This is a genomic window from Pseudoflavonifractor sp. An187, assembly GCF_002160275.1.
GTDB lineage: Bacteria > Bacillota > Clostridia > Oscillospirales > Oscillospiraceae > Enterenecus > Enterenecus faecium.
This window is the reverse complement of sequence record NZ_NFKG01000007.1, coordinates 1-57,671: the sequence shown is the minus strand read 5'-3', so window position 1 is coordinate 57,671 and position 57,671 is coordinate 1. Positions and strand designations below refer to the sequence as shown.

The following is a 57,671-nucleotide window of genomic DNA, read 5'->3' as shown; positions in this document are numbered from 1 at the left end:
AAACCTTCAGATTTTGAACTATGATTCTATTGAATTAGGAGAATATCTTGATGAGATAGATCTATCTGGGGCAGTGGTCTGCTGAAGAGGGGGACTGTGGACTTGCTGTATCATCAATCCGTGGTGGTTTACAGCAGTGGTGATAGACAGAAAATACCTTCCATTGAAAATAACGGATTTTCAATGGAAGGTATTTTGTACCCTATGTTATTGATTCCACCGCCGCCGGTCCCACTCCTTTTTCAGAATGGCGTACTGCATGGTGTTTTCGTATTTGGGGGTGCCGTCTGGATTGTTTACAAAGGAGATGAATTCCAGGAACACGCCCTCCCGACGCATGCCCAGTTTTTCACACAGATGCTGGCTGGAAAGGTTGTAGTCCTCTGTGTAGGCGTAAATGCGCCTTGCATTCTTTTGGGAGAAGAGGTAGTCAAAGAAAGCGTATGCCGCCTCAAAGGCGTAGCCCTTGCCCTGGTAGGCCTCGTTGAGCATCCAGCAGGGGCTGAAGGTGTCCCGTGGGGCGTCCTGGTCTGCGTGGGGCTCGCCCGCCTCCGGGTAGGCGTCGATCTCCCCAATGACCTTGCCGCTGTCCTTCAGAGTAATGGCGAAGTAGTACTCCGTCTCGCCCAGGCGCTTTTTCACTTCTGCCTGCGCCTCATCCAGAGAGTGTAACTTCATGCTGGCGAAGCAGTTGACTGCAGGCGCTCTCAGATATTCATAGACATCAGCTGCATCGCTCTCTAAAAACGGGCGCAGAATCAGCCGTTTTGTCTCGATCACCATACTTTACTACCTCCATCAAATGAAACTGTGGTACGGCGGTACCTGTATCCACAGGCCGATGTTTTCACCAGTGCAATTCGCATTTTCCGGAAGTGTGCTGAAACTTCCATTGCAGATAGTATCGGCTGGTTTCACCATCCAGATGAATCGACTGGGAGGGATTTTGCCTGTTGAGTTTCAAAAGCGGCTGCTTTTTCTGATCCAACAGAAGGACTTCCGCCTCGCCTTTGGCCAGTTGGACATCCAATGTAAATGTGTAAGTCCTGTTTTCATAAAAGCGCCCCATATGCCTGACCCATCCGGTGCAGGTGTCCAGCTTCACCTTGTCTCCGGTTTTCCCCGGCAGAAACATAAACAGGATCGCTTGGATACATTTCGTGGTCGCAATTGCGCCCCAATAGTAAGGCAAGCCCTTAAATTTCATGCGCCCGTCCTCCTGAATATCGTGTCTCTCCCTATTGTGCGGTTATTCTGAGCATATAATGCTGTAAAGTTAAAAAATCCGCCAAAATCAAAAGATCTTGGCGGATTTTTGGTCCGAGTGGAGAGACTCGAACTCCCGACATCCTGCTCCCAAAGCAGGCGCGCTACCAACTGCGCTACACCCGGATATTTTCGCTTACAGGCTTATATTATAGCGGATTTCCTTGCCCTTGGCAAGAGTTTATGATATGATTTTCTCGACTTTCTTTGAATGGTACGAGGTGAAGCCAATGAGAATGCGGAAAAAGAAGAACTTGGACCGGCGCATGGAGAACTGTGCCGATTTGTGGATTAAAAATCCCGCTGCCCAGCGGGGCAAGTGGCGGGAGCTGATGCCCCAGGCCCAGGGGGTGCGTCTGGAGCTGGGCTGCGGCAAGGGACGATTCACCGCCGAGACAGCGGCGGCCAACCCCCAGGACCTGTATGTGGCGGTGGAGCGGGTGCCCGACGCCATGGTGATCGCCATGGAGCGGTGCCGGGAGAAGGGGCTGCACAACGTCTTTTTTATTGACGGTGATGCCGCCTGCCTCAGCGATTACTTCGCCCCCGACGAGGTGGACCTGCTGTACATCAACTTCTGTGATCCCTGGCCCTCCGTGAAGCACTCCCGCCGCCGTCTCACCCACGAGAATTTCCTGCGTGGGTATCGCCAGGTGCTGCGGGACGGGGGCGAGATCCACTTCAAGTCGGACAACCGGGACCTGTTTGAGTGGTCCCTGTTCCAGTTCCCCAAGGCCGGGTTTGAGCTGTCTCAGGTCACCCGCAATCTCCACGAGCACGGCATTTGCGGTGTGATGACCGACTACGAGGAGAAGTTCCACAACCTGGGCACCCCCATCAACCGCTGTGTGGGCACCAAGGTGGCCCTGCCTGATATGCCGGTGGTGGATGCCCTGAGCCAGCGCCTGCCTCAGTTTGAGATTCGCCGGTGGGAGGAGGAAGACCTGCCCGCCGTTCTGGCCCTGATGGAGGGGAACGCCGCCTATTATGAGATTCAGAACCAGGGCCAGCCCACCATCCACAGCATCCGGGAGGATATGGCCACCCTGCCGCCCCGGTGCATCCAGGAGCAAAAGCATGATTTGGGCCTGTGGCAGGAGGGCAAGTTGGTGGGAATTCTGGACCTGGTGGAGGGATATCCCCGGGAGCGTACCCTGTGGGTGGGCTTCTTTATGGTGGACGCCAACCTGCATCGCCAGGGCGTGGGACGGGCTGTGGCCCAGGCTCTGCCCGGAGCAGCTGCCGACGCCGGAATGGACAGCATCCGCCTGGGCTGCCTGAAAGGCAACACCAAGGGCCACGACTTTTGGCTGGCCATGGGCTTCCAGGACCTGCGGGACGGCGAGGTCCGGGGAGGCAGCGCCGTTTGGATTATGGAACAGCTGGCCGAACACGAATAAAGCCAAGAACCCACATAGCAACGCAAGAAGGAACAATCATCTTGCATGGTCTAAAAGCCCTCGGCAGAGTTTTCCCGCCCGGGGGCGGGAAAATAAATCGAAATCCGTTTTTTCCGGGGACATGCGCATCGGAAAAAACACTTCTCAGCCCGCCAGTGTGGAATCGGGTCGTCCTTTGACCCGATTATGCATGCAGCGGGCTGCATCCCCTCGAAAAAATGCTGGCATTTTTGAGAAGCGTGTCGAATTACTTCGACACGCAAACAAGAAACTGGTCTTTCTTGAGGGAAAGACCAGTTTCTTGCATCTTAGAGGGGGAGCAACACGTGATAGATCATCATGAAGTGGGCCACGGAGCCCAGCACAATGAACACGTGGAAAATCTCGTGACAGCCAAACCGGGGATTGTCCCGGGCGGGCCACTTCAGGGCGTAGAGCACGCCGCCAATGGTGTAGAGAATGCCGCCGGACAGCAGCCACAGCACGCCGGACATTCCCAAGGTGAGGTAGAGGGGATAGATGGCCACCAATGCCAGCCAGCCCATGGCAATGTAGATGGTGGAGGTGAGCCAACGGGGGCAGTTGATCCAGGCCAAGGTCATCACCAGCCCAGCAATGGCCAGGACCCAGATGATGCCGAACATGGACCAGCCCCAGGGCCCCCGCAGGGCGGTGAGACACACCGGGGTGTAGGTGCCCGCAATGAGGAAGTAGATGGAGGCGTGGTCGTACTTCCGCAGCGCAATGCGCTTGGCGGCGGTGGTGTGCACCGAGTGGTAGAGGGTGGAGGCGGTATATAGTCCGATCATGGACGCTCCATAAATGGAGAACGAGACCAATTTCCAGGCGTCAGCACCGGTGATCACTGCCTTTACCAGCAGCAGAACCGTGCCCAGGATGGCCAGCGCCGCACCAATTCCGTGGGTGATGGCCGACCAGGGGCGCAGTCCGTCGAAGGGCGTGCGGCCATGCTCCTGGGGACGTCTCCGGGGACGGGGCAGGGCGTCAAAGGGGTCAGGTGTGAGTGCGTCTTCCATAGTGACACCATCCTTTCTGAGAGCTCATTATAACATATTCGCTTTGTGATATCAAGGTCAATATGACTAAATATAATAATAAAAACTAGATTGAAAGAAGTGACATTGAATCTATACCTGGTGTGTGCTATAATCATAAAATTAGATGAACACCCGCAGGAGGAGAGCGTATGGGAGAGTGCCTGGGACTGTATTTACACATTCCATTTTGCCGCAGCAAGTGTGATTACTGTGATTTTTACTCGCTGGCAGGGCGGGAAGACCGGATGGACGACTACCAAAAAGCGCTCCTGCGCCACATTGTGGAGAGTGCGGAGGCGGCCCGCAGTTTTTCCGTCAACAGCATCTACATCGGAGGGGGCACCCCCACCTGGTACGGAGAAAAGCGCTTGGCGGAGCTGCTGCACACCATCAAACGCCGCTTCACCCTGTCCAAGGATGTGGAAATCACCATCGAGGCCAACCCGGACAGCGTGGATGAGAAGATGCTGCGCCACCTGCGCCGAGCGGGTGTGAACCGCATTTCCATGGGGATGCAGTCCGGCTGTGACCAGGAGCTGCAGGCCGTGCACCGTCCCCACACCTATCGCCAGGTGGTGGACGCGGTGACGGCGGTGCGCCGGGCCAAAATTACCAACCTGAACCTGGATTTGATTTACGGCCTGCCGGGGCAGACCGAGGAGAGCTGGCACAAGACGGTGGAAAAGGCGCTGATTCTCAACCCAGAGCACCTGTCTTGCTACGGGCTGACGGTGGAGGAGGGGACTCCTCTGGCCCAGCGTGTGGCTCGAGGCGAGCAGCTGCCCGACGAGGACCAACAGGCGGCCCTGTACCTGTGGACGGTGAAGCGCCTGGCCGAGGCCGGGTACGAACAGTATGAGATCTCCAACTTTGCCAAGCGGGGCTATCAGTCCCGGCACAATATGAAATACTGGATGGGGCACCCCTATATGGGGCTGGGCGCTGCGGCCCACTCGGATTTCGGCGGGCGGCGGTATTCCTTCCTCTCCGACCTGGACCAGTACATTGACCATATGCTCCAGGGGGACGCGGTGGTGGATGAGTCGGAGCAGATCACCCGGCGCGAGCGGGGCAGCGAATACCTGATGCTCCGCATGCGCACCGTCCACGGCATTGAGGAGTGGGAGTACCGGCGGGAGTATATGATGAACTTCGAGCCCATCGCCGCCAAGCTGGCGGAGTTTGAGCAGCGCGGCTGGGCCCGCCGCCGGGGACGCCGATGGCAGTTTACCCCAGAGGGCTTCCTCTTATCCAATCAGCTCATTGGGCAGCTGTTGGAACTGCAGGAAAATGCCTCCCTGGGTGGGATGCTGGAGCGGGTGCGCCGCAACCGAGAGGCTCAGAAAGAGAACAAAGAATCAAAAGAATCCTGAGAAATCCATGGGGCAGGGAGCGCCGAATGCCGCTTTCTGCCCCACTGCTATGATGAATTCATAAAAAATGGGTATACTCTCTGTGAGGTGAGAACCCATGAACATGAGCAATGAGGAATATCAAAAGTATGTGATGGCCATGGCCAAATCCTCCCCCACCGCCAAAAATCTGGTGTGGGCCTTTTGCGTGGGGGGCGGCATCTGTGCGTTGGGCCAGGGGCTGAGTACCTTATATGAACGTTGGGGAGCGGGGGAGAACGCCCTGCCGCTGGTGTCTCTGACCCTGGTGTTCGTGGCCGCCCTGCTCACAGGTCTGGGCGTGTTTGACGACATCGCCCGGAAAGCGGGGGCCGGAACCCTGGTGCCCATCACGGGATTTTCCAACGCTATGGTGTCCCCGGCCCTGGAGTTTCAAAGCGAGGGGCGCATCACTGGAACCGGGGCCAAGCTGTTCACCGTGGCCGGGCCCGTGCTGGCCTATGGGGTGTTTTCCAGTGTGATATACGGGTGCATCTCTCAGCTGCTCCGGTGAGAAAATTGCCCTGCCGCCGCCGTGGGAAAGACACGTGCTTCCCCACGGCGATTTTTATTTGTGTTGTGCAAAATGACGAATCGGACACAAAAGTTTTTAATATGGAACCAAATGAAATTTATTTTTTTACTGAATAAATACACGAATTTCCGCAAAAATATGAAATTGCACCCATTACTTCTGCAAGTTAAATTGGGAAAGAAAAGAGAGCTGTAAAAAATTTAAAAATTTCGAAACACACTGTTTACTTTGTCTAACTTAATATGGTAAGATTCACTCATAATTGGATAGAATGGATTGTTACCGCAAGGGCAAAACCGGATTGACCAGAAGACTATGAAGACCATGTAGTAGTTGCTCCTGGCGGTCTGGCTTTTTTTGTTTTTTGTGGGAAGCTCCAGCGTCCAAAATAAGATAAGGAGGAAGCGAAATGAGACGGCAAACAAGACAAGCGAGTCAGGCCCATATGGGACGCAGACTCACTGCGGCCGCCTTGGCCGCGGTCATGGGCGCGGGTTGTGTGGCAATGACCCCCTTCCAGGCCCAGGCCGAGGACACGGGGAGTACCGGGTATGAGATTTACCCCAATCCCCATGTGATGACCTATACAGGTGGAGACTACATTGTTAAAAATGAAGTCAACGTGGTGTTCGAGGACGGCATCGACCAGTACACCAAGGACCGCCTGGACGAGGTGCTGGACCTGAAGGGGGACATCACCTACACCACCTCGGACGAGATGGTCAACGGTAAGACCAACATTCTGGTGGGTATCAACGGCTCCGGCGGCTACGTGGACAGCTACGCCAAGGAGAACCTGGAGGTGACCACCGACGGGCTGTTTGACGAGCTGGATTCCTATGTCCTGGACAACCAGAACGGCGTGATCACCGTGCTGGGCCGGGACACCGACGCTGCGTTCTACGGCCTGACCAGCCTGTACCACGTGTTCACCCAGATGGACAGCTACACCATCCAGGAGTTCCACATGGAGGACTGGGCCGACGTGGCCAGCCGTGGCTTCATCGAGGGTTACTACGGAAACCCCTGGAGCACCGAGGACCGTGAAAACCTGATGACTTGGGGCGGCTACTACAAGCTCAACTCCTATTTCTATGCGCCCAAGGACGACCCCAAGCACAATGCTCAGTGGCGTTCTCTCTACACCCAGGAGGAACTGGAGACGAAAATCAAGCCTCTGGCTGAGGCAGGCAACGCCTCCAAGTGCCGCTTTGTGTTTGCGCTGCACCCCTTTATGTACAATGCGGTGCGCTTCAACACCGAGGAGAACTACCAGGCTGACCTGGCTGCCGTTCAGGCCAAGTTTGCCCAGGTCATCGAGGCCGGTGTGCGTCAGATCGCCATTCTGGCCGACGACGCCGCTCACGTGGGCAACGACAACTATGTCCGCTTCCTCACCGACATGAGCGATTGGCTGGTGGAGATGCAGAAGACCTATCCCGATCTGAAGACCACCCTGCCTTTCTGCACCCAGGAGTACATGGGCTGGGGCCAGTCCTACTATGCCCAGTTCCCCGAGAACGTGCAGATCGTCATGACCGGTGGTAAGGTCTGGGGCGAGGTTACCGATAACTTCACCTCTTCCTTCACCAACACCGTGGGCCGCGGTCCCTACATGTGGATCAACTGGCCCTGCACCGACAACTCCAAGAAGCACCTGATCATGGGTGGTTACTCTGACTTCCTCCAGATCGGTGTCGACCCGGATAACATCCAGGGCATCGTACTCAACCCCATGCAGCAGTCTGAGCCCAGTAAGGTGGCCATTTTCGGCAATGCCTGCTATTCCTGGAACATCTGGGAGACTCAGGAGGAGGCTGACAAGGCTTGGGACGCTTCCTTTGCCTGCGTGGACCACAACACTGTCATTCCCAATGACGCCTCCAATGCTCTGCGTGAGCTGTCCAAGCACATGATCAACCAGAACATGGACAGCCGTGTGCGCGTGCTGCAGGAGTCTGTGGAACTCAAGCCCATTCTCAACTCCTTCAAGGAGAAGCTGACTGCCGGTACCGTCACCGTGGACGATGTGGACACTGTGATGGCCGAGTTTGAGCTGCTCCAGGAGGCCGCCAAGACCTACCGGGCCAAGGCTGGCAACACCGATGTGAAGGACCAGATCGTGTACTGGCTGGATTGTTGGGACGATACCACCGCTGCTGCCATCGCCTACCTCAACGGTGTGAAGGCTGTGCTGGCGGGCGACACCAGCAACATCCTCAAGTATAACTCCGAGGGTAAGACCGCTTTTGACAGCTCCAAGAACCACCCCTTCTGGTATCTGGACCACAATGAGTACGCCGAGGTGGGCGTGCAGCACATTGTGCCCTTCATCAAGACCCTGGCCAACTATGTCTCTCAGTCTGCGGAGACCGCCATGGATCCCAGCAAGGTGATTGCCAACTTCATCACCAACCGTACCGACACCCCCACTGGTGACGTTGCTAATATCTTTGATGGAAGCGACAGTACCGGCATGACGTTTAAAACTCCCAATGCCATTGCTGAGGGCGAGTATGTGGGACTGCTGTATAACAAGGTCATCGATGTGAACAACATCCGCATCACCATGCAGGGTCAGGCCGATCACTTTGAGCACTCCAAACTCCAGTATACCACCGATGGAAAAGAGTGGGTTGATATTGAGCTGCGTGAGGGAGAGAATCAATTCGATGTGCCGAGAAATCAGCCCTTCGAAATCTCCCTGGATGAGGATGCACTGCCCCAGGATTTCCAGGCTATGGGCGTGCGCCTGATCACCACTCAGGCCAACAGCGGTGCTTGCTGGTTGGATCTCAGAGAGTTCCAGATCAACGCTCAGGACAGCGAGCCTGAGGTCACTGAGGGTACCTATTCCACCAACCGGGATCGGATGAACGGCACCGCTTGGGACGTGCTCAACGATGGTGCTAACGGCGGCGCCAGCGCCAGCGAGGTGTGGCTGTCTGTGGCCAGCGGCACCGACAAGGACGGCCTGCCCGCCGGCTCCTACATCCAGTACACCCTCACTGAGCCCATGAAGCTGTCCAGCGTCACCTTCGCTCAGGGCGGCTCCGCTGCCGGCGACGTGATCACCGACGGCTCCATCCAGTACCTGGATGATGAGGGCAACTGGCAGACCATCGCCGAGGTCAACGGCGACAAGGTTCAGACCTTCGATTTCTCTGATGAGGACATCACCACCACCGCTGTGCGTGTGCAGAACGATGCCTTTAAGAAGATTTGGTGGCGTGTGGGCGAGTTCAACGTGGAATTCTCCGCCGACACCTCCAGCAAGCCCATTGAGTACAACATCATCCGCACCGAGCGCTGGACTGTCTATCAGGGCAAGGAGGCCAACCTGTACGACGGCAACGACGGCACCTTCGTCTGGTACGATCCCGATGGGTCCGGCAACACCACCGGCGACGACTTCATGGTGGACGACTTCCTGGGTTACAACCTGGGCAAGGTTGCCAAGCTGGACAGCGCTCACATTGTGGTGGGCAACGGCAGCAGCAGCGACAAGCTGAAGGTGTACACCATCGAGACCTCCGTGGACGGCCAGGAGTGGACCGCTGTGCCTGACTATGAGCGCTACGAGGGCAAGGCCAGCGGCACCGACGTGCTGGACATCGACCTGGACGGCGTTCAGGCTCAGTACATCCGCATCCGCAACCTGGTGCAGCAGGGCTCTTGGGGCCAGTTCAGTGAGTTCACCGTCACTGAGGTGCTCAACCAGTCCGGCTCCACCGAGAACCTGTACACCAATGTGGAGACCAACATCCTCTCCAACGCCTCCGAGGGCCAGGTGGACCTCACCAACGGCACCGCCACCCTGAACACCGGCGATTACGTGGGTGTGGACCTGGGCAACATCAAGGCTGTCACCGGCGTGACCACCTCCGAGCTGCCCCAGGGCGTGACTCTGGAGACCTCTATGAACGGTGTGACCTGGACCGCTTACACCGCCAAGTCCGCCACCGACGCCCGCTATGTGCGCGCTGTCTCCTCTGCTGACGGCGTGGTGCTCAACCTCACCGAGTTCGTGGTTTCCTACGAGTTCGTGGGCGAGAAGACCGTGGAGAGTAACTTCGCCATTCAGGACACTTCCTCCGATATGAGAAACAACGGTACCGTGAAGAACGTGTTCGACGGCGACCTGTCCACTCTGGGCATGATCACTGGCACCCAGGACGTTGGCAAGACCATCACCTTCGATCTGGGCCAGACCATCCGCTTCTCCTCTCTGCGCTACTACATCGTGGAGACTCAGCTCAACTACCCCCGTCACGTGAAGTTTGAGGTTTCCGCCAACGGCGAGGACTGGACCGAGGTCCTGGTCATCGGCGACGGCGACTTCGAGAACGTGTGGGACAACTCCGTGGCCAAGGACATGCAGGACAAGACCCTGTATCACGACAGCAAGAACCCCGGCTACATGTACGCCGAGGCCACCGGTCTGGACGTGGATGGCCGCTACATCCGTGTCACTCCTCTGAGCACCTACAGCCACAGATGGCTGGGCTTCAGCGAGATTCAGATCAACGGCGGCGAGTACATCTCCCCCGAGAGCAACCGCGACATCGTCAGCGCTGACGTGGAGCAGAAGGGCATGATCCCCTCCAACGCTCTGGACGGTGACTACACCACCACCTATAAGTCCAGCGCTACCAACAGCTCCTTCACCTACCGCATCTCTGAGCCCACCGGCCTGACCTCCATCCGTCTGGTGCAGCTGGGCGCCATCTCCAACGCCACCGTCACCGCTCAGTATGTGGGCGAGGACGCTGCTGTGGAGCTGGGCACTCTGAACCAGGCCATCAACGAGTTCAAGCTGGACACCGGCAAGACTCTGGAGAGCATCACCGTGTCTTGGACCGACACCATCCCCGAGATCGCCGAGATCGTCACCTCCACCCAGGCTGTGGGTCAGGTGAATAAGGACGAGCTGAAGGCCGCTCTGGATGCCACTCAGCCCACCGACACCTGGACCGATGACAGCGTTGCTGCCTACGAGGCTGCCAAGGCTGTGGCTCAGGCCATGTATGAAAACGACAACGTCACCCAGTCCATGGTGGACTCCGCTCTGGGCTCTCTGAACAGCGCCGTGAACAATGCTGTGCTCAAGGCCAGAAACGTGGACGAGCTGCAGGGTCTGGTGGACAACAAGGTCACCAACGACAACAACGTCTACACCACCTTTAGCTTCATGACCTACTCCTCCGCCATGGAGGACCTGGAGGCTGCTCTGGCCGACGCCGGCAACCTGTCCCAGGAGAAGGCCGACCAGCTGAAGGCCGCTGTGGAAGAGGCTCAGGCCGGTCTGGTGTACTCCACCCGGAACCGTGAGCTGGCTCAGCTGGCTGTGGCTGGCTACGAGAACATCGTGGCTGAGGACTACACCGCTGAGAGCTACGCCGCTGTCACCGCTGCCAAGCAGGCCATTGACGAGCTGGTTGCTCAGGATCTGGCCGCTACCAGCAACGACCAGCGTGTGGACCCCGTGAAGTTCCTGGAGGCCAAGGCTGCCTATGAGGCCGCCGTGGACGCTCTGGTGCCCGCTGGCGAGGCTCAGCCCGGCAACAAGGACCTGCTGCAGAAGACCTATGAGTACGCTCTGACCCTGTCCACCGAGGGTGTCACCGACTCCGCCAAGGCCGCCTTTGAGGCCGCTGTGGACAACGCCAAGACCGTTCTGGACAACCCCAACGCCACTCAGGACGAGATCAACGCCGCTTGGGACGCTCTGCTGGAAGGCATCTGGGGTCTGGGTCTCACCCAGGGCGACAAGACCATGCTGGAGCAGCTCATCGCCAAGGCTGAGAGCATGCTGCCCGACGAGGACAAGTATGTGGCTGACAACTGGCAGATGCTGGTTGACGCTCTGGATGCCGCCAAGAAGGTCATGGACGACGGCGACGCCATGGACGAGGACATCCAGCCCGTGGCTGAGGACCTGCTCAACGCCATCCTGGCCCAGCGCTTCAAGGCTGACAAGTCCATCCTGGAAGAGCTGATTGCCAAGGCCGAGGCCATGGACCTCAACGGCTACAACGGTGCCAGCGTGGGCGCCTTCCGCTCCGCTCTGGCTGCCGCTCAGGCCGTTCTGGCTGACGAGAGCCTCACTGAGGACGATCAGGCCAAGGTGGATACCGCAGTGATGAACCTGCTCACCGCCATGGAGAACCTGACTGCTGAGGGCGAGATGCCCACCCAGCAGCCCTCTCAGACTCCCGCTCCCACCACCCAGCCCGATGACGGCAAGGTGCCCCAGACTGGTGATACCATGAATGTGGCTGCCTACCTGTTCACCGCTGTGGTGTGCGCGGCCGGTCTGGCTGTGCTGGCTATCTTCCGCAAGAAGAACGCCTAATTCCCCCTAGCATCAAAAATTGCCCTGGGCGCAAAGCCCAGGGCAATTTTTTCCTTGCAAGAGGGGGAAAAATCGGGTACTCTGAATGGAGAACCAAACGCAGGGGGAATACCCAACATGAAACGATTGACAACTGGAATCATGGCCCACGTGGACGCCGGGAAAACCACCCTCACCGAGGCCATGCTCTATTTGACGGGCAACATCCGCCGCCTGGGCCGGGTGGACCACGGGGACGCCTTTCTGGACACCCAGGAGCTGGAGCGGGAGCGGGGCATCACCATCTATGCCAAACAGGCCATCTTGCGCCGGGGGGACCTGGAGCTGACCCTGGTGGACACCCCGGGGCACGTGGACTTCTCCGCCGAGACGGAGCGGGCCCTGCAAGTGCTGGACTGCGCCATCCTGGTGGTCAGCGCCGCCGACGGGGTCCAGGGCCACACCGAAACCCTGTGGCAGCTGCTGGAGGAGGCGGGGGTGCCCGTCTTTCTCTTTGTCAACAAGATGGACCAGCCCAATGAGGGCAAGGCCGCCATCCTCAAACAGCTGGAGGGACGGCTGGGCCACGGCTTTGTGGATATGGCAGACCCGGAGGCCCGAGGGGAAGGGGCAGCTCTGTGCAGCGAGGCGCTCATGGAGCGGTACCTATCTGGGGAGGAATTTACCCAGGAGGAGCTGGCGGCCCTGGTGGTGCAGCGGCAGCTGTTCCCGGTGTACTTCGGCTCCGCCCTCCAAGTGGAGGGGGTGGAGGAGCTGCTGGACGGCATCCAGGCCTATACCCTGGAACCGGAGTGGCCCCAAGACTTTGGGGCCCGGGTCTTTAAAATCACCCGGGATGAGCGGGGGGAGCGGCTCACCTGGCTCAAAGTCACCGGAGGCCAACTTCGGGTGCGAGAGGTGCTCCACGGCCCGGACTGGGAGGAGAAGGTCAACCAGATTCGCCTCTACTCCGGGGCCAAATTCACTGCGGTGGACGTGGCCCCCGCCGGGACGGTGTGCGCCGTCACAGGCCTGACCCGCACCGCAGCGGGGGAGGGCCTGGGGGCAGAGGAGAACTGGACCGGTCCCCGGCTGGAGCCGGTGCTCTCCTATCAGGTGATTCCCCCGGAGGGGGTGGACGCCTCCACCTTGCTGGAGCGGCTGCGCCGCCTGGAGGAGGAGGACCCCCAGCTGCAAGTGGAGTGGGAGCCACATGCAGAGCAGGTGCGAGTGAAACTCATGGGCAAGGTGCACCGGGAGGTGCTGGAGCGGGAGCTGCGCCGCCGTTTTGACCTGGATGTCACCTTTGGCCCCGGCAGCATCGTCTACCTGGAGACCTTGGCCAAGCCTGTGGAAGGTGTGGGCCACTTTGAGCCCCTGCGCCACTACGCCGAGGTGCACCTGCTCCTGGAGCCTCTGGAGCGGGGGGCGGGACTGCAAATTGACACTGTGTGCTCCGAGGACGTGCTGGACGGCAACTGGCAGCGGCTCATTCTCACCCACCTGGTGGAGCGCCAGCATGTGGGGGTGCTCACCGGGTCTCCCATCACCGATTTGAAGCTGACCCTGCTGACCGGCAAGGGCCACTTGAAGCACACCGAGGGAGGCGACTTCCGCCAGGCCACCTATCGGGCCATCCGTCAGGGCTTGATGATGGGGGAGACCATCCTGCTGGAGCCCTGGTATGCCTTCCGCCTGGAGGTGCCGGGGGAGAGCGTGGGCCGGGCCATGACCGACGTGCAGCGCATGTGCGGAGAGTTTGAGGGCCCCCAGATGCGGGGGGAGACGGCGGTGCTCACCGGGTCCCTGCCCGTGTCCGAGGTGGGGGACTACTGGAGCCAGGTGGCCGCCTATACCCAGGGCCGAGGCCGGTTCTCGTGCCGCCTGGACGGATACCGCCCCTGCCACAACACCCAGCAAGTGGTGGAGGAGCGGGGCTACGACCCAGACCGGGATGTGGACAACCCCTCGGGCTCGGTGTTCTGTGACCACGGGGCGGGGGTGCACGTGCCCTGGAATGAGGTGCGCTCCCACATGCATGTGGACAGCGGCTGGCTGCCAGAGGAGGAGCGGGCCCGCAAGGCCCAGCCCGCCCCCCAGTTCCAGCGGGGCTACGCCTCCCAGGTGGCCCTGGATAAGGAGCTGGAGGAGATCTTTGCCCGCACCTATGGGGCGGTGAAGCCCCGGGCCTTCCACTCGGTAAAGGCCACCACCAAGCCCAAGGAGCGGCCCTGGAAGGGGCTGAAACAGCGGACGGGGAAGGACTACCTGCTGGTGGATGGATACAACATCATCCACGCCTGGGAGGACCTGTCCGCCCTGGCCCGAGAGGATTTGGACGGGGCACGAGCCAAGCTCATTGACTTGCTGCGCAACTACCAGAGCTGGCGAGGATGTCAGGTCATCGTGGTCTTTGACGCCTACAAGGTCAAGGGCGGCAAAGGAGCGGTGGAACAGCTGGGGGACCTGTACGTGGTGTACACCAAGGAGGCGGAGACCGCCGACATGTACATTGAGCGCACCACTTACCAGCTCAGCCGGGACAACCGGGTGCGGGTGGCCACCTCCGACGGCCTGGAGCAGATGATCATTCTGGGCCACGGGGCCCAGCGTATGTCCGCCGCCGAGCTGAAATACGAGACGGATCAGGTGATGGCCCAGATTCGAGATACTATAGGATAATAAAAGACCTCCACAACTGGCTTCCCGGTTGTGGAGGTCTTTTCATCACAGCGACAGCACAAATTGCAGTGCCGTCCGGGGCGTGGTGGACCCGTGGTGCCGCTCCCAGGCGATGGCCCGCTGGTGGAGCTGCTCCTGGGGCAGGGTGCACCCATGCTGGGCGGCAAACAGGTCTACCAGGTCCAAGAACTCGCCCCGGCTCAGGCCCTGGTACAGGATGCGCAGGCCGAAGCGGTCGGCCAGGGAGGTCTTCTCCCGGATGGTCTCGTTGCGGTCCATCTCGTCCCCCGCCCGCTCCGAAATGGTCTGCCGCACCAGATGGCGGCGGTTGGAGGTGGCATAGATAGCCACGTTCTGGGGCCGACGCTCCACGCCCCCCTCCAAAATGGTTTTCAACACCGAGTAGGTGGGGTCGTCCCGGTCAAAGGTGAGGTCGTCGATGAAGATGATAAACTTCAAGGGCTGCCCCTCCAGAGAGCGGATGAGGGCAGGCAGGCCGGACAAGTTCTCCTTGTCCGCCTCAATGAGGCGCAGCTGCTCCATCCCTGGCAGGGTGAGCAGGTGCTTGACGGTGGCGGACTTGCCGGTGCCGCTCTCGCCATAGAGCAGCACGTTGTTGACGTATTTCCCCGCCAGCAGGGCCCGGGTGTTCTGCACCACCTGGTTGCGGTGGTGCTCGTAGCCCATGAGCTGTTCACTGGTGGGACAGTCGGGGTGGGGCACCGGGATGAGGGTGCCGTCCTCCCACACAAAGGCCTTGTGCCGGGCCAGGAGGCCCACACCCTCCCGGAGATAGGCCTGGCGCAGGGGGGCTAGGTGCAGGGAGAAGGTGGGCTCGTCGGGCCAGGGGAGCAGCTGGGACAGCAGGGGGCGCAGCTGGGCCGGGGTGGCCTGGGCCACAGCGTCCAGCCACTGCTGACTGGGAATGGCGCTGACGGCCCGCAGCGTGTCAATGTCCAGCTTGGCGGCATACTCCAGGTGCTCCGGGCAGTCCCCCTTTGCCATGGCGGTGGGGTAGGGCCCCTGGGACCAGCGCAGGGCCTCATAGAGCCAGTGGCCCAGGCTGGGGCTGCCGGAGCGCTGCATCTCATAGAAAAGCTGGCTGTAGTGTTGGGCGGCGGTCAGGCCGTCCCCTGTCTCCAGGGCCTGGGACAGCTTGGACAGGGCCACCAGCACCGGCTGGTCCAGCAGGTCCCGGTAGACGGAGAGGGTGGACAGACCGATATGAACATGGGAGAGTTCCATGGAAAACACCTCGTCGTTTCTCTAGTGTGATAAAGTCATTATACAAGTTTTTTCCTCCTATGGCAATGGGGAGAAAAGTGTGCTATACTCAGGGAAATGAGACGAGGAGGTCTTGTGGTATGGAACTCATGGAAAAAACACTCACCAGCAAGCTGGTGTATGACGGCGGCCTTCTGAAGGTCCACTACGATACGGTGGAGCTCATCAACGGCCGTACCTCCTGGCGGGAGGTCATCCGCCACCCCGGCGCTGTGGTCATGGTGCCCATTGACGATGAGGACAACATCTACCTGGTGCGCCAGTACCGCTACCCCTATGCCAAGGTACTCCTGGAAGTGCCCGCCGGCAAGCTGGAGTACGGCGAGGACCACTTTGAGGCGGCCAAGCGGGAGCTCAGCGAGGAGATCGGCGCCGAGGCCCGGGAGTGGATTCCCATGGGTGAGATGCTGCCCACCCCCGGCTTCTGCGACGAGCTCCAGCACGTGTACCTGGCCCGTGGCCTCACCTTCGGCCAGATGCACCCCGACGAGGACGAGTTCCTGGAGCGGGTGAAGATGCCCCTGTCTGAGGCGGTGGAGATGGCCATTGATGGCCGCCTGGAGGACAGCAAGACGGTGGCCTCCATTCTGCGGGCCGCGGGTCGGCTCAAGAAGCTGTAAAAAGGTCGGGCAGCTGCCCGGTGCGCCTGCGGTATTGAACCAGCTCAAATTGGATAAAGGCGGCAATCAAAATAAGCCCCGCCGCCAGCACCTCCCACTGGGCAGCGCAATGCTCTGCGGCGTTGGCGGGGTCTGTCTCGTTTAGAGCCTTGAGAGCCTGGGTGAGAAAGAACCCGGAGCTGCCCAGGGTGAGGGCGGTCTCGCCGCAGCGCAGGGGATAAAACCCGGTGGTCTGTCCGGCCTCCGCCCGGTATAGGGTGTGCACTGCCATCAGGGCGGCCACCAGCACCGCCATCAGAAAGGAAAAGTCGGAATCGGCACTCCGGTCGGGACTGGTGGGCTGGTCCATGCATCTACCCCCTTTTCGCTATCCTATGCGGCGAAATGGAAAAAAGTTCACATGAAAAATCCCCCTTTCTCATAGAATGGAAACGCTATGAGAAGGGGGGATTTGTTTTGAGCGCCATGTGGTCGGGAACGCTGCTGCTCACCGCCACCGGGCTGTTTGCCCAGGTGGTGGGCTTTTTATACCGGATGATGCTCTCCCGGCTCATTGGGGCGGAGACCATGGGGCTGTATCAGCTGGTGATGCCGGTGTACTCCATGTTTATGTCGGTGACGGCGGTGGGCCTGACGGTGGCGGTGTCCACCCGTGCCGCCCGGTGCCACGCCCTGGGAGACGAGGCGGGGGTGACCCAGGTGTTGGGGGCGGGCCTGCGCCGCTTCTTCCTCCTGGCCGTCCCCCTGGGGGCGGTGATCGTGTGGTGCTCAGACCCCATTTCCGTGTACCTGCTGGGGGATGCCCGCACCCGGCTGGGCATTGTGCTCTTGGTGCCCTGCGTCCTCCTCACCGGGGTGGAGAACCTGCATAAGCACTGTTTTTACGGCACTGGGCGGGTGCGTATCCCCGCCACCGTGGAGACCATGGAGCAGCTGGTGCGGGCCGGGGCGGTGCTGGGCCTGCTGGTGTGGCTGCTGCCCCAAAACCAGGAGCGCACCGTGGGCCTCATTGTGCTGGGTATGGTCCTCTGCGAGGTGTTTTCCGCCGTGTCCCTGGTGGTGCTCTTTCAGCGCACCCGCCCCCGGGGCCCGGCCCGGGACCCGTCGGTGGCAAAGGGCCTGTGGTCCATCGCCATCCCCGTGGGCCTCACCTCGGTGCTGGGCACCATCTTGGGCTCGGCCAATGCGGTGCTCATCCCCGCCAAGCTGGTGGAGGGGGGCATGGAGTCCGGGGCGGCTATGTCTGCCTTTGGCATCCTGTGCGGCATGACCATGCCCCTGCTGGCCCTGCCCACCGGATTTATCGGGGCGCTGTGCCTGACCATGGTGCCCGACCTGTCCCGGCGCACCGCCCACGGGGACGCCCGGGTGGCGGCGGGATTTCTCAACCGCATCATGTCGGTGACCATGCTGCTCATGGCCCCCTGTATGGCGCTGCTGGTGGTGATGGGCCCCACGGTGGGGCAGCTCCTGTTCCAGCAGCAACGGGTGGGGGAGTACATCCTGCCTCTGGCAGTTGGCACTCTGATGACCTGTGTGCAGTCGGTGCTGGGGGGCGCTCTCAACGGCCTGGGACTTCAGGGCAGGGGGGCCAGAAATGCCATTGCCAGTGACGTGGTGCAGCTGGCTTTTACCTATGGCACGGTGTCCATCTGGGGCCTGCGGGGCTTTGTGGTGGGCTTCGTCCTCTCCTCCTTGGTGGGGATGGGGATGAACCTGGCCTCGGTGCTCCATGCCACCGGGCTCCGCCTGCGGCTGTACGCCTGGTTTGTCCGCCCGGTGCTGTCGGCGGTGCTGGTGGGGCTGTGGTGTCGGCTGCTGTTTCAATGGCTGCTGGGAGCCGGGGTGTGGCTGGGCACCACCTGCGTGGTGTGCGTGGTGGTGGGCACGCTGCTCTATGTGGGCGTGCTGCTGGCCCAGGGGCTTTCGGTGTTTGGATGGTTATGGGCAAGGAGGGGGAAGAAAACTTGAAGGTTTCCATTTTGATTTCCACCGGGGGCGGGGACGCCTCCAACTATCTGGAGGCGGTGGAGCGGGCCGGGGGCCAGGGCAGCGCTGTGTACCTGCCCCAGCCGGACCTGCGCTATGATGGCCTCATTCTGGCCGGGGGCGGCGATATGCACCCAGCCTGTTTCCACTCGTTGAACCGGGGGTCCCGGGACATGGACCTGCCCCGGGACCGCCGAGAGCTGGCCCTACTGGACGCCTTCACCGCCGCCCGCCGTCCGGTGCTGGGCATCTGCCGGGGCCACCAGGTGGTCAACGTGTGGGCGGGGGGCAACCTGGTACAAAACCTGGACAAGACCCTGGCCCCCTTCCACCAGCAGCCCCAGGGGGATTGCCTCCACCCGGTGCGCACCCGGAAGGGCTCCCGCATGGACGCCTGGTATGGGGCGGTGGGGACCGTCAACTCCAATCACCACCAGGGCCTGGGCAAGCTGGGCCGGGGGCTGGTGGCCACCGCCTGGTCCGAGGGGGAGGTGGTGGAGGCTATGGAGCACCGCACCCTGCCCCTGTGGACGGTGCAGTTCCACCCGGAGCGGATGGGCCAGGAGGGAGCGGTGATTTTTTCCCAATTTGTCCAGCTGTGCCGACGCTTGAGGGGAGACGGGGAAGTGTGATATACTAGAAAAGATTTTTGACCTGGAGGTAACCCCATGCTGCCCATTGAACAACTGCCCATCCCCCTTCTGGAGTGGTACCGAGACAACGCCCGCACCCTGCCCTGGAGAGAGGACCCCACCCCGTACCACGTGTGGGTGTCTGAGATCATGCTCCAGCAGACCCGTGTGGCGGCGGTGCTGGACTACTACGCCCGGTTTATGGCGGAGCTGCCCGACGTGGCCGCCCTGGCGGAGGTGCCGGAGGGGCGGCTGATGAAGCTGTGGCAGGGCCTGGGCTACTATAGCCGGGCCCGCAACCTCCAGGCCGCCGCCCGGCAGATCATGGAGGAATATGGCGGCGTCTTCCCCTCCCAGTATGACCAGGTGCGGGCCTTGAAGGGGGTGGGGGACTACACCGCCGGGGCCATCTGCTCCATCGCCTTTCGACAGCCTGTCCCGGCGGTGGACGGGAACGTCCTCCGGGTGGTCACCCGCATCAACGGAGATGAGCGGGACATCACCGCCCAGGCCACCAAGCGGGCCATCGCCGCCCAGCTCAGTCCCATCATTCCCCTCCACGCCCCGGACAAGTTCACCCAGGCCATGATGGAACTGGGGGCCACGGTATGCCTGCCCAACGGAGCGCCTCAGTGTCAGCGCTGCCCCGCTCGGGACTTCTGCGTGGCCTGTGCCCAGGACAGCTGGAGCCGCATCCCGGTGAAGGCCCCCAAGCGTCCCCGGCGCATAGAGGAGCGGACGGTGTGGCTGCTCATTCATGAGAATCGAGTGGCCCTGCGCCAGCGTCCCCCCAAGGGGCTGTTGGCGGGGCTGTGGGAGTTTCCCAATGAGTTGGGCACTCAGCTGCCCCCGGAGTGGACGGGGGACATGCCCCAGGGCCGTTTTGGCGGGGTGGCCCGGCACATCTTTTCCCATGTGGAGTGGCACCTCACCGCCCAGGTGGTGCGCCTGGAGGAGGACCAGCTGCCCCCGGGCTGGGTGTGGTGCACCTGGCAGGAACTTGCCGACATTTACGCCGTGCCCAACGCCTTTGCCGGGGTGATGGACGTGGTGAAGGAGGAGATTCAGGGATGATCTGCAATCTGTGCCCCCGGCAGTGCGGGGCGGAGCGTACCCCGGAGGTGGGAAAGGGCTGGTGTCGCCTGCCCAGCGTGGCAAAGGTGGCCCGGGCGGAGCTGCACCACTGGGAGGAGCCCTGCATTTCCGGCACAAAAGGCGCCGGGACGGTGTTCTTCTCCGGCTGTACCCTGGGGTGCGTGTTCTGCCAGAACGGACCCATCAGCCACGAAAACCAGGGCAAAGAGGTGACAGAGGAGGAGCTGTACGCCCTTTTTGAAAAGCTGGCGGGGGAGGGGGCCCACAACATTGAACTGGTCACCCCCACCCAGTACATCCATGTGCTGCAAAAGGTGCTTGCCCGTCCCATCCCCGGAGATCTGCCGGTGGTGTGGAACTGTGGCGGATACGAGCGGGTGGAAATTCTCAAAAGCCTGGAGGGGAAGGTGGATGTATACCTGCCCGACCTGAAATATGTGACGGAGGAGTTGGCGGAGAAGTACTCCGCCGCCCCGGACTATCCTTCCACCGCAAAGGCTGCCATTGTGGAAATGTTCCGTCAGACGGGCCCGGTGCAATTGGAGGACGGGATTTTGAAAAAAGGGGTGGTCATCCGCCATTTGATTCTTCCCGGACGCCTCGCCGAGGCCAAGCGGGTGATGGACTGGGTATCGGAGCAGTTCGCCCCCGGGGAGGTGCTGTTTTCTCTCATGGCCCAGTACACCCCCTGTGGAAATCTGGAGCAGTTCCCGGAATTGCAGCGCACCATTCGCCCCTCCGAGTTGAGAGCCGCCCGGAACTACATGGACGCCCTGGGGATTCAGGGCTATGTGCAGGAGCTGGAGGCGGTGGGGGAGAAGTTTATCCCCGACTGGAACATGAGAGAAAATGAATAATGTAGAATGAAAAATGAAGAATGCAGGCCCTGAGGGCTTTGCCGGATTTCCGGTGTTGCTGGGTGTAGGGGAGGGGCTTGCCCCTCCCGAATCCCCCAGGGCAAGACGGGGGTAGCCACGGGCCGGGCAAGCCCGGCCCCTACCACAGCACCACAAGAAGTGCGGCGGAGTCCTTTGGCTCCCTCCGTCATGGCTTACGCCATGCCACCTCCCTCCCTGAGGGAGGCTTTTTTATGCGTTGATGGGAGAACTACCGGGGCAAGGTGGCATAGAGGTGTAAAGAAATGTAAACTTATTGAAAATGAAGAAGGATAATGGTAAGATATGAAAAAGAAAAGCAGAACTTACCCATATAAATAATGAAATAATCCAAAGTCATATATAATAAATATTGATGAGAGGTATATAACTATGGAGTTGAATATGGATAATCCATTTAGACCAAAGATATACCGGGGCAAGATTGCGTGTGTCGGTAATAATGGCGGCACATACTCGGAAACTATACGGTATGGGTTTAGAGATGCTGCATACATATTATTTGATGGTGTAGTGAAGGACAGAAAGTGTTCTGAGGATGAATTAGTCTATCCAATTGTATATTGTTGTCGACATAGTATAGAGTTATCTCTTAAAATTGCCATAGAAAACATTCTACAATTACAGAAACATAGAGAAGAAAAATACAAAAAATTGAATTTTCCTGGCGAATTAAGTGACAAGATAAAAAAGACTTTGGTGCATCATTCAATTGAAGACCTAGATGGGGTCTTAAAAGAGATCATTGCTGTTATTGGAGACAGCAGGCTGGAGAGTGGGTATCTGGACATCTCTGTTTTGTTGCAAGACTATTTCTTTGATGATAAAGGGGATGCGTTTCGATATGCTCGTAGCCTAGATCAGACACCGATTCTGGCTAGTAATGGAATTCATTCTATAGCAATAGCTACACTGAAAGAAAAATTTAGAATGATTATGGAGTTCTTTGATGGTTATTTGAGTGATATATACACTATTGCAGATGAATATTCGTTAGGTACTTTTACAAAACACTTATCACGCAGTGATTTGGAGGAAATCGCTCGTGAGCTACCACAATGTGATCGTTGGAGAGAACCAGAATTTGATGATATAAGACAACGGTTACGTGATAAATATGACATTTCTGGAAATGAACTATCTGAAGCCATAAGCATTATAAAAGAACATCTGTTTTTTTGCAGCTTGATTGGAAAAGAACATCAAATTGGTGGAATTAGTGACGATGAACTGAAAATTTATGCGAGGTACAGTGTGGAAATGTGTAAACTTTCCGAAAATGAAGGAAACGAAGAAGAAAATGGGCACTTTACACAGTCATCGCTAGAAAAAATACATAATTATTATAAAAAACAGAATGAGTTTTCTGTAGGGCTCTCTATTGAGAGTATTTCACTTTTAGCTGCATTTAGTAGTTTTGGAAAGAAATATTATAAGTGCTATGCAGAGAGATTTAACAGCCTATGGGATGATTTTAAACCTGACTCTGATACTGATAAGCCCGGACTTTTAAATAGAATACAAGATATTGAATTGGTATTAAAAGGTATGGAAAGATGTGGCCAGACGACGTACATTAGAAAGATAAGAGCTGCTTTGTCTATGGTAAAAGAATAAAGTATTACACATGAATTGATGCGTTCCAAAGATACACCACCCCCCGGACTTCCACAGTCCGGGGGGTGTCTGTTCATATTTTTTAAATTAAAACTCAGCGTTGCCCACGGTACGGGGATGCAGCTCCACGTCCCGGATGTTGCTGATGCCGGTGAGGTACATCACCATGCGCTCGAAGCCCAGGCCGAAACCGGCGTGGCGGCAGGAGCCGTAGCGGCGCAGGTCCAGGTACCACCAGTAGTCCTTGGGGTCCAGGCCCAGCTGGTGCATGCGCTCCTCCAGCACCTCGATGCGCTCCTCACGCTGAGAGCCGCCGATGATCTCGCCGATGCCGGGCACCAGGCAGTCGGCAGCGGCCACGGTCTTGCCGTCGTCGTTGAGGCGCATATAGAAGGCCTTGATGTCCTTGGGGTAGTCGGTGACGAACACGGGCTTCTTGTACACCTGCTCGGTGAGGTACCGCTCGTGCTCGGTCTGCAAGTCGCAGCCCCACTCCACCTTGAAGTCGAACTTGTCGTTGTTCTTCTTCAAAATCTCGATGGCGTCGGTGTAGGTCACACGGCCAAACTCGGAGCCCGCCACCAGCTCCAGACGCTCCTTCAGGCCCTTGTCGACGAAGGAGTTGAAGAAGTTGATCTCGTCGGGGCACTTCTCCAGCACAGTGCGGATGATATAGCGGATCATGTCCTCGGCCAGGTCCATGTCGTCGTTGAGGTCGGCGAAGGCGATCTCCGGCTCGATCATCCAGAACTCAGCGGCGTGGCGCTGGGTGTTGGAGTTCTCAGCCCGGAAGGTGGGGCCGAAGGTGTACACGGAGCCGAAGGCCATGGCGAAGTTCTCGGCGTTGAGCTGGCCGGACACGGTGAGGTTGGCCTTCTTGCCGAAGAAGTCCTGGGACCAGTCCACGCTGCCGTCGGGCAGGCGGGGCGGGTTGTTCACGTCCAGGGTGGTCACCTGGAACATCTCACCGGCGCCCTCACAGTCGGAGGCGGTGATGATGGGGGTGTGGACGTACACAAAGCCACGGTCCTGGAAGAAGCAGTGGATGGCGTGGGCAGCGACGCTACGCACCCGGAAGGCCGCAGAAAACAGGTTGGTGCGGGGGCGCAGGTGCTGGATGGTGCGCAGGTACTCCACGGTGTGGCGCTTCTTTTGCAGGGGGTAGTCGGGGGCGGACACGCCCTCCACCGCCACAGAGGCGGCCTTGATCTCCAGGGGCTGCTTGGCCTCGGGGGTGAGCACCACGGTGCCGGTGACGATGAGTGCAGCGCCCACGTTCTGGCCGGTGATCTCCTTATAGTTGTCCAGGACGTTGGCGTCCAGCACGATCTGGAGATTCTTGAAGCAGGAGCCGTCGTTGAGCTCCACAAATCCAAAGGTTTTCATGTCACGGATGGTGCGGGCCCAACCCATGACGGTGACCGTCTGGCCGGAGAGCTTCTCGCTGTCGGCAAAGACGGAGGCGATGGTGATGCGATCCATACTACTTCCCTCAATTCTCAAATGATCTATCCGAACACAAAGAGTTGTGTCAAAGGCGTTGATGGTACAACGCCAGGTTTTTCGGTTGTCCCGTCAGGGGCAAGAAAAACGGCAATTGATAACAGCCGCCGTGCGGCTATTATACCATTTTCTGAAGATTTTGCAAGGGCTGAGGGAAAAAAGAGGGGGGAGCTAGGGGTTCTTTTCCCGTGTGGCCCGCTTTTTCAGCAGGGTTCCCACTCCGTTTCCCACCAGGGCGCACACCAGGGAGATACCCCCGTGGAAGAGGGCGGAGCCGTTGAACAGCAGAAACACCGCCGCCACAGACAGCAGGGCGCAGGCCGCCGGATACAGGGGAGAGAAGCCGTGCCGATGCCCCAGGGACACCCCCGAGCAGAAGGTACCGATGGGCAGCAGCAGGAAGGGAAAATACACCCCGGAGAGGACGGGCACGTCCTGGGGGTCTAGCAGGCGCAGCAGAGTGGGCAGCCCCAAGCACAGCCCCAAGGCAAACACCAGATAGGGAAGACTTTCTCGCCAATGAAGGAGAGAGGGACCGGGGGCCAGCCCCAGTTTGGCCCGGATGGCGGCCACCTCCACATACCAGCCCACCCAGCGGCCCAGCCACACCAGCACATACACAGAGGCCAGAAGAATGAGACCAAACAAAGCCCCAGTTTGGCCGAAATTCAGCCCTGCCCACAGAGCTACCGTGGCAGCCATGAGGGTAAAATGGACCGCAGTGCGCTCCAGTAGAGAAGGGCCACGGTCTGCAAAGGGGAGGGTGGCTATTCCAATCTCCGCCCCCAGGAGCGCAAAAAGCAGGATGGATAGCAGGACTCCACAGCCCTCAAACGGGGGCGGGAAGGAGCAGGTGGGGCAGATGAACACGGCGGCTATCTCGGGGCCAAGGAAAGCCTGCAACCCCAATAGATAGCTCAACAAAATATGAACGGCAAGGCCAGCCAGAATGCCCAGCGTGATGCGGCGCTGTGCCTGTTTTTTGTCGTCAAAGAGCATACCTTACCCTCCTCTCATAAATCCAATGCCTGTTTGATCTTCTTCACATACCGCCGGGATACATACACGACGGTCCCGCCCGCCAGGGTCATTTTAATGGTGCCGGTGAGGGACAAATCCAGAGCGGTGACGTGGTTTAAGTTCACCACCTCCGAGTGGGATACCCGCACCAGCCGGGTTCCGGCCAGGGCCTCCTCCAGTTCATACAGCCGCTCCCGCACTGAGTAGGTCCCCGTGGTGGTCTGGCAGGACACCCCCTTGCCATCGGCGTAAAAGCGGAGGATGTCCGGGAGGGGAAGGAGCCGGGCCTCGCCGTCCCGGAAGACGGTGAAGGTGGAGGGGGCGGCCAGCTCTTCCAGTTGGCGCACCAGCTGTTCCACCTGGGGAGAGCGGGCGGGGGCGTGGATGACCACCTGGGTCTGGGTCAGCTGGGGGTCGATGTGCACTTCCACTTTCATGGCGTTCCCTCCCTTCTCTTGGTACTTTGAGTATACGGGAAATCCGGGGTGTTGTCTACCAATTGGGAATAGGCGGCCTGTTTTTCGGGACAGGTGGAAAAAACAAACGGGCCGCAAGAAGCACTTGCGGCCCGTTGGGGTCAATGTTCAAATACGTTGGCCACACGCTGGAGCTGGCTCACCACCTCCAGGTGCTGGGGACAGGCTCCCTCGCACTGGCGGCAGGAAATACAGGCCGAGGCGGGTGCGCCCTGGGCGCACAGCTCTCGGTACTCCTTCTTATGGGGAAGGCCGGGCTGGCCTAAGGTACGGTTATACAGGGCAAACAGGGCGGGGATGGGGATGCGCTGGGGGCAGCCGTCGGTGCAGTAGGAACAGGCGGTGCAGGGGATGGTGCCGTCTGCCTGAATCTGCTGGGCGGCCTGCCCCAGCACCGCCACCTCCTGGGGAGAGACGGGGCGGAAATCCCTCATATACCCGGTGTTGTCCGCCACCTGTTCCAGGGAAGACATGCCGGAGAGCACCATAAACACATGCTCCAGAGAGGCGGCAAAGCGGATGGCAAAGGAGGAGGGGGAGGCGTTGGGGTCCAGGGCGGCGAACCTCTCCCGCACAGCGGGGGAGGGATTGGCCAGCTTGCCACCCTTCACCGGCTCCATCACCACCACCGGCTTGTGGTGGGCCACCGCTACCTCGTAGCAGCGGCGGGACTGGACCTTGGGGTTCTCCCAGTCCAGATAGTTGATTTGAAGCTGGACAAAGTCCACCTCAGGGTGCTGGGTGAGCACCTCCTCCAGCAGCTCGGGGGTGCCGTGGAAGGAGAAGCCCGCCTGACGGATGTACCCTTCCGCCTTCTTCTGCTGGACAAAGGCGAAGCTGTCCAGCCGCTGGGCGATCTCGTAGTTCTCGTCGTCGATGCAGTGGAGCAGGTAGTAGTCGAAAAACTCCACGCCGCAGCGCTTGAGCTGGAGCTGGAACATGTCGGCCTGCTCCTGGGCGGTGGCCTCTTTCAGCTTGGCCAGGGGCAGCTTGGTGGCCAGGGTGAAGGAGTCCCGGGGGTGCCGCTGCACCAAGCAGCGGTTCACCGTCTCCTCACTGGTGCCTCCGTGGTAGAAGTAGGCGGTGTCAAAGTAGGTAAAGCCCCGCTCCAGAAACAGGTCCACCATCTGGCACACCTGGGGGAAGTCAATGGAAGTGTTGTCCTCGGCGTCCAGAAGGGGGAAGCGCATGCAGCCAAAACCCAGTTTTTTCATGGGTAGCGCCTCCCTCTTACAGCAGGATAACCCCGGCGTCCCGGCAGGCCTCCAGGGTCTGCTGGTCCCACACCGAGGCCTGGACCTCGCCGATGTGGGCCTTGCCCAGCAGGTACATGGACACCCGGCTCTGGCCGATGCCGCCGCCGATGGTCAGGGGCAGCTTGCCCTCCAGGAGCATTTTGTGGAAGGGCAGCTCCCGGCGGTCGTCGCACCCGGCCAGGGTGAGCTGGCGGTCCAGGGACTCGGGGCTGACCCGGATGCCCATGGAGGAGATCTCAAAGGCGCTTTCCAGCACCGAGTTCCACACCAGCAGGTCGCCGTTTAGATTCCAGTCGTCGTAGTCGGGGGCACGGCCGTCGTGGGGCTTGCCGGATTTCAGAGGGGCGCCGATGCCCATGAGGAAGGTGGTGGGGTGGTCCTTCACCCAGGCGCTCTCCCGCTCCTTGGGGGACAGCTCCGGCCACCGGTCCTCCAGCTCCTGGGCGGTGACAAAGGACACCTCCCGCTGGATGGTGGGCAGGGGAGTGAGTTGGGGATAGACCGCCCGGAGGGTGGACTGGGTGTCCGCCAGGGCTGCCACAATGGTGGTAACGGTGTTCTTTAAGTACGTCTCGTTGCGGTCCCGGGGGGCCAGCACCTTCTCCCAGTCCCACTGGTCCACGTACACGGAGTGGATGTTGTCCAGGTCCTCGTCCCGGCGGATGGCGTTCATGTCGGTGTACAGCCCTTCGCCCACCGAGAACTGATAGCGGTGGAGGGCCAGACGCTTCCACTTGGCCAGGGAGTGCACCACCTGGGCGTCCCGGCCTGCGTCGGGGATGTCAAAGGACACCGCCCGCTCTACGCCGTTGAGGTCGTCGTTGAGGCCGGTGGAGGCCTCCACAAACAGGGGGGCGGAGACCCGGCGCAGATGGAGAGCGCCGCCTAAATTGTCCTCAAACAGACGCTTTAAAAGACCGATGGCCTTTTGGGTATCGTATAGGTTTAAACAGGGGGAATACCCTGCAGGAATGACAGTGTTCAGCATGGCGCAGCTCCTCCAGACGTTAAGATAGAAAAGATTATACTTCATCACGCTAAAAAATGCAATTTCCGATTTGTATTTTTTTTGATGTGATGTTATAATATTAAGGTATTTTGAAATCCCCGTTCTGGGGGAAATGCACAGCGAAAGGAGAACCTATCCTATGGTTCCAAATTTTAAGGAAAAATTGGAAGAATACGCCCATCTTTTGGTAGAAGTGGGCTTGAATATCCAGCCCGGCCAGATGGTCAATCTGGCTGCCCCGGTGGAGTGTGCGCCCCTGGCCCGCCTGTGTGCCCAGGTGGCCCTGGATCGTGGGGCCAAGGACGTGATCATGGACTGGCGGGACGACTTCATCGTCCGGGAGCGGTACCTGAAGGCAGATAGCCAGGTGTTTGAGGAGTTCCCCCACTACCTCAAGGAGAAGTATGAGTGGATGGTGCAGGAGGGCTGCACCGCTCTGTCTATCATCGGCTCGGACCCTGAGATGCTCCGGGGCGTGGACTCCACCCGCATCCAGACCTGGCAGCGGGTGCAGGGAGAGAACACCCGGGTGTGGCACGACTCCCTCAGCGCCAACCGGTTCCAGTGGTCCATCGGAGCTCACCCCACCAAGGCTTGGGCGGAGAAGGTGTTCCCCGACAAGAAGGGGGAGGAGGCCATTGACGCTCTGTGGGAGGCCATCTTCTCGGTGTGCCGCATCACGGGGGACGGCAAGGCCGTGGAGCGTTGGCGCGACCACGTGGACGCCACGGCCCGGAGAGCCAAACTGCTCAACGAGTACAACTTCAAGACCCTGCACTACACCAACTCTCTGGGCACCGACCTGACCATCACCCTCCCCGACAACCACGTGTGGATGGGCGGCAGCGAGGATACCCCCCGTGGCGTGGAGTTTGTGGCCAACATGCCCACCGAGGAGATTTTCACCGCTCCCCGCTGGGACGGCGTCAATGGCCGGGTATACGCCGCCATGCCTCTGGCCCTCAACGGCAACCTGGTGAAGAACTTCTACATGGACTTTGAAAACGGCAAGATCGTGAATGTCCACGCCGAGGAGGGCGAGGAATACCTGCGCCACTCTGTGGGCATGGACGAGGGCTCTGCCTATTTGGGTGAGGTGGCCCTGGTGCCCTATGACTCCCCCATCCGCAACAGCGGCATCCTGTTCTACAACACCCTGTTTGACGAGAACGCCTCCTGCCACCTGGCCTTTGGCTCCGCCTATCCCAACTGCGTCAAGGGCGGCGAGGACCTGGACGAGGCAGGTCAGAAGGCCGTGGGGCTCAACCAGTCCATGAACCACGTGGACTTCATGGTGGGCACCAAGGATCTGTCCATTGTGGGCACCACTCAGGACGGGAAGGAGATTCCCGTATTTGTGGATGGCAACTTTGCTTTTTAAACAACATTGAGAATATAAGGAGGAACTGTACCATGGATTACAAGGCACAATATCAGCGCTGGATGGAGAGTCCGGCCCTGTCCCAGGAGGAGAAGGCGGAGCTGACCGCCATTGCCGGGGACGAGAAGGAAATGGAATCCCGCTTTTTCTCCCAGCTCAGCTTCGGTACCGCCGGTCTCCGCGGCACCATGGGTGTGGGCCTGTACCGGATGAATGTACATGTGGTGCGCCACGCCACCCAGGCGTTTGCCCAGGTGATTTTGGAGGAGGGCCCCGAGGCCGCCGCCAAGGGTGTGGCCGTGTGCTACGACTGCCGCAACAACTCCGAGCTCTTCGCCCATGAGGCCGCCTGCGTCATGGCCGCCAACGGCATTCCCGTGCGCCTGTTCGACTCCCTGCGCCCCACCCCCGAGCTGTCCTTTGCCATCCGGGAGTACGGCTGCATCGCCGGCATCAACATCACCGCCAGCCACAACCCCAAGGAGTACAACGGCTACAAGGTGTACTGGTCTGACGGCGCTCAGTTGCCTCCCGGCCCCGCCGACAAGGTGGCCGCCAAGATGCAGGAGCTGGACGTGTTCGACTGCGTGAAGACCATGGACTACAAGAAGGCTCTGGACGAGGGCCGCATCACTCTGATGGGCACCGAGACCGACGAGAAGTTCCTGGCCAACGTCATGGAGCAGGTCAACGACCAGCGAGCAGTGGACGCAGTGGCCGACACCTTCAAGATGGTGTACACCCCCTTCCACGGCACCGGCTACAAGCTCATTCCCGAGGCCCTGCGCCGTCTGGGTATGAAGCACGTGATCTGCGTGCCCCAGCAGATGATCATCGACGGGGATTTCCCCACCGTGGTCTCCCCCAATCCCGAGAATCCCGAGGGCTTCGCCCTGGCCGTGGACATCGCCAAGCGGGAGGGCGCTGACTTCATTCTGGGCTCTGACCCCGACGCCGACCGTGTGGGCATCATGGTGCGCACCAAGGACGACGACTTTGTGGTCATCAGCGGCAACCAGACCGGCGTGCTGCTGCTGGACTACCTCATTGGCGCCAAGACCCGTACCGGCAAGATGCCCGCCAATCCCGTGGCCCTCAAGAGCCTGGTGACCACCGAGATGGCCCGCAAGGTGGCCGAGGACAACGGCCTGAAGTGCTTCGACACCTTCACCGGCTTCAAGTTCCTGGCCGAGAAGAAGGACCAGCTGGAGAGCTCCGGCGAGGGCAACGTCATCATGTCCTACGAGGAGTCTTTCGGCTACATGCTGGGCAGCTTCGTCCGGGACAAGGACGCCGTCACCGCCTCTGTGGCCCTCACCGAGATGGCTGCCTGGTATGCCGGTCAGGGCATGACCCTGTACGATGCCCTCCAGGGTTTGTATGAGAAGTACGGCCACTTCGGCGAGCGCACCATGAACCTGGTGATGCCCGGTCTGGACGGCCTGAAGAAGATGGCCCAGCTCATGGCCGACCTGCGTGCCAATCCCCCCAAGGAAGTGGGCGGCACCGCCGTGGCCCAGTGGAAGGACTACAAGGACGGCAGCGTGGTGGACGCCGCCACCGGCGACCGCACCACCATGGAGCTGTCCGGCTCCAACGTGCTGCGCTACGAGCTGGTGGACGGCACCTCCGTCATCGTCCGTCCCTCCGGCACCGAGCCCAAGGTGAAGGTGTACATCCTGGCCCGTGGCGAGAGCCAGGCCGACTGCGCCGCCAAGGTGGAGCGGTACGCCGCCTGGGCCGAGAGCCTCAAGGGCTAAAAACATCCCAAACCGAAAAAATCCCGCTCCTGAATTGGAGCGGGATTTTTTATGCAGAAAGCTTGCCTGATCAGGGGCCTCGCAGAGTTCCGCCACCCGCAGGTGGCGGAATCAATTGAAATAACGTCATGTTCCAGGACATGTGCATGGGAAATGACACTTCTCATGGCGGATGGGGTGACTTTTTCGTAAGAAATCGAGCCCCATCCGTCATGCGAACCCCTGGCAAAGAAGTCCGTGGACTTCTTTGCCGAGCGTCAGCTCAGTTCAGGTGCCAGATGTCGTGGTTGTACTGGGCGATGGTACGGTCGCTGGAGAAGAAGCCGCTCTTGGCAGTGTTGATGAGCATCTTCTTGGACCACTCGGTGCGGTCCTCGTAGTCGCTGAGCAGGCGGCTGCGCACAGCGGTGTACTCCTCCACGTCCAGCAGGGCCATGAACCAGTCCTTGGTCTTTATGTCATTCCACAGAGCCCGCAGGCAGGTCTCGTCGCCCAGAGCCACCAGGGTGGGGGAGACGATGAAGTCCACCACTTCCTTGACCCAGGGACGGTTGTAGAACTCCTGGGGGTGATAGCTGTGCTGGGCGTACATCTGGATGACACGGTCGCTGGAGGCGCCGAAGGTGTAGATGTTCTCCCGGCCCACCAGCTGGGCAATCTCCACGTTGGCACCGTCCATGGTGCCCAGGGTGACAGCGCCGTTGGCCATGAACTTCATGTTGCCGGTGCCGGAGGCCTCCTTGGAGGCCAGGGAGATCTGCTCGGAGATGTCGCAGGCGGGGATGAGCTTCTCGGCCCAGCTGACGTTGTAGTTCTCCACCATCACCACACGCAGCCAGGGACGCACCTGGGGATCGGACTCAATGAGCTGGCGCAGGCAGAGGATGAGGTGGATGATATGCTTGGCCATGACATAGGCGGGGGCGGCCTTGGCGCCGAAAATCACAGTGATGGGACGGGTGGGCAGAATGCCGTTTTTGATGTCCAGGTACTTCTTGATGACGTACAGGGCGTTCATCTGCTGGCGCTTGTACTCGTGGAGACGCTTGACCTGGATGTCAAAGATGGACTGGGGGTCCACCTCCACGTTCTGGCGCTGCTTGAGGACCTTGGCCAGCTGCTGCTTGTTGTAGTCCTTGATGTCCAGCATGGCGCTGAGCACCTTGGGGTCCCGGACGAAGGTGGCGAAGTTCTCCAGCTGGCTGGCGTCCCGGCGCCACTCGTCGCCGATGCAGGCGTCAATGAGGGAGGCCAGACGGGGGTTGCATACCTCCAGCCAGCGGCGGAAGGTGACGCCGTTGGTCTTGTTGTTGAACTTATAGCTGTACACGTCGGCGAAGGGCTTGAGCTCCGAGGTCTTGAGGATCTCGGTGTGCAGGGCGGCCACGCCGTTGGTGGAGTAGGTGTAGTGGATGTCCATGTGGGCCATGTGCACCACGTCTTTGTCGTCGATAATGGCCATGCGGGGGTCGGGGAACACGGACTTGGCCCGGCGGTCCATCTCCCGGATGATGGGCACCAGCTGGGGAGCCACCCGCTCAATGTAGCTCATGGGCCACTTCTCCAGGGCCTCGGCCAGGATGGTGTGGTTGGTGTAGGCACAGGCGTGGGCCACCTGGTGAAGGGCGTCGTTCATGGACAGGCCACGCTCCAGAAGCAGGCGGGTCAGCTCGGGCAGCACCATAGAGGGGTGGGTGTCGTTGATCTGAATGGCCACGTGCTCGCACAGGTTCCAGGGGGAGATGCCCTTCTCGTCCAGCTCCTTCAAAATCAGCTGAGCGCCGGCGGACACCATGAAGTACTGCTGATACACACGCAGCAGCCGTCCGGCCTCGTCGCTGTCGTCGGGGTAGAGGAAGGAGGTGAGGTGGTGGGTGATGTCGCCCTTGTCAAAGTCGATGCCGTCCTCGGGAGCGGCAGCGGGCTTCTCCACGTCAAACAAATGCAGACGGTTGGCAGTCTCGGTGTTGGCGCCGGGCACAGCGATGTCCCACATCACGGCGTTGAGGGTCTGGTTGCCGAACTGGACGGGGAAGGTGACGTCGGTGGGGATGAGCCAGCCCTGCTCCTCAATCCAGGGATCGGGCTGCTCTTCCTGCTTATTGTTGCGCAGGTACTGGTGGAACAGGCCGTAGTGGTAGTTCAGACCCACGCCGTCGCCGGGCAGGCCCAGAGCGGCCAGGGAGTCCAAAAAGCAAGCGGCCAGACGGCCCAGACCGCCGTTGCCCAGGGAGGGCTCGGGCTCCTGCTCCTCGATCTCGGCCAGAGTAAAGCCGTTTTTCTCCAGCAGAGCGGACACCTGGTCAAAGATACCCAGGGCCAGCAGGTTGTTGCTCAGCAGCTTGCCGATGAGGAACTCAGCCGAGAAGTAGTACAGCTTGCGGCCGGTGTCCGGGGCAGGGCGCTGGGCGGACAGCTCTTGGGTGAGCTGGAGAAGAGCGTGGTAGACCTGACCCTTGGTGCACTTGGCCAGGGGCTTGCGGTAACGCTCCTTGATGATCGCATTGAGTCTTGCTTGAAATTCCATGGTGAGATTCGCTCCTTTTTGAAAGGTATGGTGCTTTTCAACCTAGCAGTTTTCTGATATGATGGTCATTGATATGACCGGAGGGGGAAGTGTTATGGGAGAGAAAAAAGTGTCCATGCGCCAGATTGCCCAGATCTGCGGCTGTTCTCTGGCCACGGTGTCCTACGCCCTCAACCACACAGGGCAGGGGAAGATCAGCAGTGCCACCCGGCTGCGTATCATTGATACGGCCAAACAGCTCAATTATCCCACCACCCGCACCACCCGGGGAAAGAAGAACCGGGCGGCGATTTTGGTCACCCGCCTCCACGGGGAATCGGTGGGGCGGCGGCTCCACCTCACCGACCTGGCCATGCAGCTGGAGGCCCAGCTGTTGGAGCTGGGCATTCCCTCGGTGATTTTACGCCTGGGGGACCTGGTGGAGGACTGGCGGAAGATTCTGGCGGTGTCGCCCAGCGTCATCTTTGTGCTGGACGGCGGGTGCCGGGCGGTGGCCCATGTGAATCCTCCCTGTGTCACGCCCATGATCTTCGTGGACTGTGACAACGACGACCCTCTCTATTATAAGATTTTGCCGGACTATCCGTCCCTCATGTTGGAGGCCAAGACCCGGTTGGGCCGGGAAGACCTGTTCCTGGTGGCCGAGCCGGTGCGCAGCGGTCAGCTCATGACCCTGCTCTCCCAGGGCTTTGCACCACAGGACGTGTTCTTCCACGACGGCACCCAGTCCCTGTCTGCCTTCCTGGAGGCCCACCAGGGCCGGAAAGGCGTGGTGGTGGGGGACTTGCTGGGGGTGGAGGTGTGCGGCCAGTTCCCGCCAGAGGACTTGGCCGTCATCTGCTCCCTGGATGACCCAGGGCTATTCCCGCCTCAGACCACCCTGCTGCCTGCCCCCAATGCGGACAAGGCCAGGGCCGCTGCCGCAGTGGCCTCGGATTTGCTGACACTGGATTATGACCCAACCCAGGGCAACCGCATTCTCGTGAAAGGAAATTTTCCGGCGAACGGGTAAATTTTACTACAAAAACAAAAACACGTCAAAGAAAACTGTGAAAAAATACTACACAAGAATAAAAAGTTCAAATTATAGAAAGTGAACAAACATAGGTGAACAAAAAATGTTCACCGAACAAAAGGACGGTGAATCCGTTGCAGCCCAACGAGTTTAAAGTTTGTTCATAAATTGTTCACCCGGAAATTCGACTGAACAAAACAAAAATCGACCCGTGTTTATTTGCCAAAAAAAGTACATTTCTTCACCGAAACAACGAGCTAACCGAGTAGAGAAGCGAGAAAACCGGAAAATGTGGAGAAAAAAGACTTGACAAACGGAAGAAATACGATATAATTAGTGAGTCTGTCCAAGAGGACGGGCAACATCCTTGCCTCCGGCAAATCCGGGGGCCATATGTCCGTAAGGAGGTGCAAAAGTTATGGCAAAAGTGACTGGTAACTACGAGGTGCTCTACATCATCAACCCCAACCTGGGCGAGGAGGAGACTGCCGCTCTGGTGGCTAAGTTCAAGACCCTGGCTGAGAGCCGCGGTACTGTGACTGAGGTGGATGAGTGGGGCAAGCGCAAGCTGGCTTACCTGATCGACGATTTGGCTGAGGGCTACTACGTCCTGATGAGCTTCACCGCCGATCCCGCATTCCCCGCTGAGCTGGACCGTCTGATGCGCATCAACACCGGCATCATGCGCTCCATCATCGTCAGCAAGGAAGCCTGAGGAGGAGGTTGCACATGCTCAACCGAATCATTCTCATGGGCCGTCTGACCCGTGACCCTGAGCTGAGACACACCCAGAGCGGCACCGCCGTGGCGTCTTTCTCTCTGGCTGTGGATCGTGATTTCAAGAGTCGTGACAGTGGCGAGAAGACCACCGACTTCATTGATGTCGTGGCTTGGCGCAACACTGCTGAATTCGTATCCAAGTACTTCGCCAAGGGCCGTATGGCTGTGGTGGAGGGCCGCCTTCAGATTCGTGATTGGACGGATCGGGACGGCGGCAAGCGCCGCTCTGCTGAGGTGGTTGCCGACAATGTGTATTTCGGCGACTCCAAGCGGGACGGCGAGAGCGGCGGCAGCTTCAGCCGTCCCGCCGCCCCCGCTCCCGTGGATTACGGGATTCCTGCCGGCGCCGACCAGTTCGCTGAGCTGGCCGATGACGACGGCGATCTGCCCTTCTAAATAGGGCCCATCATAAGTAAGGAGGTCTGCCATTATGGCTATGGATAATGTGAAGCCCCGCGGCAACCGCAAGCGCCGCAAGGTCTGCGCCTTCTGCGTGGACAAGGTGGAGCACATCGACTACAAGGACGCTGCCAAGCTCAAGCGTTTCCTGTCCGAGCGCTCCAAGATCCTGCCCCGCCGCACCACCGGCACCTGCGCCATGCATCAGCGTCAGCTGACCGAGGCCATCAAGCGTGCCCGTCACGTGGCTCTGCTGCCCTACGTCACCGACTAATTGCAGCACGGGAAACCAGTGATATCAAAAGCGGAAGCAACTTCGGTTGCTTCCGCTTTTTTTATGCCTTGTTTGCCCGGCAGGCAGGCCTTAGTTTTTCCAATGTCCCAGGTGTAGACCAGTGCCCCAGCCGGGGACGCTCCGCTGGGCCCGATTTCTCAGCGATGAGAAATCGGGGAAAGAATCGCCAAAGGCGGGGCCTTCCCCCGCCTTGTGGAATCCACCCCGCCGTACTGGGGGGGACGTGCGCCGTTCTCTGTTCGGCCCTTGGTTCGGTGGGGTCACATAGATGGCTTGCCCGTCTACGGGATGCACCTACTTCTCTGCTGGTGCATTCTTCTACCGCCAGGGCCTTACTCCGGTGAGCCGCTGTTCCCAGCGATCGGTGGCCGGCTCCCGGCGGCGGGAACGCCGCATACCGGGGTGAGGCCCTGGAAACAGAGGCACGGTTTTACAGAGAAGGGAATGTTTTCTATAGACGTGCCAGGGCATCTATGTGACCCCACCAAGGCCAGGGCCGGCCATAGAATTGACGCAGTTCCAGCTTCGTACCCCAAGGGAGGTCCTTAGGGGGGAACGCCCTAAGCGGGTTTTGGTTTCTTTTGCCCGCTCAAAAGAAACCCCCAGCGGGAAGCGTCCCCACCAGGCTGGCAAGCCTGATACTTGGCCTTTTAGAAGGGAAACCCCTTCGTCAGCCGGGCGGCAGACAGTTCCACGAACTCAGGGACAAAGGAAAGCCCCGGAGGAAGCATTTGCTTCCTCCGGGGCTTTGTCATGCGTTGGGTCTCAGAGACCTGAGAGAGCCTTAGCTGCGACGCTTGCGCACCACGGCGGTGGCGCCCAGAGCGCACACAGCGGCGAACATGACAGCCACGTACAGCATCAGCTGAGCGTTGTCGCCAGTCTGAGCAGGCTTCTCAGCGGGCTTCTCGGTGGCCTGAGGCTGATCGGTGGTCTCAGGCTTGTCGGAGACCTGAGGCTCGTCAGTGGCCTCGGGCTTGTCAGAGGGCTGAGTCTCGCCCTCGGCGGTGAGGCCGTTGATGGCGGCATTCAGAGCAGCCACGGCGTCCTCCACGGTCTTCTGATCGTCCTCGGACAGGGTCTCGTCGGCCATGACAGCCTGAGCCTCAGCCAGAGCGGAACGGAAGGTGGCCACGGACTCGGCGGTGTAGCCCTCCAGGTTGATGCCCTTGGCCTGGCCGATGAGGTCTTCCAGGATGGACTTGTCAGCCTTGAAGCGCTGGGCCAGGATGGCATTGAGCAGGGCCTGAGCCACAGGCTGGATGTCCTCGTCCATGGCGTCGCCGTCAGCGGCAACTTCCTTGGCCTTGGCCAGGGCGTCCACCAGCTCCTGCCAGTGGTCAGCCACATACTTGTCGGCGTTGTCCATCATCTCGTCGGCCTTGGCAATGAGCTTGTTCAGCTCATCCTTGCTGCCCTGAACCAGACCCAGACCCCAGATGCCTTCCAGCAGCTGGTCCCAAGCGGCGTTGACCTCGTCCTGGGTGGCGTTGTCGTTGTCCAGAACGGTCTTGGCGTTCTCGAGAGCCTTCTCGAAGGCGGCCTTGGCGGAGTCGGTGACACCCTCCGTGGACAGGGTCACGGCATAGTCATAGGTCTTCTGCAGCAGGGTCTTGTCGGCCTTGGCCACGGCCTGGAAGGTCACGGTGACGGTGGCGCCACCGGCGGGCATGGTGAAGGCGTTGTTGGTGACAGCGATGGTGTTACCCTCGGCGTCGGTGACCACGATGGAGCCCACCTCATAGCCCTGGTCGGGAGTGGCGGTGATGGTCACCTGAGTGCCGGCAGCGGCGCTGGTGGGATCCACCTTCACGGTGCCGTTCTCAGTGGGAGTGATGGTCACGTCGTACTTGCGGCCGGAATCCTCCTGATCCCAGTTGAAGTCGGGATCGTTGTAGATGCCCAGACCGGTGACGTTCAGGCCGCCAGCCACCAGGTCAACCTTGGTCAGGTTGGTCAGGCCGTTCTCGTCGGGCAGGTTGAAGGAGTACAGGTTGTTGGCAGCGTCGGTGACGTAGAACTTGCCAGTGTTGGAGCTGTAGCTCATCTCACTGCTGTTCTCCACGGTGTTCAGCTGCAGGTCGGTGTTCTCCAGGATGGTGTAGGTCTGCATGTTCAGAGCCACTTCCATCAGACGGGAATCCTCGTAGCACTTACCCAGCACATAGGTCTTGCCGTTGGCACAGGCCACGGTGTGCACACGGGTGTAGTCACTGTCGAAGCCGATGCTGGTGTAGGGATTGAGGTCGGTGGTCTGGAGGCTGGGCACGTAGTACTGATACAGGTAGTAGCCGCCGCCCAGATAGATGACGTTGTGCTCGTCATCGTAGGCCAGGGTGTAGACCTGCGTGTTGGTCTGGAGCTGGCCCATGTAGACATTGGTGTTACCCTGGATGTCGTAACGGTACAGCAGGGGGAAGGAGCCGTCGTCGTACACAGCGTAGTAGAGGTAACGGCCGGAGTCGTCCACGTCCACACCCACCAGCTTGCCGTCCACGGGCATGGCGGAGTTGACCACCACGTACTCGTTGGGCAGCTCGGGATCGAAGGCCACCAGGCCGACGCCCTGGGAGATGGTGTAGGCCACGTCGCCGCTGAGCTCGGAGAGCACGGAGAGCTGGCAGGAGGCGGACAGGCCGCTGACGGTGTCAGTGACGGTGATGGTGGTCTCGCCGGCAGCCACAGCGGTGATGGTGCCGTCCTCGGCCACAGTGGCCACGGACTCATCGCTGCTGGACCAGACCAGCTGAGCCTTGTCGCTGCTCACAGCGGGCTGAACCAGAGCGTCCATGGTCATGGTGGTGCCAACCAGCATCCGGGTCACGGTGCGGTCCAGCATCAGGTTGATCACGTCCATCTCGGGCAGTTCGCTGTCCTCGGGGATGGGGCAGAGCATACCCAGCACGGCGTTGTAGCCCTGCATGGACTCACCACGCAGGTTCAGAGCGGTGCTGCCCAGCTTCATGGCGGTGAAGGAGTCGCCCTCCTTCTCGATCATGTAGAGGTTGGAGCCGCTGCACCAGCTGGCGGTGATGTTGGCAGCGTGGAAGTACAGACGGTCGCTGCCGAAGTCATAGGACAGCTGGGAGTTGTAGGCACCGTTCTGATCGGTGTAGGCCACAGCGCCCTCCACCTCAGTCAGCTGGGTGCAAGCGCCGGTGGCGGTGTCGATCTGATAGAGTACGGCGTTGGCGCTGGTAGAGGTGCTGCCTGCAGTGTACAGCTTGCCGTCCTTGTCAGCGGCCAGGGTGAAGGCACCGGCGGTATCCAGGGTGCACACAGTGGTCAGGGCACCGGTGGTCAGGTCGATCTTCACCAGCTCGGGGTAGGTCTGCTCCTGCTGATAGGTCTCGGAGTTCCAAGCCTTGTAGCTGAGGGTCAGGCCGTACATGGTTCCGGTGGTGTAGTCGAAGGCCAGATCCACCACACGCTTCTCAGTGTTGCCCAGCACGGTGTAGGCATCCACGGAATCCGCATCGATGCGCATGAAGTTGTTCAGGTCGTCCACCACATAGTAGTAACCGTCGAAGTACTCGCCGGCACGGACGGTGTAGGCACCATTGGTGGCCTGACCCACGGTGGAGTTGGCGGGATCATAGTCGTTGACGGTGATCCAGAAGTTGGCGTACATGGAGCCGTTGTCGTCCCGGGCCATGAAGGCGGCCATGGAGCCGGCAGCGGGCAGGACGGTGAAGGTGATGGAGTCGGAGTACACGGTGCCGTCACGGTCGGTGAGGCTGACGGTGATGGTGGCGGTACCCACATCCACCAGGGTCACCTTGCCGAAGGCGTCCACGGTGGCCACATCGGTGTTGTCGCTGGACCAAGTGCGCTTCTGCACGGTGGGACGGGCGGGCTCGGTGGAGGTCTGCAGCTGCACCTGAGCGCCAGCCAGGCCGGTGTAGGTCTCGCCGGTGGTCAGCCACAGGTCTTCCACGGGGATGTAGTTGGTCTCGGGTTCGTTTTCGGTGATGGTGAACATGGCAGTCTGCTCCACGCCGGAACGGCTGCTCACGTCGCCCAGGTCCATGACGTTGGCCTCAATGGAGCCCCAATCGGTGTCCTCCAGAGTGACCAGGAACAGGGGATTGATGCCGGAGCCCATGGAGGGGTTCCAGTAGATGTTGCCGGTGTTGTAGTCGTAGGTCATGCCAGCGTAGAACCAGTACTCCTGGGAGCTGGAGTAGACCTTGGTGGCCTCCATGGTGTCGGGGTCCACGATGAACAGGTTGCCGTTCATGCTGCCGCACAGGATGGTGGTCTCCTCACCCTCGCAGATGACGGCCATGGCGGTCATCACGTTGTCGCCGGAGGCAGAGCCCTCGGGGAACTTGAACTCGCCGATGGGATCCACAGCGCCGGTCTCCAGGTCGATGACCACGAGGCCGCCGTTGGTCAGATCCACGCCGTACATACGGCCGGTGTTGTAGTCGAAGCCGATGTTGCCCACTTGGATGTTCTCGGTGTGGCCGATGCGCTCGGGCTCGCCGAAGGTGGTCTTGGTGGGATCCTCATTGCCGGTGACCAGGGTGCGATAGAGGACGGTGGCGTTGTAGATCACGTCGTCCTCCACCCACTGTTCCTGCTGCACGGTGTACACATAGCCGTTGTAGTAGGTGCCGCCGGCCCAGAGGGCGGAGCCAACGGTGCCGTCCAGAGTGGTGGTCTTGGGGGCGTTGAGCTGGGTGACCTGAGTGGGGGTCTGGTCGGAGTAGGTGACCCACTTCATCTGGTTGCCCTGGTTGACATCATCGGTGACGATGTAGCCGTACAGGGCGTCCTGAGACTCCACTACGGTGACCTGGCAGGTGACCTCGTAGGGGGTCCACTCGGTCTGTCCAGCATACATAATCTGGGTAGCGCCGGTGATGGTGGCAGTGCCGGGGCCAATGGCCTTGACATAGCCGGTCTCAGAGACGGTGGCCACGTCGGTGTTGTCGCTGGTCCAGGTCACTTGCTGAGCAGCGGCGTTCCAGGGGGCCCAAGTCAGGTTCATGCGCTTGCCCTGGTTGACCACCAGGGTGGTCTTATAGGGCTCCAGCTGCACGCCGGTGGGGTTGACTTCGCCCACGGTGAACAGGTCGGTGCCCAGGTCGTTGGGGATGAACAGGGCGGAGGTGCCGCTGGGGGCACGGCTGCCCAGGCTCTCGGCGGTCTTCTTCACGGGGTCAATCTTGTAGGTCTCGCACACCTGGGTGTTGCCCACCTGGGCGTGAGCGTACCAGTAGATGACGTCCTCTTCGTAGTCATAGGTCATGGACTGGATGCTGCTCAGACGCTCGCCGTTGGTCTTGACCTTGAAGTCGGACATGGTCATCAGCCAGGTAGCAGCACCGGTGGTCTTGTCCAGGGAGTAGAGGTTCAGGTCGGTGCCGATGGCGTACAGGTTGCCCTCCTCGTCAGCGGACAGGGTGAGGATCTCGTAGCCCTCAGCCAGGCCGGTGATGGTGGCCACCTTCTCAATGCTGGTGTAGCCCCAGGGAGTGAAGCACACCTCATAGAGGTTGTTGGAACCGCCATAGCTGCCGGAGGGAGTGATGGTGCCGTCATAGGTCCAACCCACGGCGTACAGAGCGTCCTCGCCGTTGCGCTGGAGGATGCCGCCGCCGTTGTTGCCATGGCTCAGGGCCATGTCATACAGGGTGATGAAGTTGGCGGAGCCCTCCTGGCCGCTCTGGGTGTACAGAACCTGGCTGCCCCAGTAGGTGGAGTAGGGAGAGAGCAGCACCAGAGCGCCGTCGTTGCGCTGGGCAATCACACGGCCGTTGATGTACTCGCCGGCGGTGTAGGCGGTGTTCTCATAGGTCTCGTTGCGGGGTGCCTCGGTCTGGCCCTTGTCAATGCTGAACCAGCCGCGGTCCAGAACGGTGGAGTCGGTGTAGGGCTCGAAGCCGTACAGACGGCCCAGCTCCAGATCCTTCAGGCTGGGAGTCAGAGCGGAATCATCCAGCTCCAGGGCCACCTTGATCTCGGTCTCGTTGCAGGCGTAGTCGCCCAGCACGATGGTGAAGTCAGCGCCGTAGCCAGCCACGTTGAAGGTCTGCTCAAAGCTCTTGCCGGCCACATACTCGCTGCCATCGTCGGGCTTGGGAGCGAACTTGCTGATGACGGAGCCGTCGGGGGAGACGAAGAGGATGGCGGCCAGGTTGGCGTTATCCTGCAGCTTCAGGGTCAGGTTGATCTGACCGTTCTCCACCTTCAGGGAGTCCTGGAGATTGTCGGCGTTGAGTAGCTGAGGCTTCTGGTTGTCCAGAGAGGCCTGGAAGGAGAAGGAATCATCCACCACATCGTCGCCGTCGTCCACATAGGCCTCTACGGTGTAGGTGATGGTGGTGCCGTCAGGCAGCTGATTGCCGTCCTTGTCATAGCCGTTCCACACATACTCCTCGTCGGTGGTGGCGTTGTAGATGTAGAAGGGGAAGATCTGGCCGTAACTGCTGTTGTAGTAGCTCTTAGTGGCGTATTCGTGGACGTAGTTGAAGTACTCTTCTCCGGTCTCGGTATTGTTGACACGGAACACCAGCTTGCGGGCGCTACGCAGCATACCGAAATCCAGCTCCATCAGGGGGTTGGCATAGGAGAAGGCGTTGTACTCATCGCCGGAGGCACCGCCCCGCAGATAGGGGTTGGTACCCAGCTGGGCGATCATGGTGAACACGCCAGTGCCATACAGGCTGGCCTCGTTGTAGTCGGGGTTATCGAAGACGGGAGGCTTGGACCAGTCGCCGTAGTAGCCCAGGAAGGGCATGGTCAGGTTCTGGTTGTCAGCGCCCTCCAGGTACAGGTAACCCTCCACATACATGCCGTTTTCAAAGCGGCTGTTGATGTACTCCTTGTCGGCCTCGGTGAGGGTGATGGTGGCAGTGAGGGTGACGGTCTCACCAGCAGCCACGGTGACGCTGTCCTGGCTGACCTTCACCTTGGACTCCAGCAGATAGGGGGTGCCGGCGATGAAGCCATCGGTGGCAGTCTCGGTCTGCACGTCAGAATCGAAGGTGTAAGTCTTGGACTCGTCGGAGAAGTTGGTCACGGAGAACTCAAAGGAGTAGGTTCCCTCGGTGCTGTCGCCCAGCTCGGCCTTGGCACGGCCCATGGAGTTGGAGGTGCTGGACAGGTAGGCATCCACGGTGGTGGCCTTCACCAGGTTCACCAGACCGGCACCCTGGAGACGGGGGGAATACTTCAGCCCCGTGGAACCGGGCACGTCGATGGGATCGGCGGTGCTCATGAGGATGTTGGTGGCCATGGTCCACATGTCCTGATTGCTGTAGCCCTTGCTGCGCAGGTACTGCATCAGCACGGTCATAGCGCCGGTGACCTGGGGAGTGGCCATGGAGGTACCGCTCATGTTGCCGTAGCCGGTGGGGGTGTCACGGGTGGAATAGATGTTGCCGCCCACGCCGGTGATCTCAGGCTTCAGGGACAGGTCGGGAGCGGGACCCCAGCTGGAGAAGTCGCTCATGGTCTTGGCGATTTGGAAGGAATCGCTCTTGCCGGTGACGGTGAGGGTCTTGGTCTCAGCGTTGGCCAGCAGGTCCCAGGCCTCCTTGGACATGAGCACGCAGGGGATGTTCCCGGCGGCATCGTTGATGGCCATGTTCAGCAGACCGGAGGTGTTGTTGACCACGATACAGGCAGCAGCACCGGCGTTCTGAGCGTTGGCGTGCTTGTCAGGGAAGGCCACGCCGCCGCCACGCCACACCACGGCAACCTTGCCGTTGACGTCCACGCCGTCGAAGTCCTCGGCGGCACCGTAGCCGTCGATCATGACATACTCATAGGAGTTGCCGGCCAGGTTCTCCAGACGGGTGAACACGCCGGAGTCGTTGTAGCCGATCTTGGTCTCACCCACGGTGACGTACTGCTGGGTGATGCGGTCGTTGTCCACAGAGGCAACAGACAGCACGTGAGAGTAGGTGCTGGGGTTGCCCACCAGGCCGGTGTCGGGGTTTCCGGTCAGGGACAGGTTGTTGCCGTGGTTGTTGTTCAGAGCGTTGTTGGTGTCGTTACCGGCGGCGATGATGACTTCCACACCGGCCTGCTCCAGCAGGTCCAGCAGCTCGGTCATGGGAGCATCGTTATCCACGAAGCCGGCGGCGGAGCCCAGGGACAGGTTGGCGGTGTCCACGTTCAGGTAGACACAGTCCTCCAGGGCGGCCATAACGGTATCCCAGTTGGCGCCCTTGGGGTTGAACACCTGCATGACGATGAGCTGAGCGTCGGGAGCCACACCGATGACCTCAGAAGAGGAAATCTTGTTGGCGGCGGCGATGCCAGCCACGTGGGTGCCGTGGTCACTACCGGCGATGTTGTGGGACACGTCAATGTTCTTGTTGTAGTAGTTGAAGGCGAAGGGGATCTTGTTGCTGAAGTAGGTGGAAGCGGGGAGCACGTTGGAGTCGGAAGCATTCAGGTTGCTCCAAGCGTTCTGCACATCCTCCACAGTCAGGGAGGTATCGGTGAGCTTGTCCTCGCTCATGGCTTGGAAGTTGGGGTGATCGGCCACGATACCAGTGTCCACAATGGCGATGCGCATGCCCTTACCGGTCCAACCGCTCTGATTGACCACGTTGGAGCCAATCATATTGGTGGCGTTGTTGGTGTAGGGCTGCATCACATTGTCCTCTTCGGGAATGCTGAACACAGGAGCCACATACACCCGATCCACGCCGGGCATCTCCTGGATGGCAGCCTTGTTCTCATAGGTGGTGGTGACGGACAGGCCGGTCATGGTCACAGTGTAGGTGTAGCCCACCTCCACGGCGTCACTGCCCAGCTCGTCCTCCAGGGCCTGGGTGAACAGCTCCACGGCGTCCTTCTGGTCGGCAACATAGTTGCTGACGCTGGCGGTGTCGGCGGCGATGTCGTCACCGCTGAAGCCGGCTTCCAGAAGGGACTCCTTGTCCAGAGAGACGATGAAGGTCACCTCGTCCTCGGGAGCGGGGGCAGAGGCGTCGTTGTTCTGAGCAGCGGGAGTGCCGCTCTCCTCCAGACCGATGGTGGCCTGGCCGTCGTCCTCTTTCACTTCGGCCTGGACGGTAGATCCAGACTCTACACTGGGCAGGTCTGCGTCATAGCCTGCGTGGGGGTTGCCCTCTGTCAGGGAGAGAGCCCCGCTGCCAGCGGCGAAGCCAGGTGTCAGCAAGCCGAGCACCATGACCACCGAGAGCAGCAGACTGACGAGCCTGCGTGATGCTTTCTCGTGATGTCTCATGTTATCCTCCTTAGTTTTCGTTTGCCGCTTCCGTCCACAGGGCGGAAGCGAACGGGCGGGGACGGTCCATCCGGGGACAGGCCGGACCTCGCAAATATGAAAACCCCTCATCTTTTCTCTGCGTGGAAACCCACTGCCACCCCTCCTTAACTGGTTTCCAGACGCTTGGTCGAAGAAGACAGGTTATCATCCAACTGGTGTTCTCTCAATTCTCGATTGATAACTTATAAAGGGAAAGACAAAGGGACAGTCCGCTGTGGATATCTGCCCCTTTGCACACTGTGTTGTATTGTACCCGGCCAACCTGGTTACTTGGTCACGCCGGACCCGGCACCACTGGCCCCGTCCAACACCCATTGACAGTCGCTCAGAGACTTGTCCACCTCAGCCCACAAAAGCCAGGTGGCCATGTCCGAGGTTCCCATGCCCGCAGACTGGGCGTCCACATGCACGGATACCATGTTGCTGACCCGGGTGGCGCTGCTCAGGCTGAGCTGGGTGGAGCCGCTGCTGACGGTGTATTTCACCAGCACCAGGGCTTTGCTGTCAAAAAAGTGCTTGTCGTATGCGGCCAGCTTGTCGCTGCCGTACAGACCGAAGCGGTTGAGCTGGTCCACACTGGACACGCAGGTCACGGAGTTGCCCGCGCCCTGCTGATAGGCGATGCGCAGCTTGCCGCTGTTTTCCAGAGTGACGGACTGGCTGCCCACGGCTCCGGTGCCGCCGCCGGCGAAGCCGCTCTGGCTGGGCTTTTCGGAAATGGCTGCGGACGGACTGGTCAATGGCATACTGCTCTCCTCCTGAGGGGATGAAGTGCATCCCGCAGTTATGGTACACATGGCCGCTGCCAACAGCAGCGCAGCCAACTTATTGCTCTTCACGAGATCGGTTCCTCCTTGTGCCCCACTCAGGCAGGGGCAAATTCGCTTCGCTAATTCACTAAACAACACCCGGCGCAAAAACCGCCCCCACCCAGATGAGGGGACGCATCCTCAATCAACCAGGTATGTTCTGGAATTCTGGCTTATCCTCCTGCATTATAGGGCATGTTCCTTGATTTGTCAATCCAACACACAAATCTACCTTTTTCTCCTTCTTCTCTGTGGCATTCCTGTGATTTTTTCGTAAAATTAAAGAAAAATATTGCAAAAATGTAAAGAATATAGGTTGATTCCTTTTTTATCTATTAAAAATTGTTGAAATTTTTCAGTTTTCTGCCATAAAGTGGGATGGAATCCCTGTACCGGGAACTTCGTTGACAGGGCGGGGGAAAGCACCTAAAATGGAGGGGATACCACCCCCGGAGAGGGGGAAAGGAGCGAAGCGCATGTATCGAATTCTAATTGTGGAGGATGATCGGGGCATTGCCGGGGCGGTGCAGATCCAGTTGGAGGCCTGGGGACTGGAGGCCAAATGCGTCTCCGACTTCCGCAACGTGCTGGGGGAGTTTGCTCAGTACCAGCCCCACCTGGTGCTCATGGACATTGGACTGCCCTTTTTCAACGGCTTCCACTGGTGCAGCCAGATCCGTACCGTCTCCCAGGTGCCCATTGTCTTTCTCTCCTCCGCCTCGGACAACATGAACCTGGTGATGGCCATGAACATGGGGGCGGACGACTTCATTGCCAAGCCCTTTGACCAGGGGGTACTCATTGCCAAGGTGCAGGCCATGCTCCGCCGGGCCTATGACTATGCCGGAGCCGTGCCGGTGCTGGAGCACCGGGGAGCCATGCTCAACACGGGAGATGGCACCCTCACCTATCAGGGGGAGAACATCGACCTGACGAAAAATGAGTACCGCATCCTTCTGGCCCTGATGCGCAACAAGGGCAGCGTGGTCAGCCGAGAGCGGCTGATGGAGCTTCTCTGGGAAGGGGACAGCTTTGTGGACGAAAACACCCTGACGGTGAACGTCAACCGCCTGCGCAAGAAGTTGGACGGGGCGGGGCTGAAGGCCTTCATCACCACCAAGTTCGGGGTGGGCTATCTCATCTCTTAAATAAGGAGGGCGTCATGAGATACCTGAAAACCTATCTGAGGGACCGCCTCCCGGCGGTGGGGATTTTCCTCCTCTTCTCCCTCATCTTTCTCACCGTGTTTGCCCTGTACCGACTGCCGATGGCCGCGGTGCTCTACCCGGTGGGGCTGTGCGCCGTGCTGGGGTGCGTGTTTTTAGGGCTGGACGTCCGGCGAGCCCAGGAGCGGCACCGCCGCCTGGAGCAGCTCTCCCAGCTGTCCGGAGCGGTGATGGGGGAGTTCCCCCTGCCCATCAACCAGGACCACCGGGACTACCAGCACATCATCCAGCTGCTGCGGGCCGAGCAGGCCCAGCGGGAAGGGGAGATGCAGCGCCGCTATGAGGACATGGTGGACTACTACACCGTGTGGGCCCACCAGATCAAGACCCCCATTGCCTCCATGCGCCTGACCCTCCAGAGCCAGGACTCCCCCACCGCCCGGCAGCAGTTGGAGGAACTGCTGCGCATTGAGCAGTATGTGGAGATGGTGCTGGCCTTCCTCCGCCTGGACTCGGAGTCCACCGACTACCTGTTCCGGGAGTACGAGCTGGACGGCATCCTCCGGGGAGCGGTGCGCAAGTTTTCCACCCAGTTCATCCGCCGCCACATTGCCCTGCACTATGAGCCCACGGGGCTGCGGGTGCTCACGGATGAGAAGTGGCTGAGTTTTGTGGTGGAGCAGGTGCTGTCCAACGCCCTAAAGTATACCCCTGACGGGGGCGAGGTGTGGCTGGAGCTGGAGAAGCCCGCCACCCTGTGCATCCGGGACAACGGCATGGGCATCGCCGCCGAGGACCTGCCCCGCATCTTCCAAAAGGGGTACACCGGGTACAATGGCCGGGCGGACAAGAAGGCCAGCGGCCTGGGGCTGTACCTGTGCCGCCGCATTTGCCAGAACCTGGGCCATACCATCTCCGCCCAGTCGGTGGCGGGGGAGGGCACCTCCATCCGCATCAATCTGGAGCGGGAACAGCGGTGGCTGGAGTGACTTGTGACAAAAGCGTAAGAAGTGGAGGGCAAAGTGTAAGGAGATGCCATGGAGAGGCGGGGTTCTCCCGGCTATAATAAGGGTGTAAACAGCAAAGGAGGAACCGCTCTATGAGTATTTTGGAAGTACAGAGCTTACAGAAGGTCTACACCACCCGCTTTGGCGGCACCCAAGTGCAGGCGCTGAAAAATGTCACCTTCCATGTGGAGGAAGGGGAGTATGTGGCCATCATGGGAGAGTCTGGCTCCGGCAAGACCACCCTTCTGAATATCCTGGCGGCGCTGGATAAGCCCACCGGGGGCCTGGTGAAGCTGGACGGCCAGGAGCTGGGTAAAATCCGGGAGTCTGAGGTGGCGGCCTTCCGCCGGGACCACCTGGGCTTTGTGTTCCAGGACTTCAACCTGCTGGACACCTTCTCCCTGGAGGACAACATCTACCTGCCCCTGGTGCTCTCGGGTAAGCAGCCCAGCGAGATGAAGCAGCGCCTGGTGCCGCTGGCGGCTCAGCTGGGCATCGCCCACCTGCTGAAAAAGTACCCCTATGAGGTGTCCGGCGGCCAGAAGCAGCGGGCAGCCGTGGCCCGGGCTCTCATCACCAACCCCCGCCTCATCCTGGCCGACGAGCCCACCGGTGCTCTGGACTCCAAGGCCACCGACGAGCTGCTGCGGCTGTTTGGCGACATCAACGCCCAGGGACAGACGATCCTGATGGTCACCCACTCGGTGAAGGCGGCCAGCCACGCCGGACGGGTGCTCTTCATCAAGGACGGCGAGCTGTTCCACCAGATCTACCGGGGCGAGAGCACGGAAAACCAGTTCTATCAAAAGATTTCCGACGCCCTCACCCTGTTGACCACAGGTGGTGAGCGGGCATGAGACTGGGATTTTATCGCCGACTGGCGTGGACGGGTATCCGTCAAAACAAGAAGATGTACCTGCCCTACATCCTGGCCTGTATCGGCGTGGTGATGGTGTGCTACATCGTCTCCTTTTTGAGCCAGGCCCCGGTGCTCCATGAGATGCCCGGAGGGAGCAACGCTCAGGGCTTTTTGGGCATGGGCTTTGGGGTCATGTGTGTGTTTTCCACCATCTTCCTCTTCTACACCAACTCCTTCCTCATCCGCAGAAGAAAGAAGGAGTTTGGCCTGTACAACATCCTGGGTATGGGCAAACGGCACCTGGCTCTGGTGCTGCTGTGGGAGACCGTGATCATTGCGGCCATCACCCTGGTGGTGGGCCTGTTCTGCGGCGTGCTCTTCTCCAAGGTGGCCGAGCTGGCCCTCACCCGCATTCTGGACGGTGGAGTCACCTACACCATGACGGTGGAGCTGAACTCCGTGGTCAGCACCGTGGTGCTATTCCTGGTGATTTTCGGCCTCATGTTCCTCAACACCCTGCGTCAAATCCACCTCACCAGCCCCATCGCCCTGCTGCGCAGTGAAAACGCCGGGGAGAAGCCGCCGAAAGCCAACTGGCTCATCGCCCTGCTGGGGCTGGTGGTGCTGGGGGGCGCCTACTACTGGGCCATCACCGTGAAAGACCCTATTACCGCCATGATTGGCTTCTTCATCGCGGTGGCCATGGTGGTGGTGGGCACCTATCTGCTGTTTGTGGCGGGCTCTGTGACCCTGTGCCGCCTGCTGCAAAAGAATAAGCGCTACTACTACAAGACCAACCATTTTGTGTCGGTGTCCTCCATGGTCTACCGCATGAAGCGCAATGGCGCGGGCCTGGCCTCCATCTGCATTCTGTGCACCATGGTGCTGGTGATGATCTCCTCCACCTCCTGCCTGTACATCGGCATTGAGGACAGTCTGCGCACTCGCTATCCCCGGCACATCAACCTGGACGCCGTGGTGGACTGTGTGAACACCTTGGACGGCTCCCACCAGGAGCAGGTGCGGGTGCTGGCTGAAGAGACGGCGGAGCAGTATGGCGCCACCCCCAGCAACATCCTGGACTACCGGGTGTGCGGCTTTGTGGGGGTGCGTCAGGAGGACCGGATGGTCATGGACGACGTGTTCCTCAGCTCCTACAACATGGAGACCATGGCCAATACCTGGCAGGTGTTTGTGGTGCCGCTGGAGGACTACAACAGCCTGATGGGGAAGCGGGAGACCCTGATGCCCGGTCAGGCGCTGATGTACACCACCAAGGGAAGCGACTACCCCTATGCCTCGGTGGAACTGGGGGAAGGGGTTACCCTGTCGGTGGCCAAACAGGTGGACAGCTTCGCGGACAACGGGGTGGACGCCATGCAGATCATCCCCTCCATGTATCTCTTTGTCCCCAACTTCCAGGAGACGGTGGAGGGGGTTCAGGCCCAGCTGGGTGAGCAGAGTGCCTCCAGCCTCCACTGGTACTACGGCTTTGACCTCAACTGTGACGATGATACCCAGATCCAGATCGGCCAGCAGCTGTCCACCGCTCTGCGGGACATGGAGAGCGCCGATGAGACGGACGGCTATTTCCACGTCCTGATGGAGGGGGCGGCTCAGGAGCGGGGGAGCACTTACGGCCTGTACGGCGGTATGTTCTTCCTGGGCATCCTGTTGGGGGTGGTGTTCATCCTGGCGGCGGTGCTCATCATCTACTACAAGCAGATCTGCGAGGGGTATGAGGATCAGTCCCGGTTTGACATCATGCAGAAGGTGGGCATGACCAAGGGGGAGATCCGCCGCAGCATCAATTCCCAGGTGCTCACCGTGTTCTTCCTGCCGCTGCTCATGGCCGGGGCCCACTTGGCCTTCGCCTTCCCCCTCATCCGCAAGCTGCTGCTGCTGTTTGGCTTGACCAACGTGGGGCTGTTTGCCGGGGTGACGGTGGTGTGCTTTGTGGCCTTCGCCCTCTTCTATGTTATGATTTATCGTCTGACCTCTCGTTCCTACTTCCGCATTGTCAGCGGCATGAGAGAGGAATAACACAAAAAAAGGGCCGGATGCGTCAGCATCCGGCCCCAGCTGCATCCAAAGTTTGATAAACAAAAGGGCCGAGTGCATCAGCACTCGGCCCTCATTGTTTGATGTATTAGAAATACTTGCGCACACCCTCGCTGGCGGTGGACTCGTCCTCGCTGATGGAGACCGTGTACTTGATGCCGCTCTTCTGGGAGAACGCTTCCAACCAATCCAGGAACGCCTCGACATCGGCCTTGTTCTCGGTGGAGACCAGCTTGTTCAAGCTGTCGATGAACACGTGGGTGATGTCGTAGTTGCTGGCGTACAGGCCGTACAGGAATCCCTTCAAGGTGTCATAGTTGGGGATATCGTAGTCGGAGGTTTCAACCAGTCGGATCTTGTAGTTAATATCAAAAGTCAGCTTGGAATCGTGGGCGATGGCAACCACGTTGCCGTGCTCGGTTTCCACTGCTGTGTTGATCAGATCGATCATCTGCTTGGTCTTACCGGTACCCTTGGGGCCCATAATTACTTTGACCATAACAATCACTCCTTATTGGTTTCAAGGGGGAGTCCCCTTTTCTTGTACATCATGTTACCATCTTCCGCGGGAAATTTCAATAACCTTCGTGCAAGATTTCTAAAAAATTTAACAAGTCAAAGTCAAAGGCCCAGGGCGTGGTGGGCGGCAATCTGGCCTTCGCCCACGGCTTTGGCCAGCTGGAGGGGCTGGCCGGTGCAGTCTCCGGCGGCGTAAATCCCAGGCAGGTTGGTGGCCATAAAGGAATTGACCTTTACATAGTTGCCATCCAATTCCAGCCCCGGAGCCAGCTGAGTGGGGGCAATGGAGGCCCGCAGCAGGAACACGCCCTGGCAGGGAATTTCCTCCCCCTTGGCGGTGCACACCCCGGTGACCTGGTCCTCGCCCAGGATGTGCAGACCGGGCAGACGTACCGAGGTGACCTCGCAGCCGATGGAGCGCAGGTACTCCGTTTCCTCGGCCAGGTCGGGGGCATCGCCTGCCACCACCACCTGCTTGCCCCGGTAGAACATGCCGTCGCAGGTGGCGCAGTAGCTCACGCCCCGGCCCAGCAGCTTCTCCTCGCCGGGGAGGGGGGTGGCCCGGGCCACGCCGGGGGCCAGCACCACCGCGGTGGCCTGTTCCACCTGGTCGCCGATGGAGGCCATGACGGAGTCGCCCAGGGGCATGAGGGTGAGCACCCGGCCCTGGCGGAATTCCGCGCCCATCTCACGGGCCTGAGCCAGCATATCCTCCACCAGCTGCAAACCAGTGATGTGAGCGATACCGGGGTAGTTGTCAATCTGGTGGGCCTTGCACAGAGGGCTGGCGGTGGGGTCGTTGGACACCACCAGCACGGATTTGTTGCGGGCCCGGGCGTAAATGGCGGCCGAGAGTCCGGCGGGTCCGGCTCCCACCACCAGAAGATCGTATGGCATAGGATGGTCCTCCTTTTGTTTTTTCTCAGTATACCAACTTTTTCAGCTCCCGGCAAGATGGCCGGAATGGCGGGATTCCCTTGAAAAGACAGCGGACATTCGCTATACTTGAAATCGATATCAAGAGAGAATCCCAGGGGGATCAACATGAAACGAATTTTACTTTTGACCACGGGTGGCACCATCGCCTCCCGTATGACGGAAGAGGGGCTGGCCCCCGGCATGGACGGGGATATGCTGGCCCACTACATGGGGGGACTGGCGGGCAGCTATGACCTGACGGTGAAGGACATTCTCCACCTGGACTCCTCCAACATCCAGCCCGAGGAGTGGAAGCTCATCGCCTCCCACGTCTACAAGGCCCGGGAGGAGTACGACGGGGTGGTCATCTCCCACGGCACCGACACCATGGCCTACACCGCCTCGGTGCTGTCCTACATGGTGCGCAACATCCCCATTCCCGTGGTGCTCACCGGGGCCCAGCTCCCCATTGAGCACCCCCTCACCGACGGCCTGGACAATCTGCGCACCGCCCTGGCCATGGCCGCCTCGGGAAAGCCGGGGGTGTTTGTGGCCTTTGACCGGAAGGTGATTCTGGGCTGTCGGTCGGTGAAGACCCACACCACCGACTTCGCCGCCTTCGAGAGCGTGAACTGGCCCCTGGTGGGCCGGGTCAGCGGCTCGGGGCTCACCATTGACGAGAGCGCCATCCCCCCGGTGAAGGGGCCCTGCCGCCTGCGGGACCAGCTGTGCCGGGAGGTGTTCCTCATCAAGCTCACCCCGGGACTCAACCCGGAGATCTTCGACATGCTGCTGGATATGCACTACCGTGGGGTGGTCATCGAGGCCTTCGGCACCGGCGGACTCCACTTCATCCGCCGCAATCTCATTGAGAAGCTGCAAAAGGCGGCTCAGGCGGGCATGTCTGTGGTGGTGTGCAGCCAGTGCCTGTATGAGAGCAGCAATTTTGCCCTCTACCAGGCGGGGCAGAAGGCCCTGGCGGAAGGGGTTATCCAGGGCTATGATATGACCACCGAGGCGGCAGTGACCAAGCTGATGTGGGCCCTGGGGCAGACCGACGACCCGGACCAGGTGCGGGAGTATTTCGCCCACAGCTTGGCCGGGGAGCGAAAGGAAGGGTAAAACGTGAACCACAGAGAGCGGATGTTGGCGGGCCTGCCTTATCTGGCCAACCAGGACGGGCTGCTGGAGTCCCGCATGGTGGCCCAGGAGCTGCTGTATACCTACAACAACCTGCCGCCCCAGCGGTGGGAGGAGCAGCGGGGCCTGCTGGAGCAGTTGCTGGGTGGTATCGGGGAGAACTCAACTATTTTACCGCCCCTGCGCTGTGACTACGGCAAGCACATTGTGGTGGGCCGGGACGTGTTCACCAACTACAACCTCACCATTTTGGATGTGTGCCAAGTGACCATCGGGGACCGCACCCTCATCGGCCCCAACGTGTCCATCTACGCCGCCGGGCACCCCATCGCCCCGGAGGACCGGGCCACAGGGTGGGAATATGGCGCTCCTGTCCACATCGGCAAAGACGTGTGGATTGGGGGCAGCTGTGTCATCCTGGCCGGGGTCACCATTGGAGATGGGGCCGTGGTGGGAGCTGGCAGCGTGGTCACCCGGGACGTGCCACCCAATTCCATCGCCGTGGGCAACCCCGCCCGAGTGCTGCGGGAGATCACCCAGGCCGACCGAGACAATTGGAAGAGAGAAATGGAGAGATAAAAATATCCCGAGAGCCTTGGCTCTCGGGATATTTTTTACTGGATTTTGTCCTGATGCTGGGCAATGTGGTCCTTCAACGCCTGGAAGGACTCCGGGCTCAGGTCATGCTCAATTTTGCACGCGTCCTCGGCGGCAATGTCCGGGGGGACGCCCAGCCAGGTCAGCCACTGGCTGAGGAGCTTGTGGCGCTCATAGATGGTCTCCGCAATGTCCAGACCGGCGGGGGTGAGGACCAGGAAGCTGTTCTCATCCATGACCACATAGCCGTTGTCCCGCAAAAGGCTCATGGCGCGGCTGACACTGGGCTTGGAGAATCCCAGGTGTTGCGCCACATCAATGGAGCGCACCGGCCCTTTTTCGCTCAGGGCCAGGATGGCCTCCAGATAGTTCTCCGCAGAAGCATGGATTTCCATTTCATTTCACCGTCTTTCCCACGCCGCATGTCCGGCGGTGATGGATGTTACACCATTTGGGTCATTGTAGCATAATTTGGTCGCCAGGGCAAGCGGAGAGTTACTTTAGCTTTTCCTGGTTGATAATTCCCTTGAGGGGGGTCATGAGCAGGATTTTCAAATCGAAGAAAATGCTCCAGTTCTCGATATAGTAGATGTCGTAGCGGATGCGGTCCACAATGGAGGTGTCACCCCGCAGGCCGTTGATCTGGGCCCAGCCGGTGATGCCCGGGCGTACCTGGTGCTTGACCATGTACAGGGGAATCTCGTCTTTGAACTGCTCCACAAAGTGGGGGATCTCCGGACGGGGGCCCACCAGGCTCATGTCCCCCTTGAGCACGTTGAACAGCTGGGGCAGCTCGTCGATGGACAGCTTGCGGATGAGGGCGCCGAACTTGGTCTTCCGGGGGTCCCGGTTGCGGCTCCACCCGGTGTCCTGCTGGGCGTTGACTCGCATGGACCGGAACTTGTACATGTCAAAGGGCTTGTTGTGCAGTCCCACCCGCTCTTGGCGGAAGATGATGGGGCCGGGGGAGGACAGGCGCACGCCGATGGCGGCAAAGAGCATGATGGGCGAGGTGAGCAGAATGAGCAGCAGGGAGCCCACAATGTCCATGGTGCGCTTGACAACGGCGTAGACCAGGTTGTCCAGGGGAATCCGGCGGATGTTCATCACGGGGATGCCGTTGATGTTGTCAAACTGGGGATTGGAGGGCATGTATTCCGCATAGAAGGGGATGATGGACAGCTTGATGCCCTCTTTCTCACAGATCTCAATGATGGTGGGGGTGAGGGAGAACTCCTGGGCGGACAGTGCGGCCACCACCTCATCGGGCTGATAGTCGTTGAGCACCGAGGACAGGTCGTCCAGATTGCCCAGGTAGCCCAGGTCGGGGATGGTGTCCTGAGAGGCCAGATACCCCTCCACAAAGAAGCCCAGGTTGGGGTCGTCGGCCAGCGCTTGGATATAGCGCTGGGCCATGGGGCCGTTGCCCAGCAGCAGCACGTGCTTTTGGTTGAAGCCCTGCTTGCGGAACTTGCGCAGACACAGCCGCAGCACCAGCCGCTTGCCGCTGAGGGCGAAGAACACCAGTACGAAGTAGAGCACAAAGGTCAAACGGGAGAAGTAGAACTGTTTGATGAGGAAGAGGATGGTCTGGAGCACCACGAAGTTGATGGAGCAGGCCCAGAACAGCCGCCCCACCTCCCAGTGCAGCCGCTTGGTGCGCAAAGAGTCGTAGAGGTTCATGGCCCCCAGGGTGATGAGGAAGATGGGGAGCATGCACAGGGTGAGGATAAGGTAATAGCGCAGGGTGATGCCCCGGTCGTCAAAGGGGAAGAGGAAGAACCGGGCCCAATAGGCGATGGGCATGCACAGGAAAATGAGGAGGGCGTCTAGAATGACATTGATATAGTTGAGGGTGCGTTGGTTTTCCTTGATCATTGTGTGTGAATTCCTCCCTAGTCAAGTAGCTGCTGATACTGTCCCATCACCTGGGGTAGCACCGTGGGCAGCAGATAAGGGGTGACCGCCTGTCGGGCGGTGGTGCTCAGGGCCTGGCGCAGCTGAGGCTGTGCCAAGAGGTCCCGAATCTGTTGGGCGCAGGCCGCCGCATCCCCGTAGGGGTACAGAAGCCCCGCCTGGTTGGGGGCGAGCAGGTCGTGGTGGCCCTTCACGTCGCTGGCAACAATGGGCCGGCCGTAGTACATGGCCTCCATGAGGTTGAAGGGCAACCCTTCAATGCGGCTGGCGGATACTACCACGTCACAGGCGGCGTACCAGGTGGGCATGTCCGACACTTGGCCGGGGAAGCGCACCCGGTGGGCTACCCCCAGCTGCTGGGCCAGCTGCTGGCAGGCCTCCAGCTCGCTGCCCTGGCCGGGGAGGAGCAGATACACCTGCTCCGGCAGTTGGGCCAGAGCCTCCAGGAGCACCGGCTGGCTCTTGCGGTGGGAGAACTCCCCGGCGAAGAGTAGGACGAAAGCATCCTCGGGCAGCTCCAGGTCGTTGCGCAGCTGCGCGCCCCGCTCAGGCGGGACAGCGGGGAGCTTTTGGGGGTCAATGCCCATACCAGGGATGTATGCCACCTTTTTGCCCAGCTTGTGGGCGGCGGCGTACTGGGTGTCCCACTGGTTCATGGTCAGCAGCAGATCGGTGACCGGGGCGGTGACGGCCTCGGCGGTGCTGAGCACCAGGCGCTTGAGGGTAGCGGTGTCCTGGTCGAAGAGATAGCCGTGGCAGATGGACACCACCTTGGGGCGGTGGCGCATCCCCATCACCGCCAGACGCACAAAAAACGAGGCCAAGGCGGTGTGGCAGCTGATGAGCTGGTACCGGTTTTCCCGGATGAGGCGGCGCAGCTGCCGGGTGGCGGTGACATTTTTGGGAGAGGCCATGCTCTTCTCCAGGGGGATGGGGTACAGCTTGCGGGCATGGGGCAGCTCCATCACCGCCCCGCCGCAGGCCACATCCACTTCCCAGCCCTGTTCTGTCAGAGCCTTCAGATAGGGAAGATGGAAGTTTCGAATATGAGAAAACGTGGATGCCACAAAGAGAATGCGGCCCATGGGTGATACCTCCTACTATAAAGATTAAGATTTGGTATCAGCAGCCAGTAGGCTGATGATATAATACCGTCGTATGGGTGAGGCTTCCTTTCCCTCCTTGCGGCAGAGTCCGCTGAA

General features: G+C 59.9%; 42 protein-coding genes and 1 tRNA gene (1 of these 43 running past the window's edge). 24 read left to right on the top strand and 19 right to left on the bottom strand.

Annotation, left to right across the window (positions count from 1 at the left end):
- Nucleotides 1-85, top strand: the 3' end of a protein-coding gene (locus B5F22_RS05100) for a PD-(D/E)XK nuclease family protein (RefSeq protein WP_158096626.1). 1,031 nt of this gene lie to the left of the window's left edge; the window shows 85 of its 1,116 coding nt (coding positions 1,032-1,116); the start codon falls outside the window, past its left edge; it ends in the stop codon at nucleotides 83-85.
- 122 nt (nucleotides 86-207) lie between these two features.
- On the opposite strand, the gene B5F22_RS05095 is transcribed toward B5F22_RS05100, so the two are convergent.
- The 3 genes from B5F22_RS05095 to B5F22_RS05085 all read right to left on the bottom strand — a co-directional run bounded on the left by B5F22_RS05095 (nucleotide 208) and on the right by B5F22_RS05085 (nucleotide 1,392).
- Entirely contained in the window at nucleotides 208-783 is a 576-nt protein-coding gene (locus B5F22_RS05095; RefSeq protein WP_087391529.1) for a GNAT family protein, read from the bottom strand.
- 64 nt (nucleotides 784-847) lie between these two features.
- A complete protein-coding gene (locus B5F22_RS05090) occupies nucleotides 848-1,207 on the bottom strand; it encodes a hypothetical protein (RefSeq protein ID WP_087370254.1) in 360 nt (119 codons plus the stop codon).
- A 109-nt stretch (nucleotides 1,208-1,316) separates the two neighbouring features.
- Nucleotides 1,317-1,392 (bottom strand) — tRNA-Pro (locus tag B5F22_RS05085).
- A gap of 104 nt (nucleotides 1,393-1,496) precedes the next feature.
- Here B5F22_RS05085 and trmB point away from each other — a divergent pair.
- Nucleotides 1,497-2,666, top strand: coding sequence for a tRNA (guanosine(46)-N7)-methyltransferase TrmB (gene trmB, locus B5F22_RS05080; protein WP_087391526.1), 1,170 nt, complete (start codon nucleotides 1,497-1,499; stop codon nucleotides 2,664-2,666).
- A 308-nt stretch (nucleotides 2,667-2,974) separates the two neighbouring features.
- Here trmB and B5F22_RS05075 read toward each other — a convergent pair whose 3' ends face one another.
- Nucleotides 2,975-3,703 carry a hemolysin III family protein gene (locus B5F22_RS05075; RefSeq protein WP_087370256.1) on the bottom strand — a complete coding sequence of 243 codons (729 nt, stop codon included), beginning with the start codon at nucleotides 3,701-3,703 and terminating at the stop codon, nucleotides 2,975-2,977.
- 170 nt (nucleotides 3,704-3,873) lie between these two features.
- On the opposite strand from B5F22_RS05075, the gene hemW reads away from it, so the two are divergent.
- From hemW to B5F22_RS05055, 4 genes are all read left to right on the top strand, one after another.
- Nucleotides 3,874-5,097: a radical SAM family heme chaperone HemW gene (gene hemW, locus B5F22_RS05070; RefSeq protein WP_087391524.1), complete on the top strand. Its 1,224-nt coding sequence runs from the start codon at nucleotides 3,874-3,876 to the stop codon at nucleotides 5,095-5,097.
- A 97-nt stretch (nucleotides 5,098-5,194) separates the two neighbouring features.
- Nucleotides 5,195-5,629, top strand: a complete 435-nt coding sequence (locus tag B5F22_RS05065; protein WP_087391521.1) for a SpoVA/SpoVAEb family sporulation membrane protein — start codon at nucleotides 5,195-5,197, stop codon at nucleotides 5,627-5,629.
- Between the two features lie 430 nt (nucleotides 5,630-6,059).
- Complete coding sequence (locus tag B5F22_RS05060) at nucleotides 6,060-12,005, top strand: beta-N-acetylglucosaminidase domain-containing protein (RefSeq protein ID WP_087391519.1); 5,946 nt, start codon at nucleotides 6,060-6,062, stop codon at nucleotides 12,003-12,005.
- A gap of 117 nt (nucleotides 12,006-12,122) precedes the next feature.
- Nucleotides 12,123-14,666, top strand: a complete 2,544-nt coding sequence (locus tag B5F22_RS05055; protein WP_087391517.1) for a TetM/TetW/TetO/TetS family tetracycline resistance ribosomal protection protein — start codon at nucleotides 12,123-12,125, stop codon at nucleotides 14,664-14,666.
- A 45-nt stretch (nucleotides 14,667-14,711) separates the two neighbouring features.
- Here the strand turns inward: B5F22_RS05055 and B5F22_RS05050 are convergent, their stop codons facing one another.
- The gene (locus tag B5F22_RS05050; protein WP_087391515.1) at nucleotides 14,712-15,911 is read right to left on the bottom strand and encodes an ATP-binding protein; all 1,200 of its coding nucleotides are present in this window, start codon (nucleotides 15,909-15,911) and stop codon (nucleotides 14,712-14,714) included.
- Between the two features lie 119 nt (nucleotides 15,912-16,030).
- Here B5F22_RS05050 and B5F22_RS05045 point away from each other — a divergent pair, with 119 nt between their 5' ends.
- Complete coding sequence (locus B5F22_RS05045) at nucleotides 16,031-16,570, top strand: NUDIX hydrolase (protein WP_087233298.1); 540 nt, start codon at nucleotides 16,031-16,033, stop codon at nucleotides 16,568-16,570.
- On the opposite strand, the gene B5F22_RS05040 is transcribed toward B5F22_RS05045, so the two are convergent.
- The gene (locus B5F22_RS05040) at nucleotides 16,557-16,919 is read right to left on the bottom strand and encodes a hypothetical protein (RefSeq protein WP_087370268.1); all 363 of its coding nucleotides are present in this window, start codon (nucleotides 16,917-16,919) and stop codon (nucleotides 16,557-16,559) included. The genes B5F22_RS05045 and B5F22_RS05040 overlap by 14 nt on opposite strands.
- Before the next feature lie 116 nt (nucleotides 16,920-17,035).
- Here B5F22_RS05040 and B5F22_RS05035 point away from each other — a divergent pair, with 116 nt between their 5' ends.
- The 5 genes from B5F22_RS05035 (at nucleotide 17,036) to B5F22_RS05015 (ending at nucleotide 22,799) form a co-directional block, all read left to right on the top strand.
- Nucleotides 17,036-18,541: an oligosaccharide flippase family protein gene (locus tag B5F22_RS05035; RefSeq protein ID WP_087391591.1), complete on the top strand. Its 1,506-nt coding sequence runs from the start codon at nucleotides 17,036-17,038 to the stop codon at nucleotides 18,539-18,541.
- Nucleotides 18,538-19,191 (top strand): gamma-glutamyl-gamma-aminobutyrate hydrolase family protein, encoded by a 654-nt coding sequence (locus B5F22_RS05030; protein WP_158096625.1) that lies wholly within the window; start codon nucleotides 18,538-18,540, stop codon nucleotides 19,189-19,191. The genes B5F22_RS05035 and B5F22_RS05030 overlap by 4 nt, the downstream gene beginning before the upstream one ends.
- 36 nt (nucleotides 19,192-19,227) lie before the next feature.
- Nucleotides 19,228-20,265 (top strand): A/G-specific adenine glycosylase, encoded by a 1,038-nt coding sequence (gene mutY, locus B5F22_RS05025; protein WP_087391511.1) that lies wholly within the window; start codon nucleotides 19,228-19,230, stop codon nucleotides 20,263-20,265.
- Nucleotides 20,262-21,143, top strand: a complete 882-nt coding sequence (locus tag B5F22_RS05020; RefSeq protein ID WP_087391509.1) for a radical SAM protein — start codon at nucleotides 20,262-20,264, stop codon at nucleotides 21,141-21,143. Before mutY ends, B5F22_RS05020 begins: the two co-directional genes overlap by 4 nt.
- Before the next feature lie 411 nt (nucleotides 21,144-21,554).
- Nucleotides 21,555-22,799 (top strand): hypothetical protein, encoded by a 1,245-nt coding sequence (locus B5F22_RS05015; protein WP_087370276.1) that lies wholly within the window; start codon nucleotides 21,555-21,557, stop codon nucleotides 22,797-22,799.
- Between the two features lie 87 nt (nucleotides 22,800-22,886).
- Here the strand turns inward: B5F22_RS05015 and asnS are convergent, their stop codons facing one another.
- The 5 genes from asnS to asnA form a co-directional block, all read right to left on the bottom strand.
- Nucleotides 22,887-24,281, bottom strand: a complete 1,395-nt coding sequence (gene asnS / locus B5F22_RS05010; RefSeq protein ID WP_087391508.1) for an asparagine--tRNA ligase — start codon at nucleotides 24,279-24,281, stop codon at nucleotides 22,887-22,889.
- A gap of 192 nt (nucleotides 24,282-24,473) precedes the next feature.
- Nucleotides 24,474-25,301 (bottom strand): DUF3021 family protein, encoded by an 828-nt coding sequence (locus B5F22_RS05005; protein WP_087391506.1) that lies wholly within the window; start codon nucleotides 25,299-25,301, stop codon nucleotides 24,474-24,476.
- Nucleotides 25,302-25,315: 14 nt separating this feature from the next.
- Nucleotides 25,316-25,759, bottom strand: coding sequence for a LytTR family DNA-binding domain-containing protein (locus B5F22_RS05000; protein WP_087391504.1), 444 nt, complete (start codon nucleotides 25,757-25,759; stop codon nucleotides 25,316-25,318).
- A gap of 140 nt (nucleotides 25,760-25,899) precedes the next feature.
- Nucleotides 25,900-27,012, bottom strand: a complete 1,113-nt coding sequence (locus B5F22_RS04995; RefSeq protein ID WP_087391502.1) for an aldo/keto reductase — start codon at nucleotides 27,010-27,012, stop codon at nucleotides 25,900-25,902.
- A 16-nt stretch (nucleotides 27,013-27,028) separates the two neighbouring features.
- Nucleotides 27,029-28,042: an aspartate--ammonia ligase gene (gene asnA, locus B5F22_RS04990; RefSeq protein ID WP_087391500.1), complete on the bottom strand. Its 1,014-nt coding sequence runs from the start codon at nucleotides 28,040-28,042 to the stop codon at nucleotides 27,029-27,031.
- Between the two features lie 160 nt (nucleotides 28,043-28,202).
- Between asnA and B5F22_RS04985 the strand changes: the two genes are divergently transcribed.
- Entirely contained in the window at nucleotides 28,203-29,444 is a 1,242-nt protein-coding gene (locus B5F22_RS04985; RefSeq protein ID WP_087391498.1) for an aminopeptidase, read from the top strand.
- Nucleotides 29,445-29,476: 32 nt separating this feature from the next.
- Complete coding sequence (locus tag B5F22_RS04980) at nucleotides 29,477-31,204, top strand: phospho-sugar mutase (RefSeq protein ID WP_087391496.1); 1,728 nt, start codon at nucleotides 29,477-29,479, stop codon at nucleotides 31,202-31,204.
- A gap of 262 nt (nucleotides 31,205-31,466) precedes the next feature.
- Here the strand turns inward: B5F22_RS04980 and B5F22_RS04975 are convergent, their stop codons facing one another.
- A complete protein-coding gene (locus tag B5F22_RS04975; protein WP_087391494.1) occupies nucleotides 31,467-33,731 on the bottom strand; it encodes a glycogen/starch/alpha-glucan phosphorylase in 2,265 nt (754 codons plus the stop codon).
- A gap of 94 nt (nucleotides 33,732-33,825) precedes the next feature.
- Here B5F22_RS04975 and B5F22_RS04970 point away from each other — a divergent pair, with 94 nt between their 5' ends.
- From B5F22_RS04970 to rpsR, 4 genes are all read left to right on the top strand, one after another.
- Nucleotides 33,826-34,743 (top strand): LacI family DNA-binding transcriptional regulator, encoded by a 918-nt coding sequence (locus tag B5F22_RS04970; RefSeq protein WP_158096624.1) that lies wholly within the window; start codon nucleotides 33,826-33,828, stop codon nucleotides 34,741-34,743.
- A 421-nt stretch (nucleotides 34,744-35,164) separates the two neighbouring features.
- The gene (gene rpsF, locus B5F22_RS04965; protein ID WP_087231877.1) at nucleotides 35,165-35,461 is read left to right on the top strand and encodes a 30S ribosomal protein S6; all 297 of its coding nucleotides are present in this window, start codon (nucleotides 35,165-35,167) and stop codon (nucleotides 35,459-35,461) included.
- Between the two features lie 14 nt (nucleotides 35,462-35,475).
- Nucleotides 35,476-35,922 carry a single-stranded DNA-binding protein gene (ssb, locus tag B5F22_RS04960; protein ID WP_087231880.1) on the top strand — a complete coding sequence of 149 codons (447 nt, stop codon included), beginning with the start codon at nucleotides 35,476-35,478 and terminating at the stop codon, nucleotides 35,920-35,922.
- Nucleotides 35,923-35,956: 34 nt separating this feature from the next.
- Entirely contained in the window at nucleotides 35,957-36,199 is a 243-nt protein-coding gene (rpsR, locus tag B5F22_RS04955; RefSeq protein ID WP_087231883.1) for a 30S ribosomal protein S18, read from the top strand.
- A gap of 805 nt (nucleotides 36,200-37,004) precedes the next feature.
- Here the strand turns inward: rpsR and B5F22_RS04950 are convergent.
- Nucleotides 37,005-45,434, bottom strand: coding sequence for a S8 family serine peptidase (locus B5F22_RS04950; RefSeq protein ID WP_158096623.1), 8,430 nt, complete (start codon nucleotides 45,432-45,434; stop codon nucleotides 37,005-37,007).
- A gap of 308 nt (nucleotides 45,435-45,742) precedes the next feature.
- Nucleotides 45,743-46,222: a hypothetical protein gene (locus B5F22_RS04945; RefSeq protein ID WP_087370293.1), complete on the bottom strand. Its 480-nt coding sequence runs from the start codon at nucleotides 46,220-46,222 to the stop codon at nucleotides 45,743-45,745.
- 539 nt (nucleotides 46,223-46,761) lie between these two features.
- Here B5F22_RS04945 and B5F22_RS04940 point away from each other — a divergent pair.
- From B5F22_RS04940 to B5F22_RS04925, 4 genes are all read left to right on the top strand, one after another.
- Entirely contained in the window at nucleotides 46,762-47,433 is a 672-nt protein-coding gene (locus B5F22_RS04940) for a response regulator transcription factor (protein WP_087231892.1), read from the top strand.
- Nucleotides 47,434-47,447: 14 nt separating this feature from the next.
- Nucleotides 47,448-48,440 (top strand): sensor histidine kinase, encoded by a 993-nt coding sequence (locus B5F22_RS04935; RefSeq protein ID WP_087391488.1) that lies wholly within the window; start codon nucleotides 47,448-47,450, stop codon nucleotides 48,438-48,440.
- Nucleotides 48,441-48,550: 110 nt separating this feature from the next.
- Nucleotides 48,551-49,315 (top strand): ABC transporter ATP-binding protein, encoded by a 765-nt coding sequence (locus B5F22_RS04930; protein WP_087231898.1) that lies wholly within the window; start codon nucleotides 48,551-48,553, stop codon nucleotides 49,313-49,315.
- Nucleotides 49,312-51,360: an ABC transporter permease gene (locus B5F22_RS04925; RefSeq protein ID WP_087391486.1), complete on the top strand. Its 2,049-nt coding sequence runs from the start codon at nucleotides 49,312-49,314 to the stop codon at nucleotides 51,358-51,360. Before B5F22_RS04930 ends, B5F22_RS04925 begins: the two co-directional genes overlap by 4 nt.
- 106 nt (nucleotides 51,361-51,466) lie before the next feature.
- Here the strand turns inward: B5F22_RS04925 and B5F22_RS04920 are convergent, their stop codons facing one another.
- A complete protein-coding gene (locus B5F22_RS04920) occupies nucleotides 51,467-51,877 on the bottom strand; it encodes a hypothetical protein (RefSeq protein WP_087231904.1) in 411 nt (136 codons plus the stop codon).
- A 122-nt stretch (nucleotides 51,878-51,999) separates the two neighbouring features.
- Entirely contained in the window at nucleotides 52,000-52,794 is a 795-nt protein-coding gene (locus tag B5F22_RS04915) for an FAD-dependent oxidoreductase (RefSeq protein ID WP_087391484.1), read from the bottom strand.
- 147 nt (nucleotides 52,795-52,941) lie between these two features.
- On the opposite strand from B5F22_RS04915, the gene B5F22_RS04910 reads away from it, so the two are divergent.
- Nucleotides 52,942-53,937, top strand: coding sequence for an asparaginase (locus tag B5F22_RS04910; protein ID WP_087231909.1), 996 nt, complete (start codon nucleotides 52,942-52,944; stop codon nucleotides 53,935-53,937).
- A 3-nt stretch (nucleotides 53,938-53,940) separates the two neighbouring features.
- Entirely contained in the window at nucleotides 53,941-54,534 is a 594-nt protein-coding gene (locus B5F22_RS04905) for a sugar O-acetyltransferase (RefSeq protein ID WP_087391482.1), read from the top strand.
- Between the two features lie 35 nt (nucleotides 54,535-54,569).
- Here B5F22_RS04905 and B5F22_RS04900 read toward each other — a convergent pair whose 3' ends face one another.
- The 3 genes from B5F22_RS04900 to B5F22_RS04890 all read right to left on the bottom strand — a co-directional run bounded on the left by B5F22_RS04900 (nucleotide 54,570) and on the right by B5F22_RS04890 (nucleotide 57,554).
- On the bottom strand, nucleotides 54,570-54,947 hold the full coding sequence (locus tag B5F22_RS04900; RefSeq protein WP_087391480.1) for a metal-dependent transcriptional regulator: 378 nt from the start codon (nucleotides 54,945-54,947) through the stop codon (nucleotides 54,570-54,572).
- A 100-nt stretch (nucleotides 54,948-55,047) separates the two neighbouring features.
- Nucleotides 55,048-56,430 (bottom strand): undecaprenyl-phosphate glucose phosphotransferase, encoded by a 1,383-nt coding sequence (locus B5F22_RS04895; protein ID WP_087391477.1) that lies wholly within the window; start codon nucleotides 56,428-56,430, stop codon nucleotides 55,048-55,050.
- A gap of 17 nt (nucleotides 56,431-56,447) precedes the next feature.
- Complete coding sequence (locus B5F22_RS04890) at nucleotides 56,448-57,554, bottom strand: glycosyltransferase family 4 protein (RefSeq protein WP_087391475.1); 1,107 nt, start codon at nucleotides 57,552-57,554, stop codon at nucleotides 56,448-56,450.
- Nucleotides 57,555-57,671 lie beyond the last annotated feature (117 nt).

Bases quoted from the DNA above. Each gene is read 5' to 3' on its own strand.
- B5F22_RS04945 (WP_087370293.1), bottom strand. From the start codon at position 46,222: ATGCCATTGACCAGTCCGTCCGCAGCCATTTCCGAAAAGCCCAGCCAG.
- B5F22_RS05065 (WP_087391521.1), top strand. From the start codon at position 5,195: ATGAACATGAGCAATGAGGAATATCAAAAGTATGTGATGGCCATGGCC.
- B5F22_RS05035 (WP_087391591.1), top strand. From the start codon at position 17,036: ATGTGGTCGGGAACGCTGCTGCTCACCGCCACCGGGCTGTTTGCCCAG.
- B5F22_RS04925 (WP_087391486.1), top strand. From the start codon at position 49,312: ATGAGACTGGGATTTTATCGCCGACTGGCGTGGACGGGTATCCGTCAA.
- asnA (WP_087391500.1), bottom strand. From the start codon at position 28,042: ATGCTGAACACTGTCATTCCTGCAGGGTATTCCCCCTGTTTAAACCTA.
- rpsR (WP_087231883.1), top strand. From the start codon at position 35,957: ATGGCTATGGATAATGTGAAGCCCCGCGGCAACCGCAAGCGCCGCAAG.
- rpsF (WP_087231877.1), top strand. From the start codon at position 35,165: ATGGCAAAAGTGACTGGTAACTACGAGGTGCTCTACATCATCAACCCC.
- B5F22_RS05075 (WP_087370256.1), bottom strand. From the start codon at position 3,703: ATGGAAGACGCACTCACACCTGACCCCTTTGACGCCCTGCCCCGTCCC.
- ssb (WP_087231880.1), top strand. From the start codon at position 35,476: ATGCTCAACCGAATCATTCTCATGGGCCGTCTGACCCGTGACCCTGAG.
- B5F22_RS05060 (WP_087391519.1), top strand. From the start codon at position 6,060: ATGAGACGGCAAACAAGACAAGCGAGTCAGGCCCATATGGGACGCAGA.
- B5F22_RS05095 (WP_087391529.1), bottom strand. From the start codon at position 783: ATGGTGATCGAGACAAAACGGCTGATTCTGCGCCCGTTTTTAGAGAGC.
- trmB (WP_087391526.1), top strand. From the start codon at position 1,497: ATGAGAATGCGGAAAAAGAAGAACTTGGACCGGCGCATGGAGAACTGT.
- B5F22_RS04985 (WP_087391498.1), top strand. From the start codon at position 28,203: ATGGTTCCAAATTTTAAGGAAAAATTGGAAGAATACGCCCATCTTTTG.
- B5F22_RS04920 (WP_087231904.1), bottom strand. From the start codon at position 51,877: ATGGTCAAAGTAATTATGGGCCCCAAGGGTACCGGTAAGACCAAGCAG.
- B5F22_RS04935 (WP_087391488.1), top strand. From the start codon at position 47,448: ATGAGATACCTGAAAACCTATCTGAGGGACCGCCTCCCGGCGGTGGGG.
- asnS (WP_087391508.1), bottom strand. From the start codon at position 24,281: ATGGATCGCATCACCATCGCCTCCGTCTTTGCCGACAGCGAGAAGCTC.
- B5F22_RS05015 (WP_087370276.1), top strand. From the start codon at position 21,555: ATGGAGTTGAATATGGATAATCCATTTAGACCAAAGATATACCGGGGC.
- B5F22_RS04915 (WP_087391484.1), bottom strand. From the start codon at position 52,794: ATGCCATACGATCTTCTGGTGGTGGGAGCCGGACCCGCCGGACTCTCG.
- B5F22_RS05005 (WP_087391506.1), bottom strand. From the start codon at position 25,301: ATGCTCTTTGACGACAAAAAACAGGCACAGCGCCGCATCACGCTGGGC.
- B5F22_RS05055 (WP_087391517.1), top strand. From the start codon at position 12,123: ATGAAACGATTGACAACTGGAATCATGGCCCACGTGGACGCCGGGAAA.
- B5F22_RS05050 (WP_087391515.1), bottom strand. From the start codon at position 15,911: ATGGAACTCTCCCATGTTCATATCGGTCTGTCCACCCTCTCCGTCTAC.
- B5F22_RS04980 (WP_087391496.1), top strand. From the start codon at position 29,477: ATGGATTACAAGGCACAATATCAGCGCTGGATGGAGAGTCCGGCCCTG.
- B5F22_RS04890 (WP_087391475.1), bottom strand. From the start codon at position 57,554: ATGGGCCGCATTCTCTTTGTGGCATCCACGTTTTCTCATATTCGAAAC.
- B5F22_RS04975 (WP_087391494.1), bottom strand. From the start codon at position 33,731: ATGGAATTTCAAGCAAGACTCAATGCGATCATCAAGGAGCGTTACCGC.
- B5F22_RS05020 (WP_087391509.1), top strand. From the start codon at position 20,262: ATGATCTGCAATCTGTGCCCCCGGCAGTGCGGGGCGGAGCGTACCCCG.
- B5F22_RS04950 (WP_158096623.1), bottom strand. From the start codon at position 45,434: ATGAGACATCACGAGAAAGCATCACGCAGGCTCGTCAGTCTGCTGCTC.
- B5F22_RS04900 (WP_087391480.1), bottom strand. From the start codon at position 54,947: ATGGAAATCCATGCTTCTGCGGAGAACTATCTGGAGGCCATCCTGGCC.
- hemW (WP_087391524.1), top strand. From the start codon at position 3,874: ATGGGAGAGTGCCTGGGACTGTATTTACACATTCCATTTTGCCGCAGC.
- B5F22_RS05040 (WP_087370268.1), bottom strand. From the start codon at position 16,919: ATGGACCAGCCCACCAGTCCCGACCGGAGTGCCGATTCCGACTTTTCC.
- B5F22_RS04940 (WP_087231892.1), top strand. From the start codon at position 46,762: ATGTATCGAATTCTAATTGTGGAGGATGATCGGGGCATTGCCGGGGCG.
- mutY (WP_087391511.1), top strand. From the start codon at position 19,228: ATGCTGCCCATTGAACAACTGCCCATCCCCCTTCTGGAGTGGTACCGA.
- B5F22_RS05045 (WP_087233298.1), top strand. From the start codon at position 16,031: ATGGAACTCATGGAAAAAACACTCACCAGCAAGCTGGTGTATGACGGC.
- B5F22_RS05090 (WP_087370254.1), bottom strand. From the start codon at position 1,207: ATGAAATTTAAGGGCTTGCCTTACTATTGGGGCGCAATTGCGACCACG.
- B5F22_RS05000 (WP_087391504.1), bottom strand. From the start codon at position 25,759: ATGAAAGTGGAAGTGCACATCGACCCCCAGCTGACCCAGACCCAGGTG.
- B5F22_RS04895 (WP_087391477.1), bottom strand. From the start codon at position 56,430: ATGATCAAGGAAAACCAACGCACCCTCAACTATATCAATGTCATTCTA.
- B5F22_RS04910 (WP_087231909.1), top strand. From the start codon at position 52,942: ATGAAACGAATTTTACTTTTGACCACGGGTGGCACCATCGCCTCCCGT.
- B5F22_RS04930 (WP_087231898.1), top strand. From the start codon at position 48,551: ATGAGTATTTTGGAAGTACAGAGCTTACAGAAGGTCTACACCACCCGC.
- B5F22_RS04970 (WP_158096624.1), top strand. From the start codon at position 33,826: ATGGGAGAGAAAAAAGTGTCCATGCGCCAGATTGCCCAGATCTGCGGC.
- B5F22_RS04995 (WP_087391502.1), bottom strand. From the start codon at position 27,012: ATGAAAAAACTGGGTTTTGGCTGCATGCGCTTCCCCCTTCTGGACGCC.